Source organism: Mycobacterium sp. SMC-15 (assembly GCF_045310925.1).
Lineage (GTDB): Bacteria > Actinomycetota > Actinomycetes > Mycobacteriales > Mycobacteriaceae > Mycobacterium.
Genome location: NZ_JBJIAJ010000005.1, coordinates 115344 through 170960 on the forward strand (window position 1 = coordinate 115344; position 55617 = coordinate 170960).

General features: G+C 68.0%; 57 protein-coding genes and 2 pseudogenes (2 of these 59 running past the window's edge). 15 read left to right on the forward strand and 44 right to left on the reverse strand.

The window, feature by feature from the left end; all coding sequences use genetic code 11:
- The 3 genes from ACJH71_RS09270 to ACJH71_RS09280 form a co-directional block, all read right to left on the reverse strand.
- Positions 1 to 1335 carry the beginning of a DUF4236 domain-containing protein gene (locus ACJH71_RS09270; protein ID WP_406757728.1) on the reverse strand. The gene continues 1392 nt to the left of window position 1, outside the view, so 1335 of the gene's 2727 nt are visible here — the first part of the coding sequence; its start codon is at positions 1333 to 1335; its stop codon lies beyond the left edge, outside the window.
- A gap of 322 nt (positions 1336 to 1657) precedes the next feature.
- Positions 1658 to 2314: a L,D-transpeptidase gene (locus ACJH71_RS09275; RefSeq protein WP_406757729.1), complete on the reverse strand. Its 657-nt coding sequence runs from the start codon at positions 2312 to 2314 to the stop codon at positions 1658 to 1660.
- Between the two features lie 72 nt (positions 2315 to 2386).
- Positions 2387 to 2920: an HAD family hydrolase gene (locus ACJH71_RS09280; RefSeq protein WP_406757730.1), complete on the reverse strand. Its 534-nt coding sequence runs from the start codon at positions 2918 to 2920 to the stop codon at positions 2387 to 2389.
- A gap of 118 nt (positions 2921 to 3038) precedes the next feature.
- Between ACJH71_RS09280 and ACJH71_RS09285 the strand changes: the two genes are divergently transcribed.
- Complete coding sequence (locus ACJH71_RS09285) at positions 3039 to 3689, forward strand: response regulator (RefSeq protein ID WP_406757731.1); 651 nt, start codon at positions 3039 to 3041, stop codon at positions 3687 to 3689.
- Positions 3686 to 4936 carry a GAF domain-containing protein gene (locus tag ACJH71_RS09290; RefSeq protein ID WP_406757732.1) on the forward strand — a complete coding sequence of 417 codons (1251 nt, stop codon included), beginning with the start codon at positions 3686 to 3688 and terminating at the stop codon, positions 4934 to 4936. Before ACJH71_RS09285 ends, ACJH71_RS09290 begins: the two co-directional genes overlap by 4 nt.
- A 4-nt stretch (positions 4937 to 4940) precedes the next feature.
- On the opposite strand, the gene ACJH71_RS09295 is transcribed toward ACJH71_RS09290, so the two are convergent.
- Entirely contained in the window at positions 4941 to 5450 is a 510-nt protein-coding gene (locus ACJH71_RS09295; RefSeq protein WP_406757733.1) for a MarR family winged helix-turn-helix transcriptional regulator, read from the reverse strand.
- 160 nt (positions 5451 to 5610) lie between these two features.
- Here ACJH71_RS09295 and ACJH71_RS09300 point away from each other — a divergent pair, with 160 nt between their 5' ends.
- Positions 5611 to 6663: a type III polyketide synthase gene (locus ACJH71_RS09300; RefSeq protein WP_406757734.1), complete on the forward strand. Its 1053-nt coding sequence runs from the start codon at positions 5611 to 5613 to the stop codon at positions 6661 to 6663.
- A 3-nt stretch (positions 6664 to 6666) separates the two neighbouring features.
- On the forward strand, positions 6667 to 7167 hold the full coding sequence (locus ACJH71_RS09305) for an isoprenylcysteine carboxyl methyltransferase family protein (RefSeq protein ID WP_406757735.1): 501 nt from the start codon (positions 6667 to 6669) through the stop codon (positions 7165 to 7167).
- Positions 7168 to 7183: 16 nt separating this feature from the next.
- Here the strand turns inward: ACJH71_RS09305 and ACJH71_RS09310 are convergent.
- Positions 7184 to 7384: pseudogene (locus ACJH71_RS09310) on the reverse strand (sigma factor-like helix-turn-helix DNA-binding protein); the annotation flags it as partial.
- Positions 7385 to 7530: 146 nt separating this feature from the next.
- Between ACJH71_RS09310 and ACJH71_RS09315 the strand changes: the two are divergent.
- The 3 genes and pseudogenes from ACJH71_RS09315 to ACJH71_RS09325 all read left to right on the forward strand — a co-directional run bounded on the left by ACJH71_RS09315 (position 7531) and on the right by ACJH71_RS09325 (position 11591).
- The gene (locus ACJH71_RS09315; RefSeq protein ID WP_406757736.1) at positions 7531 to 8139 is read left to right on the forward strand and encodes a TetR family transcriptional regulator; all 609 of its coding nucleotides are present in this window, start codon (positions 7531 to 7533) and stop codon (positions 8137 to 8139) included.
- 153 nt (positions 8140 to 8292) lie between these two features.
- Positions 8293 to 8967 (forward strand): annotated as a pseudogene (locus ACJH71_RS09320) (ABC transporter ATP-binding protein); the annotation flags it as partial.
- 125 nt (positions 8968 to 9092) lie between these two features.
- Complete coding sequence (locus tag ACJH71_RS09325) at positions 9093 to 11591, forward strand: FtsX-like permease family protein (protein ID WP_406757737.1); 2499 nt, start codon at positions 9093 to 9095, stop codon at positions 11589 to 11591.
- Between the two features lie 9 nt (positions 11592 to 11600).
- On the opposite strand, the gene ACJH71_RS09330 is transcribed toward ACJH71_RS09325, so the two are convergent.
- From ACJH71_RS09330 to secY, 7 genes are all read right to left on the reverse strand, one after another.
- On the reverse strand, positions 11601 to 12095 hold the full coding sequence (locus ACJH71_RS09330; RefSeq protein ID WP_406757738.1) for a hypothetical protein: 495 nt from the start codon (positions 12093 to 12095) through the stop codon (positions 11601 to 11603).
- Positions 12088 to 12774, reverse strand: coding sequence for a class I SAM-dependent methyltransferase (locus ACJH71_RS09335; RefSeq protein WP_406757739.1), 687 nt, complete (start codon positions 12772 to 12774; stop codon positions 12088 to 12090). Before ACJH71_RS09335 ends, ACJH71_RS09330 begins: the two co-directional genes overlap by 8 nt.
- Entirely contained in the window at positions 12761 to 13351 is a 591-nt protein-coding gene (locus ACJH71_RS09340; RefSeq protein WP_406757924.1) for a DUF4389 domain-containing protein, read from the reverse strand. The genes ACJH71_RS09335 and ACJH71_RS09340 overlap by 14 nt, the downstream gene beginning before the upstream one ends.
- 82 nt (positions 13352 to 13433) lie before the next feature.
- Complete coding sequence (locus ACJH71_RS09345) at positions 13434 to 14666, reverse strand: FAD-dependent oxidoreductase (RefSeq protein WP_406757740.1); 1233 nt, start codon at positions 14664 to 14666, stop codon at positions 13434 to 13436.
- 61 nt (positions 14667 to 14727) lie between these two features.
- Positions 14728 to 15531 carry a type I methionyl aminopeptidase gene (map, locus tag ACJH71_RS09350; RefSeq protein ID WP_406757741.1) on the reverse strand — a complete coding sequence of 268 codons (804 nt, stop codon included), beginning with the start codon at positions 15529 to 15531 and terminating at the stop codon, positions 14728 to 14730.
- The gene (locus ACJH71_RS09355) at positions 15531 to 16082 is read right to left on the reverse strand and encodes an adenylate kinase (protein ID WP_406757742.1); all 552 of its coding nucleotides are present in this window, start codon (positions 16080 to 16082) and stop codon (positions 15531 to 15533) included. Before ACJH71_RS09355 ends, map begins: the two co-directional genes overlap by 1 nt.
- Entirely contained in the window at positions 16079 to 17407 is a 1329-nt protein-coding gene (secY, locus tag ACJH71_RS09360; protein WP_406757743.1) for a preprotein translocase subunit SecY, read from the reverse strand. The genes ACJH71_RS09355 and secY overlap by 4 nt, the downstream gene beginning before the upstream one ends.
- Positions 17408 to 17723: 316 nt before the next feature.
- On the opposite strand from secY, the gene ACJH71_RS09365 reads away from it, so the two are divergent.
- Positions 17724 to 18656, forward strand: a complete 933-nt coding sequence (locus ACJH71_RS09365; RefSeq protein WP_406757744.1) for a class I SAM-dependent methyltransferase — start codon at positions 17724 to 17726, stop codon at positions 18654 to 18656.
- Between the two features lie 5 nt (positions 18657 to 18661).
- Positions 18662 to 19582 (forward strand): class I SAM-dependent methyltransferase, encoded by a 921-nt coding sequence (locus ACJH71_RS09370; protein WP_406757745.1) that lies wholly within the window; start codon positions 18662 to 18664, stop codon positions 19580 to 19582.
- Between the two features lie 83 nt (positions 19583 to 19665).
- On the opposite strand, the gene ACJH71_RS09375 is transcribed toward ACJH71_RS09370, so the two are convergent.
- On the reverse strand, positions 19666 to 24651 hold the full coding sequence (locus ACJH71_RS09375; protein WP_406757746.1) for a PE family protein: 4986 nt from the start codon (positions 24649 to 24651) through the stop codon (positions 19666 to 19668).
- Between the two features lie 487 nt (positions 24652 to 25138).
- Between ACJH71_RS09375 and ACJH71_RS09380 the strand changes: the two genes are divergently transcribed.
- On the forward strand, positions 25139 to 26371 hold the full coding sequence (locus ACJH71_RS09380; RefSeq protein WP_406757747.1) for a serine hydrolase domain-containing protein: 1233 nt from the start codon (positions 25139 to 25141) through the stop codon (positions 26369 to 26371).
- Positions 26372 to 26381: 10 nt separating this feature from the next.
- On the opposite strand, the gene ACJH71_RS09385 is transcribed toward ACJH71_RS09380, so the two are convergent.
- From ACJH71_RS09385 to ACJH71_RS09445, 13 genes are all read right to left on the reverse strand, one after another.
- A complete protein-coding gene (locus ACJH71_RS09385; protein WP_308484241.1) occupies positions 26382 to 26687 on the reverse strand; it encodes a DUF732 domain-containing protein in 306 nt (101 codons plus the stop codon).
- Between the two features lie 87 nt (positions 26688 to 26774).
- Positions 26775 to 28547 (reverse strand): signal peptide peptidase SppA, encoded by a 1773-nt coding sequence (gene sppA / locus ACJH71_RS09390; RefSeq protein ID WP_406757748.1) that lies wholly within the window; start codon positions 28545 to 28547, stop codon positions 26775 to 26777.
- A 101-nt stretch (positions 28548 to 28648) separates the two neighbouring features.
- Entirely contained in the window at positions 28649 to 29089 is a 441-nt protein-coding gene (gene rplO / locus ACJH71_RS09395) for a 50S ribosomal protein L15 (RefSeq protein ID WP_406757749.1), read from the reverse strand.
- Positions 29086 to 29268, reverse strand: a complete 183-nt coding sequence (gene rpmD, locus ACJH71_RS09400) for a 50S ribosomal protein L30 (protein WP_019738973.1) — start codon at positions 29266 to 29268, stop codon at positions 29086 to 29088. Before rpmD ends, rplO begins: the two co-directional genes overlap by 4 nt.
- A 2-nt stretch (positions 29269 to 29270) precedes the next feature.
- Complete coding sequence (gene rpsE, locus ACJH71_RS09405; RefSeq protein ID WP_406757750.1) at positions 29271 to 29966, reverse strand: 30S ribosomal protein S5; 696 nt, start codon at positions 29964 to 29966, stop codon at positions 29271 to 29273.
- Between the two features lie 34 nt (positions 29967 to 30000).
- Complete coding sequence (rplR, locus tag ACJH71_RS09410) at positions 30001 to 30408, reverse strand: 50S ribosomal protein L18 (protein WP_406757751.1); 408 nt, start codon at positions 30406 to 30408, stop codon at positions 30001 to 30003.
- 2 nt (positions 30409 to 30410) lie between these two features.
- Entirely contained in the window at positions 30411 to 30950 is a 540-nt protein-coding gene (rplF, locus tag ACJH71_RS09415) for a 50S ribosomal protein L6 (protein WP_046188194.1), read from the reverse strand.
- Positions 30951 to 30963: 13 nt separating this feature from the next.
- Positions 30964 to 31362: a 30S ribosomal protein S8 gene (rpsH, locus tag ACJH71_RS09420; protein WP_013830245.1), complete on the reverse strand. Its 399-nt coding sequence runs from the start codon at positions 31360 to 31362 to the stop codon at positions 30964 to 30966.
- A 19-nt stretch (positions 31363 to 31381) separates the two neighbouring features.
- Positions 31382 to 31567: a type Z 30S ribosomal protein S14 gene (locus tag ACJH71_RS09425; protein WP_024440399.1), complete on the reverse strand. Its 186-nt coding sequence runs from the start codon at positions 31565 to 31567 to the stop codon at positions 31382 to 31384.
- 2 nt (positions 31568 to 31569) lie between these two features.
- Positions 31570 to 32133, reverse strand: a complete 564-nt coding sequence (gene rplE, locus ACJH71_RS09430) for a 50S ribosomal protein L5 (RefSeq protein ID WP_046285615.1) — start codon at positions 32131 to 32133, stop codon at positions 31570 to 31572.
- Positions 32134 to 32135: 2 nt separating this feature from the next.
- Positions 32136 to 32453, reverse strand: coding sequence for a 50S ribosomal protein L24 (gene rplX, locus ACJH71_RS09435; protein WP_046188192.1), 318 nt, complete (start codon positions 32451 to 32453; stop codon positions 32136 to 32138).
- Entirely contained in the window at positions 32454 to 32822 is a 369-nt protein-coding gene (gene rplN / locus ACJH71_RS09440; protein WP_024440402.1) for a 50S ribosomal protein L14, read from the reverse strand.
- 215 nt (positions 32823 to 33037) lie between these two features.
- A complete protein-coding gene (locus tag ACJH71_RS09445) occupies positions 33038 to 33967 on the reverse strand; it encodes a DUF4436 domain-containing protein (RefSeq protein WP_406757752.1) in 930 nt (309 codons plus the stop codon).
- A 177-nt stretch (positions 33968 to 34144) separates the two neighbouring features.
- Here ACJH71_RS09445 and pstS point away from each other — a divergent pair, with 177 nt between their 5' ends.
- On the forward strand, positions 34145 to 35266 hold the full coding sequence (pstS, locus tag ACJH71_RS09450; protein ID WP_406757753.1) for a phosphate ABC transporter substrate-binding protein PstS: 1122 nt from the start codon (positions 34145 to 34147) through the stop codon (positions 35264 to 35266).
- Positions 35267 to 35345: 79 nt separating this feature from the next.
- On the opposite strand, the gene ACJH71_RS09455 is transcribed toward pstS, so the two are convergent.
- Genes ACJH71_RS09455 through ACJH71_RS09465 form a run of 3 tightly spaced genes read right to left on the reverse strand, consistent with a single transcriptional unit; the run spans position 35346 to position 39563 of the window.
- Positions 35346 to 36227, reverse strand: coding sequence for a formylglycine-generating enzyme family protein (locus tag ACJH71_RS09455; RefSeq protein WP_406757754.1), 882 nt, complete (start codon positions 36225 to 36227; stop codon positions 35346 to 35348).
- A 4-nt stretch (positions 36228 to 36231) separates the two neighbouring features.
- Positions 36232 to 38580 (reverse strand): arylsulfatase, encoded by a 2349-nt coding sequence (locus ACJH71_RS09460; protein WP_406757755.1) that lies wholly within the window; start codon positions 38578 to 38580, stop codon positions 36232 to 36234.
- 38 nt (positions 38581 to 38618) lie between these two features.
- Positions 38619 to 39563: a LysR family transcriptional regulator gene (locus ACJH71_RS09465; protein ID WP_406757756.1), complete on the reverse strand. Its 945-nt coding sequence runs from the start codon at positions 39561 to 39563 to the stop codon at positions 38619 to 38621.
- Between the two features lie 456 nt (positions 39564 to 40019).
- Here ACJH71_RS09465 and ACJH71_RS09470 point away from each other — a divergent pair, with 456 nt between their 5' ends.
- Together ACJH71_RS09470 and eccE are read left to right on the forward strand one after the other, a co-directional pair.
- A complete protein-coding gene (locus ACJH71_RS09470) occupies positions 40020 to 41057 on the forward strand; it encodes a hypothetical protein (protein ID WP_406757757.1) in 1038 nt (345 codons plus the stop codon).
- 136 nt (positions 41058 to 41193) lie between these two features.
- Positions 41194 to 42399 (forward strand): type VII secretion protein EccE, encoded by a 1206-nt coding sequence (gene eccE / locus ACJH71_RS09475; protein WP_406757758.1) that lies wholly within the window; start codon positions 41194 to 41196, stop codon positions 42397 to 42399.
- Between the two features lie 74 nt (positions 42400 to 42473).
- Here eccE and rpsQ read toward each other — a convergent pair whose 3' ends face one another.
- From rpsQ to rpsJ, 11 genes are read right to left on the reverse strand one after another with little or no spacing between them, the layout of a single operon-like run.
- Positions 42474 to 42791: a 30S ribosomal protein S17 gene (rpsQ, locus tag ACJH71_RS09480; RefSeq protein WP_067969775.1), complete on the reverse strand. Its 318-nt coding sequence runs from the start codon at positions 42789 to 42791 to the stop codon at positions 42474 to 42476.
- Positions 42791 to 43033, reverse strand: a complete 243-nt coding sequence (rpmC, locus tag ACJH71_RS09485; protein WP_047318355.1) for a 50S ribosomal protein L29 — start codon at positions 43031 to 43033, stop codon at positions 42791 to 42793. Before rpmC ends, rpsQ begins: the two co-directional genes overlap by 1 nt.
- Positions 43033 to 43449: a 50S ribosomal protein L16 gene (gene rplP, locus ACJH71_RS09490; RefSeq protein ID WP_406757759.1), complete on the reverse strand. Its 417-nt coding sequence runs from the start codon at positions 43447 to 43449 to the stop codon at positions 43033 to 43035. The genes rpmC and rplP overlap by 1 nt, the downstream gene beginning before the upstream one ends.
- Before the next feature lie 2 nt (positions 43450 to 43451).
- The gene (gene rpsC, locus ACJH71_RS09495) at positions 43452 to 44294 is read right to left on the reverse strand and encodes a 30S ribosomal protein S3 (protein ID WP_406757760.1); all 843 of its coding nucleotides are present in this window, start codon (positions 44292 to 44294) and stop codon (positions 43452 to 43454) included.
- The gene (rplV, locus tag ACJH71_RS09500; RefSeq protein ID WP_406757761.1) at positions 44294 to 44890 is read right to left on the reverse strand and encodes a 50S ribosomal protein L22; all 597 of its coding nucleotides are present in this window, start codon (positions 44888 to 44890) and stop codon (positions 44294 to 44296) included. Before rplV ends, rpsC begins: the two co-directional genes overlap by 1 nt.
- Positions 44887 to 45168 (reverse strand): 30S ribosomal protein S19, encoded by a 282-nt coding sequence (rpsS, locus tag ACJH71_RS09505; protein ID WP_024440412.1) that lies wholly within the window; start codon positions 45166 to 45168, stop codon positions 44887 to 44889. Before rpsS ends, rplV begins: the two co-directional genes overlap by 4 nt.
- A 17-nt stretch (positions 45169 to 45185) precedes the next feature.
- Positions 45186 to 46022, reverse strand: coding sequence for a 50S ribosomal protein L2 (gene rplB / locus ACJH71_RS09510; protein ID WP_067969766.1), 837 nt, complete (start codon positions 46020 to 46022; stop codon positions 45186 to 45188).
- 27 nt (positions 46023 to 46049) lie between these two features.
- A complete protein-coding gene (gene rplW / locus ACJH71_RS09515; protein WP_024440414.1) occupies positions 46050 to 46352 on the reverse strand; it encodes a 50S ribosomal protein L23 in 303 nt (100 codons plus the stop codon).
- Positions 46352 to 47008, reverse strand: a complete 657-nt coding sequence (gene rplD, locus ACJH71_RS09520; RefSeq protein ID WP_406757762.1) for a 50S ribosomal protein L4 — start codon at positions 47006 to 47008, stop codon at positions 46352 to 46354. The genes rplW and rplD overlap by 1 nt, the downstream gene beginning before the upstream one ends.
- Entirely contained in the window at positions 47008 to 47661 is a 654-nt protein-coding gene (gene rplC / locus ACJH71_RS09525) for a 50S ribosomal protein L3 (RefSeq protein ID WP_406757763.1), read from the reverse strand. Before rplC ends, rplD begins: the two co-directional genes overlap by 1 nt.
- Before the next feature lie 14 nt (positions 47662 to 47675).
- A complete protein-coding gene (gene rpsJ, locus ACJH71_RS09530) occupies positions 47676 to 47981 on the reverse strand; it encodes a 30S ribosomal protein S10 (RefSeq protein ID WP_003883485.1) in 306 nt (101 codons plus the stop codon).
- Between the two features lie 463 nt (positions 47982 to 48444).
- Between rpsJ and ACJH71_RS09535 the strand changes: the two genes are divergently transcribed.
- Positions 48445 to 48918, forward strand: coding sequence for a hotdog fold domain-containing protein (locus tag ACJH71_RS09535; RefSeq protein WP_406757764.1), 474 nt, complete (start codon positions 48445 to 48447; stop codon positions 48916 to 48918).
- 87 nt (positions 48919 to 49005) lie between these two features.
- On the opposite strand, the gene ACJH71_RS09540 is transcribed toward ACJH71_RS09535, so the two are convergent.
- Positions 49006 to 50658, reverse strand: coding sequence for a carboxylesterase/lipase family protein (locus tag ACJH71_RS09540; RefSeq protein ID WP_406757765.1), 1653 nt, complete (start codon positions 50656 to 50658; stop codon positions 49006 to 49008).
- Positions 50659 to 50772: 114 nt separating this feature from the next.
- On the opposite strand from ACJH71_RS09540, the gene ACJH71_RS09545 reads away from it, so the two are divergent.
- Entirely contained in the window at positions 50773 to 52026 is a 1254-nt protein-coding gene (locus tag ACJH71_RS09545; RefSeq protein ID WP_406757766.1) for a cytochrome P450, read from the forward strand.
- Here the strand turns inward: ACJH71_RS09545 and mftG are convergent.
- The 3 genes in view from mftG to mftE are tightly spaced (at most 6 nt apart) and all read right to left on the reverse strand, a layout consistent with a single transcriptional unit that may run on beyond the window.
- Positions 52008 to 53456, reverse strand: a complete 1449-nt coding sequence (mftG, locus tag ACJH71_RS09550) for a mycofactocin system GMC family oxidoreductase MftG (RefSeq protein WP_406757767.1) — start codon at positions 53454 to 53456, stop codon at positions 52008 to 52010. The two genes, ACJH71_RS09545 and mftG, sit on opposite strands and share 19 nt — an antisense overlap.
- Positions 53457 to 53462: 6 nt before the next feature.
- Complete coding sequence (gene mftF / locus ACJH71_RS09555; protein WP_406757768.1) at positions 53463 to 54875, reverse strand: mycofactocin biosynthesis glycosyltransferase MftF; 1413 nt, start codon at positions 54873 to 54875, stop codon at positions 53463 to 53465.
- On the reverse strand, positions 54872 to 55617 hold the 3' portion of the coding sequence (gene mftE / locus ACJH71_RS09560; protein ID WP_406757769.1) for a mycofactocin biosynthesis peptidyl-dipeptidase MftE. It continues 1 nt past the right edge of the window; 746 of the gene's 747 nt are visible here — the last part of the coding sequence; its start codon straddles the right edge of the window (only 2 of its three bases are visible, at positions 55616 to 55617); its stop codon occupies positions 54872 to 54874. Before mftE ends, mftF begins: the two co-directional genes overlap by 4 nt.

The following is a 55617-nucleotide window of genomic DNA, read 5'->3' on the forward strand; positions in this document are numbered from 1 at the left end:
GAGCAGAGCGCAGGGAATATCCGATGCCGTTGCGGTGGGTGCGGGGTTTGGACCGCCGGTGCCGACGGAGTCGGATCGTGACGCAGGTGGCGCCGGGTCGGGGGCGGAAGCAGGATTGCGCGGTTTGGTCACGGTATTGAGCTGCGGAATTTGCTGGGCTATCGGCTCGATGGCGGTACGGATTTGCGGGCCGCGACTCGCCGACAGTGCCTTCGCCACCGCGTCGGTAGAACCATCGCGGGACACTTGAAGTTGCCATTGCAGCCCTTGCGGGGAGGTGATGTCGAGGGTGCTGTAGCGCATCACCGGTAGCTGGCGGTTGTCCTTGTAGCGCCGGTCAGGTCCGCCCTTGACGTTCACGTACTGCCACGTGTAATCCACCTGGACGGCGTCGCCGGGCGGAGCAGCGTCCTCAATGAATCGGGTGCGGCCAGCAGACGCGTGCAGATGCGCGTAGCCGACGTCGCTGAAGTGCTTGCCCTCCTGTATCAGGGCGCGGTCGGGCAGGAAGTACAGGGCAGCTTTGCCTGCCCGGATTGACGGGACGGCGATGTTGGTGGCCAATTCCTTGGGGCCCGCCGTCGTCGCCGAGCCCGTCACCCGCGACAGCAGCCTTCCGGCACCGGAGTTCGTCTTGAACTGATAGGTGGTAGTCACCGCACCCGATTGCAGCACCCGCCAGACCCGCTGCGAGTCTGTCAGCCAATCCCATTGCGTCACCAGGGAGTCGAACCAGGACGCTTGCTCGTCGTGGACGTCGTAGAACAGCACCACCGTCTTGTGCGCGCGGTCGTTGAGCACCAGCCATGCGCACCCGGGAGCCGCCAATACCCAGACGATCAGTCCGAACGGCAGCGTCGACAAGCCGAGCAAAAACACCGCGCCGATCGCCCACCAGCCCCATGCCACCCGGCTCGACGCGCCGTTGAGTTGCTCAACCACGTCGTCACTACTGGTCGGCTCCAACTCGAAGGCCGTGCTGCCGGTGACGTCCTCCATGACCACGCCGCTGGGCCGAAAAGGCTGACCAGAAACGCCCTGCGTCGGTTTGGTGGGTGGCGGGGCATGTAGCTGCGACCTAGGGCCGAGCGTTGCCCGGTAGTACACGCCGCCACGGCCCATGTGCACGTAATGTCCGCGCGGGCCGGTGCCGACACGGAACCCCGGAATACCGGCACTGACACCGATGCCGGATTTGCTCAGATTGAACCGAAACGGGCCCGCCTTGATGCTTTTGCGCAGATAGAAGCTCACTTCGATGCCTCGTCTTTCGTCCCTGTCGACGGCATCGTGCCACACATCATGTTTGCGGGGGCCAGAACAGCCGGCCATCATTGGGTAGCTCTGGCGGCAGGAACAGGCGGGCGCCATCGGTGGCGAGCGACGACAGAATCGGCGGCCTCAGTTCTACATCTTGACCGCTCCTCATTTTGCTACGGCGCGGTGGGCGCACGGGTACCGTCACGCCACGCGACTCGGTATTGGCGGCGGCGCCTTCGGTATGAGGGGCGGCATCTCGACGCGAGGGGTCGGGGCCGGCCCCTTCATAGCAACATTGAAACGCTTGCGACTTCTCCGGTTTTTGGCGGCCAGGAACTCCAGATTCGCATTCTGCCCATTGCCGTCCGGGTTCTGGCGCTGATCTGCGGCCTGCCGGCTACTTCGCGATTGCCATCACCGCGCCGGGCCGTAGCCAGCCGATGATCTTCACCAGTGTGGCGTCATCGATCGCCACGCAGCCCGCCGTCGGCCCGCCGTCGGTGGTGTGAAAGAAGTAGGCAGAGCTGGCACCGGGTATGCGGGCTTTGTTGACGCCGATGACCACCGCGTGCCGGTACTGCGGGATGTTGAGGTTCTCGCTGACCGCCGTGTCGAACGGGCACTGAGCCTTTTTGCAGACCTGCATGGTGTTGTAGGTCGGGCTGCCCGAGTCGCTGTCCCACCAGTGGTCGGACCCGACTTGCACGTACGGCAGGCCACCGCCGGGATTTCCCGCGGTGCCGAACGCCGAATCCAGGGTGTAAATGCCCATCGGGGTCGACGGCTCGCCTTCCTTGGTCTCTCGCGTGATGCCCGCCGAGCCGACATGCGCCGGGATCCCGGCCGCGACCGGTTCCCAGCCTGCGGGCGTCCGTTGGTAGACGTCGATCTTTGCGGTCGAATGACCCACTCCGACAACCGAAACGACTTGGGTGGCGTTGCCGACCGCATTTCCGAACCACGGTTCGACGACCGCCGCGGCCAGCGGCGCGGTCACCGATGTCACTCCCATCGCACACAGCGCTACGCACCAAAGAACCACCAGTCGACGCACCACATCATGGTCAGCGACCGGAGGCGTCAGCGTCAAACAATGACTGCGGCGCGGCGGCAACCGGCGCCGAGATCAACCCGCTTCGCGGGAGCTGAATCGGGCGACCACCCGCTGCGACTGCAACTCCCGGCATCCGTTGGCCAGCAACCCGTCATAACGACTGGAACCCGCGTAGATCGCCGGAAGGCCGATCGCGGCTGCGGTACGGGCCCCGGACTCGTATCCGGCGATCACCAGCGCCTCTCCGGCCACAATGCCCAGCTCCCACAGCGCCAGCCGGTAGAGCTCGGCATCACCGGCCGGACCGGTCAGGTCGTCCGCGCTGACCACGGTCTCGGCCATGCCGTCGCCGATCAGTTCGCGCACCCGCTCCTGCACCCAGGCACGCGGGCCGGCGCCGACCACTGCGATCCACAGACCGGTGGCGAACAGGCTCAACACCAGGTCCACCAGGCCCGACCGGGGTTCACCGTCAGCGTCGGCGAGCGCGTCGAGATCAAAGATCACCGCTTGTAGGGGGTAAACCTCGGCATCCGGGTGCATCTGGTCCCACCAGAACGGGCGGCCCGGACCGGTCCATGTCGCGAGTTCAGTTGTGATCTGCATAACAGACACCGTGCCGGAAACGAGCGCGAGTGTCCTCCCCCATTGGGGGGATCTGGGCGGGGAAATCGCCCAATGGAACCGTTCCGGGGGCGGCCGCGGGAGGCTTTATTGTCTTGCTATGCCCGTGCGCCTGGTCCTCGTCGACGACCACGAAATGGTGATCGAGGGCCTGCGGGCCATGCTCACCGCGTTCACCGACCGGATCGAAGTGGTCGGGCAGGCGATCAACGCCGAGCAGGCCATCGCCGTGATCGGCGAAACCGACCCGGACGTCGTGCTGTGCGACGTGCGGATGCGCGGTGAGAGCGGCCTGGACCTGTGCCTGGCGCTGCGGGAACGCGACCCGGAACGCAAGGTCGTGATGCTCTCGGTCTACGACGACGAGCAGTACCTGTTCGAGGCGCTGCGCGTCGGCGCGAGCGGCTACCTGCTCAAGAGCATCAGCAGCGATGATCTGGTGCACCAGATCGAGTTGGCGCACCGCGGTGAGACGGTGATCGACCCGGGTCTGGCGGCACGGGCGGCCGGCACCGCCGCCCGCCTGCAGCGCGATGAGTTCTGGCCCGGCGCCCGCCAGGGGCTCACCCAGCGGGAAAGTGAGATCCTGGCCTACATGGTCAGCGGGCTGTCCAACCGCGGGATCGCCACCAAGCTGGTGATCGGCGACGAGACGGTCAAATCCCATCTCCGCTCGATCTACCGCAAGCTCGGGGTCTCCGACCGGACCGGTGCGGTGGCCACCGCACTGCGCGAAGGCATCTACCGGTGAGTTCCGCAGGCGGCCCGCGCTCCCGCCCCCGCAAACCCAATGCGGTACGGGACTTCGTCGACGCCAACCATGAGCTGGCGCTGTTGCGGGAGCTCATCCAGGCCGCCTCCAGCGGGCCCGGGGTGGAACCGCTGGCCGCCGCGGCCGCCCGGATGATCACCGCAGCCACCGGCACCGACGTCTGCTTCGTGCACGTCCTCGACGACACCGAGCGCTCGCTGACCCTGACCGGCGCGACCCCGCCGTTCGACACCGAGGTGGGCAAGATCCGGCTGCCGCTGGGATCAGGGGTGTCGGGCTGGGTGGCGCGGCACCGAGAGCCGGTGGTGATCAGCGACAACAAGGAGTCCGACCCGCGCTACCTGCCGATCGAGTCGCTGCGCGGGCGTGACTTCACCTCGATGGTGTCGGTGCCGATGGAGACCGATCCGGGCGGGCTGGTGGGTGTGCTCAACGTGCACACCGTGACGCGCCGCAAGTTCACCCCCGGCGACGTCGAGCTGCTGCGGGTGATCGGCCGGCTCATTGCCGGCGCCATGCACCAGGCCCGGCTGCACCGGCAGCTGGTGGCGCGCGAACGTGCCCACGAGCTCTTCGTCGAGCAGGTGATCGAAGCCCAGGAGATCGAGCGGCGCCGGTTGGCCGGCGATATCCACGACGGCATCTCGCAGCGGCTGGTGACACTGTCCTACCGGTTGGATGCCGCTGCCCGCGCGGTGGGCAACGATCCGCACGAGGCGTCGGCGCAACTGGAGGCCGCTCGTGAACTCGCCGGACTGACCCTGCAGGAGACGCGCGTGGCGATCAGCGGGCTGCGGCCACCGGTGCTCGACGATCTGGGCCTGTCCGGTGGTCTGGCCAGCCTCGCCCAGTCCATCCCGCAACTCACGATTGAGCTGGACCTGGCCGAGACCCGGCTGCCCGAACACATCGAGCTGGCGTTGTACCGGATCGCGCAGGAGGGTCTGCAGAACGTGGTCAAACACGCGGCCGCGACGACGGTGCGGCTGGGGTTCGCGATCACCGCCGATCCCGATACCGCGCGGTTGGAGATCATCGACGACGGCGTGGGTTTCGACACCTTCGAGCACCCGGTGGGCGGCGACGAGATGGGCGGCTACGGGGTGCTGTCGATGTCCGAACGCGCCGAGCTGGTCGGTGGCCGGCTCAACATCCGGTCGCGGCCGGGGGCGGGCACCGCCGTCACCGCCACCATCCCCATCCCGTCCCCCGCAGCGCGGGCGTGAATCCCTAGAAGTCTCCGGCGTTACGCCGCAACGTCTCGATCGCCGACGACAGCGTCCGCGATTCCTGCACCGACATACCGACATCGGCGAACACCTCACGGTTGAGGCTGACCGTCGCGTCCGCGACTGTGGTGCGGCCCAAATCGGTGATGGACACCAGCGTGGTGCGGCCGTCGGTGGGGTGCGGCAGCCGCTCGACCAGGCCGGCCGCCTCCAACCGCCGGATCGCGTGCGTGACGCTGGTGACGTGGACCTGCAGCCGGTCGGACGCCTTGGTGATCGGCAGGGCGCCCGAACGGCTGAACGCCAGCAGCCGCAGCAGCTCGAATCGGGAGAAGCTCAAGTCGTAGGGCCGCAGGGTCGCTTCCACCCGGGCCAGCAGGATCTGGTGGGCGCGCATCACCGATGTCACCGCCACCATCCCATCGGCGACCTCACCCCAGCCGGCCCGCTCCCAGTTGGCGCGGGCCAGCGCGATCGGGTCGGCGTCGCCGGAGGAACTGGAAGCTGCCACGCCCTTTCTTACCGCACCGCGCGGCGCGCCCACGTCGGTGTGCGTCAATTGCCAAGTTCAGCGCGCCGGCGCGGCGGTCGCAGGCCGCGAAGGCACAGGCCGGAAGGTTCAGCGCGGTAGCGGAATTGAACCGTTGGGCGCTCGGCAACGTGACACCGGCATGACCCCCTCTTCGCCTTCGCTTGCCGCGGTAGCCGTTGAATTCCCACCAAACCGATACAGCCAAGAGGAAGCGGCCCAGGCCCTGGGCGATTTCGCCGGCCCAGAATTTCGGCGGTTCTTCGAGGCCAGCGGGGTTTCATCCCGCCACCTGGCGTTGCCGCTGCCGCGCTACGCCGAGCTGAGCGGTTTCACCGAGGCGAACGACACCTTCATCGAGGTCGCCTTGGATCTTGGGGAGCAGGCGCTGCTGGCAGCCCTGGACGCCGCCAAGGTCAAACCGGCCGACGTCGACGTGGTGGTGTCCACGACGGTGACCGGGCTTGCCGTACCGACACTGGAGGCCAGGCTGGCGGCCAGAGTCGGACTGCGGCCCGACGTCAAACGGGTGCCCCTGTTCGGCTTGGGCTGCGTCGCGGGCGCCGCCGGGGTGGCCCGGATGTACGACTATCTGCGCTCCTACCCCGACCACGTGGCGGCGTTGGTCGCGGTCGAACTGTGTTCGCTGACCATCCAGCGCGATGACCGTTCGATGGCCAATTTCGTGGCGGCCAGCCTCTTCGGTGACGGCGCGGCCGCGGTGATCGCCACGGGGGCGAACCGGCGCGCGGCGGGACCGAGGTTGCCGAGAATTCTGGCAACCCGCAGCCGGCTCTATCCCGACACCCAGGACGTCATGGGTTGGGATATCGGCACCAGTGGGTTCCGGATCAAGCTGTCCGTCGAGGTCGCCACCGTCGTCGAGAAGTATCTGGCCGAAGATGTCCGCAACTTCCTGGCCGACTGCGGACTGTCCGCCGATGACGTGTCGACCTATGTCTGCCATCCCGGCGGGCCCAAGGTCATCGAGGCGGTCCAGAACGTGCTGGACCTGCCTGCCGACGCGCTGGATCGAACCCGAACGTCGTTGCGCGAGAACGGGAATCTGTCATCGGCCTCAGTACTCGACGTACTGCGCGCCACCATGGCCGATCCGCCGCCGCCGGGCTCGTTCGGCCTGATGGTCGCGATGGGTCCGGGATTCTGCTCCGAGCTTGTGCTGCTCGGCTGGTAGCCGATGTACTACCTGTTGATCCTGGCCGTCGGGCTTGAACGGCTGGCAGAGCTGGCCGTGTCCACCTCGAACGCCGACTGGGCTTTCAGCCGGGGAGCCAAGGAATTCGGCCGCGGCCACTATCCCGCCATGGTCATCCTCCACTCCGGCTTTCTGATCGCCTGCGTGGCCGAGGTGTGGCTGTTGCACCGCCCGTTCATCGGGTGGCTGGGCTGGCCGATGCTGGCCTTGGCCGCGTTGAGCCAGGCGTTGCGCTGGTGGTGCGTGCGAACGTTGGGCCGACGCTGGAACACCCGGGTGATCGTGCTGGCCGATGTTCCGTTGGTGCAGCGGGGGCCGTATCGATGGCTGCGTCATCCCAACTATGTGGCGGTTTCCCTCGAGGGTTTGGCATTGCCGTTGATACACACGGCGTGGCTGACCGCCGTCACCTTCACGCTGGCCAATGCCGCACTGTTGTGGGTCCGGATCCGGTTGGAGAACACGGCTCTGGGCTACGCCTGAATCGCCCCCGCGCTCGTCAGGACGACCGCAGCGGCCGGCCGTCCACGGACCGCAGCCCTGCCCACAATGCGCACAGCGCGTCGTGCAGTTCGCCCTTGACCGTGTCGTCATCGATCCCGAGATCCACGGCGATCTGCGCAGTCGTCCAACCGAGGTAGTAGGACCGGTAGATCACCGCGCGATACCGGCCCGACAACCCGGCCAGCGCACCTTTGACCTGGTCCGCGCTCCCCGACGACGGCACCATCCCGATCCGCCTCCGACCCGGTGCAACTTCCCAGTACTTGTACGGCAACGATACAGATACACCTTAGATGTACCCGGCGAGACATTTCTATCTTTTTGTCGTCTACCCTGTGAGGCATGCCCGCCGTGCCGAATTTTCAGGCCGAGGTCCGGCAGATGCTGCACAACCGGATCCTCGATGCGGCCCATGCGCTGGTCTGCGAACAGGGCTGGCAAGCGGTGAACATGTCCCGCATCGCCGCCACCGTCGGCATCAGTCGACAGGTGCTCTACAAGGAGATCGGCGCGAAGCAGGCGCTGGGCGAGGCCCTGGTTCAGCGCGAGACGAGCCGTTTCATCGCCGGGGTCATCGCGGCCATCCAATCGCACCCCGACGACGTCGCCGCAGGTCTGGCGGCCGGCGCCGCCTTCACCCTGCGCGCCGCCACCGACGATCCCCTGGTCACCGCAACGCTGACCCGCGAGAACGACGCCGAAGCGGGCCTGACTCCGCTACTGACGGTGGGGCCGAGACCGATCCTGGCCGGTGCAATCGAGGCCATGGCAGCTGCGGTCCGGTCCTCCTACGACCTGTCGGACGCGATCGACCGGCAGCTCAACTCGATCGTCGAGGTGGACGTCCGGTTGACGCTGAGCCATCTGTTGCAGCCGATGGGCAGCATCGACGATGCCGTCCGCCAGATCCATACCACCTTGCGCGCACTGTTCGACGCCGCGACGCCCTAGGCGCCCGTCGGCGCATTCCCCGGCGCCGGAGTCCTCCTCACTGTGAACCGCGCAGCCTCGCCAACCGTGTCAAGGGTCAGAACCCGCGGATAGGGAGTGACGCCCTTGCACACCGATCTTCGTCTTCACGCGGATCAGTCGCGCCCGCGCGAGCTGACCATCGAACTGCGCGACGTCGTGCGCGAGTACCGGATCGGCGGCCAACGGGTGCGAGCACTCGACCGGATCAACCTGCACCTCACCGGCGGACAGTTCGTGTCGGTCGTCGGTCCGTCGGGCGCCGGGAAGAGCACGCTGCTGCACCTGCTCGGGGCACTGGACTCGCCCGACAGCGGTTCGATCATCTTCGACGGCGCCGAGATCGGCCGACTCGGGGACGAGCAGGCTTCGGCGTTTCGCCGGCACCGGGTGGGCTTCGTCTTTCAGTTCTTCAATCTGCTGCCGACCCTGTCGGCGTGGGAGAACGTGGCCGTGCCCAAGCTGCTCGACGGCAGCCGACTGGACCGGGTCAAGAACGACGCGATCGGCTTGCTGGAGCGGGTCGGGCTCGGTAACCGGATCGAGCACCGCCCGGCCGAGCTGTCCGGCGGGCAGTTGCAGCGCGTCGCGATCGCGCGGGCCCTGATGATGAATCCGTCCCTGATTCTCGCCGACGAACCAACCGGCAACCTCGATTCCGCCACGGGTGCTTCGATTTTGCGGTTGCTTGCCGAGGTGGCGCACGAGGGTGGCCGAGCCCGGCTGGTGGTGATGGTGACCCATGACCGCGATGCCGCGGCGGCCACCGACCGAGTGATCGGCCTGCAGGACGGCCGGGTCGGGTCCGACCGCGGCGATCGCCAGCGCGGCGAAGCCGGGCGCAGCGGGTCGCCGCCCAACGACTCCGGCGATCGCGGGCGCGGCGAGGCCGGGCACAACGGGTCGCCGCGCCACGAGCGGGCCGCGGTCCGGCGATGACGTCGGCAATAGCCGCCACTGCCAGCCGGCTTCGACTGTTCAGTCTGCGCGAACTGGCCGTGCACCGGCGGCGCACCGTCGCCTCGATCACTGTGATGGCCGTGTCGGCCATGTATTTGGTTGCGGTGCTGGGCATCTTCGGATCGATCACCGGCTCGGTGAACCGGCTCTCCGACGGGATCGCCGGGATCGCCGCACTCGAGGTGTCCGGTGTCACCGACGCCGGATTTCCCGACTCGCTGGCGGCCGACGTGGCCCGGGTTCCCGGCGTCGCCACCGCGGCACCGCTGATCCGGGCCGCTGCCCCCACAGCCACCGGGACGATGCTGTTGTTCGGCGCGGATGCGAGCAGCGTCGCCCTGGCCGGCGCGTTGGCCGACGCTCTGGCTCATCCGCCGCCGGGGCCATCGAGGACACCGGGCGGCGTGCAGGTCGGGCCGGGCGTCGGCCATAGCCGCGGCGACGGGTTCCGGCTGGGCACGACCTGGGTCACCGTGACCCAGGTACTGACCGGCAAACATCTCGCCGACCTCAACGGCGGCAACTACGTGCTGGCTCCGCTTGCCTTGGCGCAGCACATCACTGGGCGGCTCGGCCAGCTCGATTCGATTCTGATCACCACCAAGCCGGGAACGGACCCGGCCGCGGTGCGCACCGCGGTGACCTCCGCCGTCAACGGGCGAGCCATCGTCGCCGAGCCACGGATGCGGGCGACCCGCGCCGGCGACGGCGTCCGGCTGATGAACTACATGGCGCTGATGGGCGCGGCGGTTGCGTTGGTGGTCGGAGCGTTCCTGGTCTACACCACGATGACCATGGCGATCGCCCAGCGCCGTCCGGCCATCTCGACACTGCGAGCGATCGGGGGCCGACGCTCCACCATCGTGGCCGACTTGATCGGTGAAGCCGCCGCCCTGGGCGTGCTGGGCGGTGCCGCCGGATCGGTGTTGGGAATCCTCCTGGGACGTTTGGCGATCCGGAGGTTACCGCCGGCCATCACGCAGGGACTCGAAGCCCGGGTCGAGTACTGGCTGCCCGGCTACGCCCTGCCGGTGGCGATAGCGGCGACAGTACTCAGCAGCGTGACCGCGGCGGCCATGGCCGCACGACAGGTCTACAAGGTGTCGCCGATCGAGGCATTGGCTCCCGTCGGCGCTTCCGCCGCCGACACCGTGCCCAGTCGGCTGCGGACGGTGAGCGGGATCGCGGCCGTCGCGGTGATCGCGGTGTCACTGCTGATCATCATCAGCCACCGCGGCACCACCTCCCTGGCGGCGATGATCGCGGTGTTCTGCGCCGAGATCACCCTCGGTTTCGCATTGACCGCATCCCTGGTCGCCGCCGCTGCCACAGCCGCCCGCCTCTTCGGAACGGTCGGCGCGGTCGGGGCGGCAACGATCGAGCGCGCACCGCGGCGGGTGTGGGCGACCGTGATGACCGTACTGATCGCCGTGGTGACCACCGTGGTGATCACCGGGACCGACAACGACATGATCTCCTCGGCGCGCGCCATCTTCGCCCCCGTCGCGGGAGTCGACGTGTGGGTCAGCGCGAACGCTCCGGACAGCTTCCCCACCGACGCGCTGCCGCAGGGCCTGGAGGATCGGGTGGCCGCGCTGCCGGGGGTAGCCCGGGTCTGCCCGGGCGCCTACGGGTTTGCGGTGATCGGCGGCACCCGGGTGATGCTCGATGGATTCTCCCCCGGATCGGCCGATCCGCTGTTTAGCGCGCTCGGCGACCAGACGCGCCGCGACGTGCTCGACGGCCGGGGGGTGGTGCTGTCACAGAACCTGGGCACAACCCTGGGTGTGCGGGTCGGCGACGAACTGCACCTGCAGACACCCCGCGGTCCCCGGCAGGCCGCAGTGCTGGCGCTGGTTCCCTACTTCTCGACGGTCATCGGGACCGTCGGGATCGGGCTCGACCAACTGCGCACCTGGTTCGATCGCCCGGCGGTGACCACGCTGCAGGTGATCGCCGGCGACGATGTGGACCCGGCGCGGCTGCTCACCGACATCCGCCGAGTGGTCCCCGAGCCGAACTACGTCTACGACGGACGCGCCGCCCTGGCGGGCCTGGAGGCGCCACTGCATCAGAGCATGGTGATCGCCAACGCGGTGTGGCTGATCGTGGTGTTCGTGGCCGCGGTGGCGTTGTTCACCACGTTGACGCTCTCGGTGCTCGAACGGCGCCGCGAGATCGGCGTGCTGCGGGCGATCGGCGCCAACCGCCGCTTCACCGTGCAGATGGTGCTGGCCGAAGCGGTGGGTATCGGGGTGATCGGCGGCCTGATCGGGCTGGCGATCGGCCTGACAGATCAGTGGCTCTACAGCCTGGTCAGTGCTGAGATCATGAATTTCACCGTCACGTTCCGGCCGAGCGCGGTGGCACCGGCCTATGCCCTGGGGGCGGTGGCGATCAGCCTGCTCGGCTCGGTGCCGCCCGCACGACGAGCCGCCCGACTCAACATCATCGACGCGGTCGCCTCCGAATAGTGTTCTGGCTCAGACGAGGCCGAGCTCGATGAGGTCAATGAACAGCGCGGCGAAGGGATCGGTGAACGGCAGGGAGAACGTGAAATCCAGGTCCGGATTGTCCGGAACGATGAACGTGTTGACCGTCTCCCCGGCGACCCCGATGCTCGCGGCCCCGAACCCCAGATTGTCCTCCGGGTCGGTTCCGGACGTAAGGATGTTGGTGAACAGCGAGGTTTGCAGGACGACCGCAACGTAGTTGTCGTCCGATGGGTCGCCAGCCGAGGTGAGGGTGAACAACCCGAAATCGGTGGTGTTACTGATGAAGTCCGGATCATCGGCCGACCCGAACAGCACAGCGCTCAGGTCGCCGGGATCACCGATGAACCAAGGGTCGGGACTCGCGCCACGAGAACCCCCGTCGGCATAGGCCGGGGCACTGAACGCCAACGGGACCAGCCCGGTGGCCACGGCCGCGCCGACGGCTATCACTGCCCGGCGCCGATTCGCAACGGTATTACTCATGGTGGGACTCCAATCTCTCGACATTACCTAGGCCCACGCTGTTGCCACCCGGTTCACGACGCAGCACAGTGGCGAACCCCTGCAGCTGCGGTGTGCACGGCGGCGGTACCGGTGTACGTCGAATGCTCGACAGAGCGGTGGTGTCGAATCCTGCTGCGGCGATGGCGTCGATGGTCCGGCGGTTCGGGCGGCAGCCGGATGCCAGCCACGCCCACGGCTTCGCGATCAGGTCCTGGAATCGACCCATCGCGCCATCGCCGCGGACATGCTCGAGCACCACCAGCCGGCCCCCCGGGGCCAGCACCCGGCGAATCTCACCGAGAGTGGCATCGACGTCGTCGACCGAGCACAGCACGAGCCCAACATGTACCGAATCGAAACTGTTGTCCGGGAAGGGAATCGACTCCCCGACCCCATCGACGATATCCACCGTGATGCCGTGGCGGCGGGCGATCGCGGCGGCCATCCGACGCATCGCGGGCTCCGGCTCAATGGCCGCGACCGACGTGACCGCCGCCGGCAGAAACACCAGGTCCGCTCCGGGACCAAGGCCGATCATCAGCAACCGGCCCATCGCGTAGCTCATGGCCGTCCGTCGGTACCTGCGATAGAACAGCCGGTCGAAGAACGGCATGCCGAGTCGATACACGTACGGGAACAGCGGATTACGGCGCGCCATCGGTTCCCCACAGCTCGCCCTGATCCAGCCGGAAAAGCGGATACACGTCACTCATCAAAGAGACGTAGACGGCCACCCGGTAACGCCACCGAACGATGCCCAACAGCAGGTCCGACATGCCGGTCGGGATCGTCCCGGTGATCAACAGCGCCACCGCCGTGATCAGGCACAGCAACTGCAGCGCAGGCTCCAGTGCCCAGCACATCAGGATCTGCGGCAACCCCAACAGCCACCATTTGATCAGCACCGCCCGGCGGTCGAGCCGTTCGGGATAGTCGACCTGCAGATCGGCCGGATAGTCGGGTCGAGACGCCAGCGTGAACGGTGGGAATCTGTCGGTGCTGTTCATCGGGAACCGGTAATTCATGACGCGCCATGACCAGCGCAGCACGCCCACATTGAAGTCGAAGATCGGTCGCGGGTATCGCCCGGTGATCACAATCGCCACTCCGGCAACGAGAGTCATCGGAATGTAGGCCAGATACAGGGCGATCAGGATCGGGTAGTGCGGGGTGGCCAGCACGCACCATTTGATCAGCCAGAGCCAGCGCGAGGGACTGTCGTATTCACCGCGCACCCGTACCGGACCGGCCGGTGCCGGCGCGACGGGGCGGGCGGCCACGTCTTCACGCGCGGGAAGTGACATCGGCCCACTCTCCTCAATGACTGCGATCTGTTGTCCGGCCGGCGATGTGGCTGATATCGGCTGGGCCGAGTCCGCGGCTGATCTCGGCCGACATCCGGCGATGACTGACCGAGCGCAGGAACATGGTCATCCCCCAGGTGTGCAATCGGTCCGGGATGAACGCCGCCGGCCGCAGCACCAGCTCGCTGTGGGACAGCTGCAGCGCCGTCACCCGGGACACCGCGGCCACTTTGCGGCGTCGGGTGTTCTCGTACCAGCGCAGCGCGCGCGCCAGATCGCCGTGCGAGGGTTCCGGCCGGAGATCCGCCAGCGCCTTGCACAGCACCATGGTGTCGAGCAGCGCCTGGTTGGTCCCCTGCGCCATGGTGGGCGGCATGGTGTGCGACGCGTCGCCGATCAGGGTGAGCGCGCCCCGGCCTGCCCCGGGAACCGGATGGCGATAATGCGGGTAGGGCGAGCCCGTCAGGTCGTCGTCGGTCAGGGCACTGAGCACCCGATCGACGGGTTCGGACCAGCCGGCGAACTGTTGCCGGATCATGTCGATCGGGGATGCCGGGCGAACGAAGTCCGGTGACCACGGCAGGTCAAACCACCACTGCAGCTCGGATCCGCCGGCCGGCCACAGGCCGAGGTTTCCGCGCTTGCCGACAATCATCAGGGCCACCCGCTTGTCCGCCACAACATCGGGGAGGTCGAGCAGGCCCTGCCAGCTGCTCCAGCCGGTCGGCTGGGCCGGTGGCGCGTCGGTGAGGTCCCGCACCATCGAATGCAGCCCGTCGGCACCGATCAACAGGTCGCCACTGATCGAGCTGCCGTCGTCGAAGTCGACTCGCGATTCGCCCTCGGTAGCGCTCACGCCCACCACGCGGGCATTGCACCGGATGCGTTCGGCCGGAAAGTCCTCCAGCAGGCGTTCCAGCAGAACCCGGCGCGGAACCATCCGAACCGGTGCGCCCAGCCCGCGCGCCATCGCGGTCATGTCGAGCGTGGCGAGCGAGCGGCCCGTGGACGTCATCACCCGCACCGCCGACAACGGCTGCCCGGCTCCCACCATGTCCACGCCCAGCTGCCCCAACACCGTCGCGCCGTTGGACCAGATGGTCACGGCACCGCCGCCGGGTTGAAGGTGTGGCCGCTGCTCGAAAACGGTGACGTCGTGACCGTCACGCAGCAGCCCGCGAGCAAGCGAAATCCCCGCCACGCCCGCACCGACCACGAGGATGCGCAAGGCTGATGGCGCGTTCAAGGCTCGCACCTTCACCGTGGTGACACGGTTCAGCGGGGAGTTTGGTTCATTTCCCTACGGGTCAGCCGGCGGCCGGGCTGGTCAGAATTCTGGGCCCGTCCTCGGTCACCGCGACGCTGTGCTCCCAGTGCGCGGCGCGTGACCCGTCGGCGGTGACGACGGTCCACTCGTCTTCGAGGATCACGGTCTGGTCGGTGCCCAGGGTCAGCATCGGCTCGATGGCCAGCACCGAGCCAGCCACCAGCAGCGGTCCGCGACCCGGCGATCCCTCGTTGGGCAGGAAGGGGTCCATGTGCATCTGACGGCCGATGCCGTGGCCGCCGTAGCCGGCAACGATGCCGAACGAGCGCTTGAACTCCGTCGACGCCGCCCGGGCACCCATTTCGATGGCGTGCGAAACGTCGCTGAGCCGGTTGCCCACCACCATCGCGGCGATTCCGGCCTCCATCGCCTGCCGGGTGGCCGCGGAGAGGTTCTCGTCGGCCGCGCTCAGCGTCCCGATCCCGAAGGTGACCGCGGCGTCGCCGTGCCAGCCGTCCAGGATCGCTCCGCAGTCGATGGACACCAGATCGCCCGCCACCAGCACCTCGGCCGCCGTCGGGATGCCGTGCACCACCCGGTCGTTGACCGAGCTGCAGATCGACGCCGGGAATCCGTGGTAGCCCAGGAACGACGGCGTGGCGCCGGCGTCCCGGATCACCGATTCGGCGATCTCGTCCAGTTGCAGGGTCGAGACGCCGACGGCCGCCGCTTCGCGGACCGCGGCCAGTGCGGCGGCGACGACGGCGCCGGCCGCAGCCATCGCGTCGAGCTCGCCCGGGCTGCGATGCGGCACCGCTTTGCGCCGCTTCGGCAGTCCGATCACTACTTTCCCAGGGCGTTCAGGGCGCGGGTGAACACCTCATCGAGCGTGCCGAGCGCGTCCACGACGTGCAGGTCGTGCTCGTCCTGGTAGTAGTCCAGCAGCGGCGTGGTCTCCTCGCGGTAGACCATCATGCGGTTGTGGATGACCTCGGCGGTGTCGTCCGCGCGGCCACGTTCCTTGAGCCGCTTGAGCAGTTCGCTCTCGGTGACCCGGAACTCCAGCACCGCGTCCAGTTTGGCCTGGCGGCTTTCCAGCATGGCGTGCAGCGCCTCGGCCTGCTCTACCGAGCGGGGGTAGCCGTCCAGGATGAACCCGCCTGCGGCATCGGGCTGGTCCAGCCGGTCTTCGACCAGCGCGTTGGTCAGCTCGGGCGGCACCAAGTCGCCCGCATCGAGGTACTGCTTGGCCTGCTTGCCCAGCTCGGTGCCCTCGGCGATGTTGTGCCGGAACAGGTCACCGGTGGAGATCTGCGGGACCCCCAGCTTCTCCGAGAGCTTCACCGCCTGGGTGCCCTTGCCTGCCCCCGGCGGTCCCAGCAGTACGACTCTCACTTGAGGAACCCTTCGTAGTTGCGCTGCATGAGCTGGCTCTCGATCTGCTTCACCGTGTCCAGACCGACGCCGATCATGATCAGCACCGCGGTGCCGCCGAAGGGCAGGTTCTGAACGGTGCCCGAGCTGCCCATGTGCAGGAACAGGTTGGGCAGCACCGAGATGACGCCGAGGTAGATCGAGCCAGGCAGGGTGATCCGGCTGAGCACGTAGCGCAGATAGTCCGCGGTCGGGCGTCCCGGCCGGATGCCTGGAATGAAGCCACCGAACTTCTTCATCTCGTCAGCCCGCTCGTCGGGGTTGAACGTGATCGACACGTAGAAGTACGTGAAGAAGATGATCAGGCCGAAGTACAAGGCGATGTAGACGAAGTTGGACGGGTCCGACAGGTAGGTGCTGACGAACTTGTCCCACCAGCCGTTGCCGGCGCCGCCGCCGCTGTGGACCAACTGGGTGATCAGCTGCGGAATGTAGATCAGCGACGAGGCGAAGATGACCGGGATAACACCGGCCTGGTTGACCTTCAGCGGCAGGTAGGTCGAGGTGCCGCCGTACATGCGCCGGCCCACCATGCGCTTGGCGTACTGAACCGGGATACGGCGCTGGCCCTGCTCCACGAAGACCACACCGACGACGATGGCCAGTGCCGCCAGGCAGACCATGGTGAACACCATGGCGCCGCGGGAGTCGAGGATGGTCTTGCCCTCGATCGGGATGCGGGCGGCGATACCCACGAAGATCAGCAGCGACATGCCGTTGCCGATGCCGCGTTCGGTGATGAGCTCACCGAGCCACATCACCAGCACCGCGCCGGAGGTCATCACCAGAACGATGACCATCAGGGTGAAGATGCTGTGGTCGGAGATGATGTCGTGCCGCAAGCTGCAGGTCTGCAACAGTCCACCGTTGGCGGCCAGCGCCACGATGCTGGTGGCCTGCAGAACGGCCAGCGCGACCGTGAGATAACGGGTGTACTGCGTCATCTTGTTCTGGCCGGACTGGCCTTCTTTACGCAGCTCCTCGAAACGCGGGATCACCACGGTGAGCAGCTGCACGATGATGCTGGCGGTGATGTAGGGCATCACGCCGATGGCGAACACCGTCAGCTGCAGCAGCGCGCCGCCGGAGAACAGGTTGATCAGCGAGTAGACCTGCGCGGCATCGCCACCGCTGACTTCCTTGATGCACTGCTGCACGTTCTGGTAGTCGACGCCGGGCGACGGGATCGCGGCTCCCAGGCGGTACACCACGATGATGCCCAGCGCGAACAAGATCTTGCGCCTCAGGTCGACCGTCCGCAGTGATGAGATGAAAGCCGAGAACACTCTTCTCCTCCTGCGCAGCCGAGGTCCGGTCGCGGCGTTCCAATGGGCTGTTCTGTCCCAGCCCCGGTTAGTCCTGGGTTAGTCCTGCGTTTTCGCGTCCACGTGCCGGCCGAATCATGACGGGGCCACGCGTGTCCTAGGCGCGTCAGCAGTCTACGAGAGTAACAGCTGCGCACTGCGGGCCGGGCGGGCGTTGGCGGCACTGCCAGCGTGCGATCAGCGTAGCGGCGTACAGTCAGCGATGGCTCGTTAAATACGCTAACTAACTTCCCGGCGCCGTTCAGCCGGCAGAGCTAGATAGATAGGAGTGTGCACCATGGCAAGTACCGGCCGATTTCCTGGAGACACCTGGGACCTGGCCTCCAGCGTGGGCATCACCGCCACCGGAGTGGCCGTAGGCCGTGCGATCGCCAGCCGCGCCGACCATCCCCTGATCAACGACCCGTTCGCCGAACCGTTGGTGCGCGCCGTCGGCCTGGACCTGTTCACCCGGTTGGCCAGTGGCGAGATCGCCCCGGAAGACTTTGGCGACCAGGCGCCGATGGATATGGCCCGGATGGCCGACAACATGGCGGCCCGCACCCGCTTCTTCGATGACTTCTTCACCGACGCAGGTACGGCCGGCATCCGCCAGGCGGTCATCCTGGCCTCTGGACTGGACTCGCGCGCCTACCGACTGGACTGGCCGGCCGGCACCGTTGTCTACGAGGTCGACCAGCCCGAAGTGATCGAGTTCAAGACCCGGGTGCTGGCCGAGCAGGGCGCCCAGCCCACCGCCGACCGGCGAACCGTCGCGATCGACCTGCGCGATGACTGGCCGGTGGCGCTGCGCGCCGCGGGGTTCGACCCCGCCCTGCCGACCGCCTGGAGCGCGGAGGGACTGCTGGGTTACCTGCCACCGGACGCACAGGACCGGCTGCTGGACACCGTCACCGCGCTGAGCGCACCAGGCAGCCGGATTGCCACCGAGAGCACCCCGGGCCTCGACGCCGACACCGAACAACAGGCCCGCCGGCGCATGCAGGAGTCTGCGGAACGGATGCGCAGCCACGGCGTCGACATCGACATGGCCGAATTGCTCTACTTCGGGGACCGCAACGAGGCCGGCACCTATCTGGCCGGCCACGACTGGCGGGTCGACAGCCACGACGTCGGCGCATTGTTCGCCGAGTACGGCCTACCACCGCTGGATGTCGACCAAGAGCCCGGCTTCGGCAAGCTGGCCTACATCAGCGCGGTCCGGGGGTAGTGGATATGGAACGCACCGGCGCACGTTTTTCCGGGGACCGCTGGGACCTGGCCTCCAGCGTGGGTACCACCGCCACCATGGTCGCCGCCGCTCGCGCGCTGGCCACCACGGAAGCCCAGCCGATCATCTCCGACCCGTTCGCGGCGCCGCTGGTGCGTGCGGTGGGTATCGACTTCTTCACCAAGATGGTCGACGGCACGCTGGACCCCGCGGTGGCCGCGGAGGCCAAGTCCGCCGCCGAACCGATGACCGCCGTGATGGCGGTACGTACCCGGTTCTTCGACGACTTCTTCGGCCAGGCCGCTGACGCCGGAGTCCGGCAGTCGGTCATCCTGGCCGCCGGACTGGATTCGAGGGCCTACCGGCTGGATTGGCCGCAAGGCAGCATCGTCTACGAGATCGACCAGCCGGACGTGATCGAGTTCAAATCCCGCGCGCTGGGCGACCTGGGAGCCCAGCCGACCGCCGATCGCCGCGCCGTCGCAGTCGATCTGCGTGACGACTGGCCGGCCGCGTTGCGCGACAGCGGTTTTGACGCAACGAAGCCCACCGCGTGGAGCGCAGAGGGCCTGCTCATCTACCTGCCTCCGGAGGCTCAGGACCGGCTGTTCGACCACATCACCGCGCTCAGCGCTCCGGGCAGCCGGTTGGCCACCGAGTACCACCCCGACGGCGCGGCCGCGCTGAGCGGCTCGAACCAGTCGCTGGGTCAGCGCTTCGCCGACCAGGGGCTGGATCTCGACATCACCAGCCTGGTGTACTCCGGCGAGCGGAACCCGGTGGGTGCGTACCTGAGCGAGCGTGGGTGGCAGGTACGCGAGCGTGGCCGAGAGACCGTGTTCGCCGACTACGGTCGCACCTTCCCCGACGGTGACATCGTGGCGCGGCTGCGCAATTCGGTTGCGGTCGAGGCGATTCGGCTCTAAACAGCTCTTCGCCACCACAACGACTATGGCCGCCGGGCCCGAAGGACCGGCGGCCATAGTCGTGATGCGCGGTGGCCCCGCTATCAGCTCGGGGGGATGACCCCGCCGCCCTTGCCACCCTCGCCGGGCAGTCCAGGCGGACCGGCGGTGCCGCCGCCGGCAGCCGCGCCGCCGCCACCGGCCGGGCCACCCGGCCCGGCGGCTCCAGGTCCGCCGGGAGTGCCGTCGGCGCCGTTGCCACCGTCTTGGCCGCCGGTGCCGTTGGGGTTGTTCGCCGCACCGCCCTTGCCACCGAGGTTGCCGCCGGCCGCGTTTCCGCCGCTGCCGCCGTTACCGCCGCTGCCGCCGTTACCGCCGGCGCCACCGTTGGGGTTCGACTCACTGCCGTCACCACCGCTGGCACCGGCACCACCGGCGCCACCGTCGCCGCCCCTGCTGCCGTTGCCGCCGGCGCCACCCTTGCCGCCGTCACCACCGTTGCCGGAGTTGCTACCGCCGAGGCCGCCGTCGCCGCCCTTACCGCCGTAGCCACCATCGGCGCCGTTGGAGCCGTTGCCGCCGGTACCACCGGTGCCACCGGCACCTGCCGACTCGCCAGGTGCACTGCCGGCGTCGGCGCCGGTACCACCGGTGCCACCGTTTCCGCCCTTGCCGCCGATCCCGGTGCCGTTGCCACCGGTACCGCCGGTGCCGCCGTTGGGGTTGCCGGACTGATCGCCGTCGGTGCCGGTCTCCCCGGTTCCTCCGGTCGTGCCGGGGCCGGTGGGGGCATTGGCGCCCTTACCGGCGTCTCCACCGTTACCGCCGTTTCCGTCAGCGCCGGCGTTGCCGCCCTTGCCGCCGTTGCCGCCGTACTGGCCGGTGCTGGTCGCGTCGGCGCCCTTGCCGCCGTTCCCACCGTTACCGCCGGTGCCGGTCGACCCGGCTTTGCCGTCCGCGGCTTGGCTCCCGTTACCGCCGGTGCCGCCCGTGCCCGCGGTACCTGCGGTGCCACGGTCACCACCGTCGCCGCCGTTGCCGCCGTGACCGCCATGCGCACCGGACCCGGTGGTGTTGGTGGCGATCCCGTCGCCGCCGTTACCTCCGTTGCCGGCATTGCCGGCGTTACCGGCATTGCCGCCCTTGCCCCCGGCACCAGCGGTGCCGCTGCCATTGGCCCCGGTACCGGCCACGCCGCCGTTGCCGCCGGCAGCACCGTTGCCACCGTTACCGCCGCTGCTGGCGTCGCCGCCGGCCGCGCCGTCCGGGTTCGCGCTGGTGCCGTTGCCGCCGGTGGTGCCATTGCTGCCGTGGCCGCCGTGGCCGCCGTTACCGCCGGCACCGCCGGCGCCACCGTTGCCGCCGACGCCGGAGTTGGTGCCGCCGAGACCGCCCGCGCCACCGTTGCCGCCGGCGGTGCCGTTGCCGCCGTTGGTGCCGTCGACGCTCGGGTCCGTGGAGTTGGTGCCGTTGGCGCCGTTGAAGCCAGTGCCGCCAGCGCCGCCGTTGCCGCCGCGGCCATCGGGGCCGGCGTTGCCGCCCTTGCCGCCGTCGCCGCCGGTCTGGTTCGCGTTGGTTGCCGCACCACCCTTGCCGCCGGCGCCGCCGTCGCCGCCGGTGGCATTGGCACCCGTGGAGCCGTTGGCCGCCTGGGTGGTTCCGTCGCCGCTGGTGCCGCCCTGGCCGCCGGCCCCGGCCGTGCCGCGCACGCCGCCGTCCCCACCGTCGCCACCGTTGCCGGCTTCCGCACCGGCACCGCCGCCTAGGCCGGCGCCACCGACACCGCCGTTGCCGGCGTTACCGGCGTTACCGCCCGCACCACCGACACCGCCATCGCCGGCATGCCCGTCTTTACCGTCGGTGGCAGTGCCGCCGACGCCACCGTTGCCGCCGCTGCCACCCGTGCCGCCGACACCGCCGTTGCCGGCGTCGCCGCCGTCCGTACCGTTGCCGCCGGGCAGGGTGGCGTCGATACCAGCGGTGCCGTTGGCGCCGCTTCCGCCGATGCCGCCGACGCCACCGGCCCCGCCGACACCGCCGTTTCCGGCGTCACCGGAGGTGGTGCCGCCCGCGCCGCCGGCGCCACCATTGCCGCCCTGACCGCCATCGCCGCCGAGGGTGCCGTTGCCGTTGCCGTCGGTCACACCGGCCAGGCCGTTGGCGCCGGTACCACCCGCGCCGCCGTCGCCACCGGTGCCGATGGCCCCGGCGTTACCGCCGGCACCGCCGTTGCCGCCGTTGGTTCCCGGGGCGGTGGCGTCGAAGCCGCGACCGCCGGTACCGCCATTGCCGCCTGCGGTGGCGTCCGCGCCGGCAACGCCGTCGCTTCCGGCGGTACCGCCGTCGCCACCGGTGCCGGGTCCGGCACCGGTGCCGCCCAGACCGGCCTCACCGCGATTGCCGCCGTCGCCGCCCTTGCCGCCGTCGGGGTTGTCGGCGTCACCGGCGGCACCGGTTCCGCCGTTGCCGGCGTTCCCGGCGTTCCCGCCGTCACCGGCGTTCCCGCCGTCACCGTTGCTGCCGCCGTTGCCGTTGGCCGCGGTACCGGCATTGCCGCCCACACCGCCATTTCCGCCCACGCCGCCGTTACCGCCGTCGCCGGCGTCGCCGCCCGCGCCGTCGTCGACGCCGGCCACCCCGGTTGCTCCGTCCTGGCCGGTACCGCCGCTGCCACCCGTTGCGCCATCGCCGCCGTTGCCGCCGTTACCGGCGTTACCGGCGTTCGCGCCGCCGTTACCACCGGCGCCGCCAGCGCCGCCAGCGCCACCGGCACCGCCGGTACCACCGGATGCGCCGGGCACGTCACCGTCGGCACCGATTGCGCCCAGTGCACCGCTACCACCGGCCGCGCCGTTGCCGCCGTTGCCGATCAGGCCACCGTGGCCGCCGGCCCCGCCGGCGCCGCCGTCGGCACCGGGAACCGCGTCCGGGTCACTCGAGGCGTCATAGCCGGCGCCGCCGTTACCGCCGTTGCCGTGAATGCCGGTCACTCCGGTCCCGGCCACACCACCAAGCCCGTCGACGCCGCTGGCCGGGTTGCCGCCGGTGCCGTGCACGCCGGCGACGCCGGCGTTGCCCGCCGTGCCGGGGTCGCCACCGTTGCCGCCCTTGCCGCCGTTGGGGTTCTCGGCATTGCCGGCCGCGCCGTTGCCGCCGTTGCCGGGGGTGTTGGCGTTGCCGCCGTTACCGGCGTCGCCGCCGTTGCCGTTGAGTCCGACCACGCCGTTGTAGACGACGCCCGCGTTGCCACCGTTACCGCCGGCGCCACCGTCACCGCCGCTGCCGCCTCGGCCGCCGTCCTGACCGTCTTGGCCGGGGAGGATCCCGTCCGCACCGTTGGCACCGGCGCCGCCGTCGCCGCCATCCGCGCCGTTGCCGCCGTTGCCGCCGTTGCCGGAGTTCCCGGCATCGCGACCGCCGGCACCGCCGTGTCCACCGTTGCCGCCGTAACCGCCGACCTTGCCGTCCACCCCGGCGTCGCCGGAATTGGCCCCGTCGGCCCCGGCGGCGCTGTCGCCACCATGGCCGCCGTTACCGCCGTTACCGCCGTCGCCGATCCGGCCCGCGGCGCCACCGTTTCCGGCGGCACCACCGTTTTGGCCCTGGCCGTCGGCCAGCACGCCGCCGTGGCCGCCATTGCCGCCGTGACCACCGTTGCCACCACTGATGGCGACCGCGCCGTCCGCGCCGGACGCGGCCCGGGTGCCGTCGCTGTTCAGACCGCCCAGGCCCGCGACACCGACGATGCCACGGTCACCGCCCGCACCGCCGTTACCGCCGTCGCCGGCGGACAGGCCGGTCCCGTCGTTGCCGCCGTTGCCACCATTGCCGCCGTTACCGGCATTGCCGGCGTCACCGGCGCTGCCGCCGGCCCCGGCCACACCGGACGCACCAGCCGGGTGAATGCCGAGGAATCCGCCCGCGCCGCCCTTACCGGCGTTACCACCGGCGCCGCCGTTGCCACCGTTGCCGCCGTTGCCGGCGTTCATGCCGTCTTGACCGGGCAGGCCACTGCTCACGCCGGCACCTCCGGCATTGGTGCCGTGCAGACCGTTCTGACCGTCACCGCCGGCACCGCCGTCGCCGCCGATCCCACCATTGCCGCCATTGCCCGCGGCACCGAACAGCAAGCCCGCCCGGCCGCCGGTACCGCCACTGCCGCCGATACCGCCGAAGCCGCCGTTGTCACCGCTCGCGCCGAAAGTGGCCCCGTCGGCTCCGTCGCCCCCGAAACCTCCGGCACCACCAGCGCCACCGGCACCACCGTTGCCGATGAAGATGGCTGCACCGCCGGCGCCACCCAAACCACCTGCGCCGCCGCCGATTCCACCGACGCCGCCGGCGCCACCGAAGCCGCCGTTGCCCAGCAGCCAGCCGCCCGCACCGCCGTCGCCGCCGCTACCGGCGTCGCCACCGGCAATGCCGTCGAGTCCCGCGCCACCGGCGCCACCGTTACCAATCAGGCCGGCCGCTCCACCGAACCCGCCGTCGGCATTGATGGCGTCACCGGCCACCCCGGCGCCGCCGTCGCCGAACAAGAACCCACCGTCGCCGAGGTTGCCGAAGAGTCCCGAGCTGCCCAGCAGCGAGTCGTTGACGCCGTCGAAGCCGTCGATGCCGTTACCGATCAGCACCCGACCGAACAGGTCGACGAAGGGCTGGTTGACGATGTTGAGCAACGGCTCGGCGTAGCCCATCAGGTCTTGGCTGACGGCGTACAACGGCAGGTAGACGTAGTTCTGGAATCCCGTGTACAGCAGGTGATCCATCTCCGCCAGCCATGGCCCCAACGGTTGGGTCGGGTCGAAGGCGAAGATGCTCGAGTCGAACGCGGCACCCGCTTCGAGGCCGTCCAGGAAGTCGGCCGACGACCCGGCGAGCCACAGGTCTGAGCCCGCGGACCACGAGTCGAACATCTCCAGGATCGGCTGCGAGAACAGGTCGTCGAAGTCAGCACTGGCTGACGGAGCACCTGCCACCGGGCCCACCCCGAAGGCCAGGAATGCACCGACTGCGCTACCCGCGCCGGCTACCCGCCGACCCACACCACCCGGACGGCCACCTTGCCGACGGTCACGACTCTGTTTCATGCCGACCTCTCAATTTCTGAATTCATTGCCTAATTAATCGCCGGTTCAGCATGAAAAACGCGAACCGTAACGCGACCACTCGCGCTGCAAGTTAGCCGAATTTGACGGGCCCGACGAATTGAAATTTAGGGTTCCGCATAGGCTCGTGTCGCGATAAACCATGACTGACCTGAGAATTAGCCGAAATTGAGAGGCGGGTCATATGGGCGACATCATGGATTGCGTACATTTGTGACTGCCACCACAGATTAGGTAATATTGCTTAGGTATGGACTCCACTATTTGAAATAGCAAGACCCTCCAAAAAAATGACTAACGGCCCTATCGGACAATCTCGTGCACTGACCGACCGAAATACCGATCCCGGAGCACCGCCCGGACACGGTGGTGCAGGGATGGTTACCGGGGTGTGGCGACGGTGCGGGCGCGGCGCCCTGACTTCGCCATTCAGCGATAACCAGGCGACCGGCGGCGGTATAACCACCCCATGGTGCTCAAAGTCAAGGTTCCGCACGACCTGATCAGCGGCGACGTTGATGTGGGCTACGGCAAGGTCGCCGATGCGTTCCGGGCCAACTTCGCTGCGGGCCGTGAGGTCGGCGCCGCGGTCTCGGTGTACCGCGACGGTGTCAAAGTCGTGGACCTGTGGGGCGGCTACCGCGACGGGGTTACGCGCGAGCCATGGCAGCAGGACACCATGGTCAACGTCTTCTCCAGCACCAAGGGCGTGGCGGCCCTGGCGGTGGCGCTGGCGGTCTCGCGGGGCCTGTTCGGCTACGACGACAAGGTGGCAACCCATTGGCCGGAGTTCGCCCAGGCAGGCAAGGGTGAGGTCACGGTCCGCCAACTGCTGGGCCACCAGGCCGGCCTGTGCGCACTCAAACCCGCACCCGCCCTGGCCGATGTCGCCGACCCGAACCGGCTGGCGCCCATGCTTGCCGCGCAGAAGCCGCTCTGGGCGCCGGGCACCCGGCACGGGTATCACGCGATCACGTTGGGCTGGTACGAATCCGAGCTCATCCGGCGAACCGATCCGGCTGGCCGCACCCTGGGACGGTTCCTCGCCGAGGAAATCGCCCGGCCTCTCGGGCTGAACATGCACATCGGCCTGCCGACCTCGGTGACCCGCGATCAGGTCGCGTTGCTGCACCAGTGGAAGCGCGCCGAGTCCCTACTGCACCTCAACGTGATGCCGGCGGCCCTGGTGGCCGCGTCCTTCAACCCGTTCGGGCTGCTGGCACGGGCAAGCGACCTGCCCAGGGATATCAAACCGTGGGACGGCGACTACAACCGCGATGACGTGCGAGCCGTGGAGATGCCCTCGTCCAACGGAATCGGCACCGCCTCCGCCATCGCCCGGCTCTATGGCGCCGCCGCCACCGCGGATCCCACCTTGCCCCTGAGCCCAGGCGTACACGATGAACTCACCGCGATGCCGGCACCGCCGTCTCGCGGGGAACGCGACAAGGTATTGGGTGTTGACGTGGTGTTCTCGCTGGGGCTGTCCAAGCCGGCGTTCGCCTCCGCCTTCGGTTCCTCGGACAAGGCTTATGGCACACCGGGTTTCGGCGGCTCTTTCGGGTTTGCCGACCCCGACACCGGCATCGGCTACTCGTATGTGATGAACCGCCTGGGTTTTCACCTCTACAGCGATCCTCGCGAACTCGCACTGCGCCAGGCGTTGTTCCGCGACGTGCTGGGTGCCCGGCTGCAGTCCTAGCGAAACGGGACTACATGTACTGCGGGCAGTAGTGCGCCGTGGAGATCGCGGCGAACTGGCCGGCCGTCTGAATGGTGAAGCCCGGGTTGGTGGTCTGCACTGCCACGACGGTGTCCATCGGCGACAGTCCCGCGTCCATCAGCTGGCAGACGGCGTGGCCGGCCGAGACGGTGGCATCGTCGTTGGCCCGGTGACTGAGTCCGGCACCGTTCAAGGTGGCCAGGAACTGCCCATCGATACCGGTCGGCGCGGCGTTGGCGGGAGCGGCCAGGCCGACCATCGCGCTCAGACCTGCCAGCAGCAGTAACCGTTTCATGGCTCTAAGGATGGCCGGGACCCGTTAAAAACGTGTTACCGAGCTTTTACTGTCGCGAAGAGAATTGTTGATTCTGGGTTACGCGCTTTACCAGCGCGGCTCCCCCATCCACAGCACGTGCGCCCCGTTGACCGAGCGTTCGACCTGGTCGACGATCCCGGTCAGGGACCGCACCAGCAGGTTGCCGACCGCATCGGACAGCGCGGCTGCCGGCTGTGACGACTGGCGCGGCCGGACGAACTCCCACAACGACGAGCCGGGGTAGGACACGGTGCGGACCTGCGCGTCCGCGTCGAGTCCGGCCAGCTCCTTGGCGCGGCGCACCGCCGCGCGCAGCCCGCCCAGCTCGTCGACCAGCCCGCGTTCGGCCGCGTCTGCGCCGGTCCACACCCGCCCGCGCGCCACCGCGTCGACCGCGTCGGTGGACAGGTTGCGGCCTTGGGCCACCCGCGCCACGAAGTCGTTGTAGAACAGATCGGCTTCGGTCTCGACCTGTCCTTGCTGCTCGGCGGTGAACGGGGCGTTGATCGACCAGGCGTCGGCGTTGGCCCCGGTGCGCACCGAGTCGGTGCCGACGCCCAGGCGGTCCTTGAGCTGACGGGCGACCAGTTTGCCGGTCACCACCCCGATGGATCCGGTGATGGTGCCGGGGTTGGCCACGATGGTGTCGGTGCCCGCGGAGATGTAGTAGCCACCGGAGGCCGCGACAGCGCCCATCGAGGCCACCACCGGCTTGCCCGCATCGCGGGCCTGCTGCACCGCCCGCCAGATGGTTTCCGACCCGGTGACCGAGCCACCGGGGCTGTCCACCCGCAGCACGATCGCGGCGACCTCGTCATCGGCGGCGGCCTCGCGCAGCGCCGCGGCGATCGTGTCGCCACCGACATTGCGGTTGCCCAGCGGCGACAGCTGCGGCCCGCCCGAGCCACTGACGATCGCCCCGGACACCGTCACCACCGCGATCGCCGGCTTGGGCTTGCGCCCCGGCAGGGTGGGTCCCGATCCGCCGGCCGTGGCGTGGGCATAGCGCCCCAGGTACAGGCGCGGTGGCGCGCCGTCGTCGTCGGCGCCGGCGGTGCCCTCGGCGCCGGCCAATTCGGCGATCCGGTTGTAGGCCTCGTCACGGAATCCGATCCGGTCGATCAGACCCGACTGCAGAGCGTCATCGCGCAGCAGCGGCGCCTTGTCGGCCAGGGTGTCGATGACGCCGGCGTCGAGCTTGCGGGACTCGGCCACGGCCGCGCGCACCTGAGCGTGCAGGCTCTCCACCAGGGCGGTGTCGGCCTCGCGGTGCGCATCGGTGTAGGAGTCCTGGGTGAACAGGTTGGCCGCCGACTTGTACTCGCCCCGGGCCACGAACTGCGCCTCGATGCCGGCCTTGCCCAGCGCACTGCGCAGGAAGGTCGCATTGGTGGCGAATCCGATCAGCCCGACCGTCCCCGACGGCTGCATCCAGACCTCACCGAATGCCGAGGCCAGGTAGTAGGACAGCGTGCCTGGGTAGGTTTCGGCCCACGCCAGCGACGGCTTGACGGCGGCGAACTCGGCGATGGCAGCCCGCAGCTCCTGCACCGGCCCGGCGGCCGCCGACGACAGCTGCACGCGCGCAATCAGTCCCGCGACCCGCGGGTCTTCGGCGGCCCGGTGGATGGCGGCCACCACATCACGCAACACCGGGGGGCGACCACCGGAACGGATCAGGGCCAGCGGGTCGAAAGCCCCGGTCTCGTGGGGCAACTCCTGCAGGTCGAGTTCGAGGATGACGCCGTTGGGCACGCCGTGGTGGCGAGCCGTGTCGATGCGGCGCGCGACGCCGCGCAGGTCGTCCAGGCCGGGCACGCCGGTCAGCAAGGAGAACATGATTTTGAGCCTACCGGCGCCGGCGGACATGCCCACCAGACGCAGAATCGCACCCCACCGAGGAGGTGGAGTGCGATTCTGTAGCTTCGCAGAGACAGTCCCTACAGCTCGGTGGCGGAGCCTCCGGCTGCGGTGATCTTGTCCCGGGCGCTGCCGCTGAACTTGTGCGCGGTGACGTCGACCTTGACGGTCAGCTTCCCGTCGCCGAGCACCTTGACCAGCGTGTTCTTCCGGACGGCACCCTTGGCGACCAGTTCGTCGAGACCGATGGTCCCGCCTTCGGGGAACAGCCGGCTGATGTCGCCGACATTGACGACCTCGTACTCGGTGCGGAACCGGTTGCGGAAGCCCTTCAGCTTGGGCAGCCGCATGTGGATCGGCATCTGCCCACCCTCGAACCGGACCGGCACGTTCTTGCGTGCCTTGGTGCCCTTGGTGCCACGGCCCGCGGTCTTACCCTTGGAGCCTTCACCGCGACCGACGCGGGTCTTCTTGGTGTTCGACCCGGGCGCAGGGCGCAGGTCGTGCAGCTTGATGGTCATTCTGCTTCCTCCACTTGCACGAGGTGGTGAACAACCCGGATCAGCCCACGGGTCTGGGGGTTGTCCTCACGCACCACCGACTGGCGGATCTTGCGCAGGCCCAGGGTGCGCAGGCTCTCGCGCTGCTTCCAGCGTGCACCGATGGTGCCGCGGACCTGGGTGATCTTCAGGTTTGCCATGATTACGCCGTGCCTTCCCGCGCCGCGGCGGCAGCCAGAGCTTCGCTCTCACGACGAGCCTTGAGCATCGCGGCCGGCGCAACGTCTTCGATGGGCAGGCCGCGTCGGGCCGCCACCTCTTCGGGACGCTGCAGCATCTTCAGCGCGGCAACAGTGGCGTGCACCACGTTGATCGCGTTGTCGCTGCCCAGCGACTTGGACAGGATGTCGTGCACGCCCGCGCATTCCAGCACGGCACGCACCGCGCCGCCGGCGATCACACCGGTACCGGGGCTGGCCGGGCGCAGGAACACCACACCGGCGGCGGCTTCACCCTGCACCGGGTGGGTGATGGTGCCACCGATCAGCGGGACCCGGAAGAAGCCCTTGCGAGCCTCCTCCACGCCCTTGGCGATCGCGGCGGGCACTTCCTTGGCCTTGCCGTAGCCGACGCCGACCAGCCCGTGGCCGTCGCCGACGATCACCAAAGCGGTGAAGCTGAACCGGCGGCCACCCTTGACCACCTTGGACACCCGGTTGATCGCGACGACGCGCTCCAGGTAGTTGCTCTTGTCGCCGTCACGGTTGTCGCGGCCGCCACGGCCGCCGTCGCGGCCACCACGTCCACCCCGGTTGTCACGGTTGTCGCGCCCGTCGCTGCGGTGGGCACTGCCCGTGTCGGGACCTGCCGAGGAGGCCCCTGTCGGCTGCTCCGCCATCATGCGGTCCTTCCAGTCATCTTCACGTCAGTCATCAGAAGTTCAATCCGCCCTCGCGCGCTGCGTCTGCCAGCGCCGCGATACGCCCACCGTAGGTGTAGCCACCGCGGTCGAACACCACGTTCTCGACGCCGGCGGCCTTGGCACGCTCAGCGATCAGCTGGCCGACCCGCACACTGTGGGCCTTCTTGTCGCCGTCCACACCCCGCACGTCGGCCTCGATCGAGGACGCCGCAGCCACGGTGTGACCAGCGAGGTCGTCGACCAACTGGACGTGGATGTGCCGCGAGGAGCGGTGCACGACCAAGCGGGGACGCTCGGCGGTGCCGGACACCTTCTTGCGCAGCCGCGCGTGCCGACGAATCCGGTGGGTGCGCCGAACCTCGGAGATGTTCTGCCCGACGGGTTTGCGGTCCGGGGTGCCTGTTTGTGATTGCGCCATGACTACTTACCTGTCTTTCCGACCTTGCGGCGAACCTGCTCACCCTCGTAGCGCACGCCCTTGCCCTTGTAGGGGTCGGGGCGACGCAGACGGCGGATGTTCGCCGAGATCTGGCCGACCTTCTGCTTGTCGATGCCCGAGACGGAGAACTTGGTGGGCGTCTCCACCGCGAAGGTGATGCCCTCCGGAGCCTTGATCAGCACCGGGTGGCTGTAGCCCAGCGCGAACTCCAGGTCGCTGCCCTTGAGCGCGACGCGGTAGCCGACGCCGAAGATCTCCATCTTGCGGACGTAGCCCTCCGACACACCGGTGACCAGGTTGGCCAACAGGGTGCGGCTCAGGCCGTGCAACGACCGGTTACGCCGGTCGTCGTCCGGCCGGGTCACCACGAGGGCGCCGTCATCGTTGCGAGCAACGTTGATCGGCTCCGCCACGGAGAGCTCCAGGGTGCCCTTGGGCCCCTTGACCGATACGTTCTGACCATCGATGGTCACGTCGACCCCGGCGGGAACCGGGACCGGTTGCTTACCAATACGCGACATGTCTGCTACTCCCTCACCACACGTACGCGAGGACTTCGCCGCCCACGCCCTGCCTGGCCGCCTGACGGTCGGTGAGCAGACCCGAGGACGTGGAGATGATCGCCACGCCCAGGCCGCCGAGCACCCGTGGCAGGTTGGTCGACTTTGCGTAGACCCGCAGGCCCGGCTTGGACACCCGGCGCAGACCGGCGAGGCTGCGCTCCCGGTTCGGGCCGTACTTGAGGTTGACCACCAGCGCCTTGCCCACCCGGGCGTCTTCGACGTGGTAGTCGGTGATGTAACCCTCGCGCTTGAGGATCTCGGCGATGTTCGCCTTGATCTTCGAGTGCGGCAGGGTCACCTCGTCGTGGTACGCCGAGTTGGCGTTACGCAGACGGGTCAGGAAGTCCGCGATCGGATCCGTCATAGTCATTTAGGCTGCTCCTCCACCCTCACCAGCTGCTCTTCTGCACACCGGGCAGCTCGCCGGCGTGCGCCATTTCGCGCAGGCAGATTCGGCACAGGCCGAACTTGCGGAGCACCGCGCGCGGGCGGCCGCACTTGTTGCAGCGGGTGTAGGCGCGCACCGCAAACTTGGGCTTGCGGGCCGCCTTGATAACCAACGCCTTCTTAGCCATGGTCAGTTCTCCTTGAACGGAAAGCCGAGAGCCCGCAGTAGCGCTCGTCCTTCGTCGTCGTTGGTCGCCGAAGTGACGACGGTGATGTTCATCCCCCGCGGACGGTCGATGGAGTCCACATCGATCTCGTGGAACATCGACTGCTCGGCCAGCCCGAAGGTGTAGTTGCCGGAACCGTCGAACTGCTTGGCCGACAGCCCGCGGAAGTCGCGGATACGCGGCAGAGCGATCGAGGTAAGCCGGTCCAGGAACTCCCACATCCGGTCACCGCGCAGGGTGACCCGGGCACCGATCGGCATGCCCTCGCGCAGCTTGAACTGTGCGATGGACAGGCGGGCCTTGCGAATCTCCGGCTTCTGGCCGGTGATCGCGGCCAGGTCGGTGACCGCGTTGTTGATCAGCTTGGCGTCCCGGGCGGCTTCGCCGACACCCATGTTCACCACGACCTTCACCACGCCCGGGATCTGCATCACGTTGGCGTAGTTGAACTCTTTGTTGAGCGCGTCCCGGATCTCCTCGCGGTAGCGCACCTTCAGCCGGGGCTGGATCTTTTCTGCAGTCGTCATCTCTAGATGTCCTTGCCGTTGCGCTTGGAGACGCGAACCTTCTTGCCGGACTCGGCGTCCACCCGGTAACCGATCCGGGTGGGCTGTCCGTCGGAGTCGACGACCATCACGTTGGAGACGTGGATCGGGGCCTCTTGCGTGACGATCCCGCCTGAGGACGCACCGGCCTGGTTGGCCGAGTTCGCGACGTGCTTCTTGATCCGGTTGACGCCCTGGACCAGCACGCGGTTGCGGGTGGGGAAAGCCTGCAGGACCTTGCCCTTGGCGCCCTTGTCCTTACCGGCGATGATCAGGACGGTGTCGCCCTTGTGGACCTTCATCTACAACACCTCCGGTGCCAGCGAGACGATCTTCATGAACTTCTTCTCGCGCAGCTCGCGACCGACCGGCCCGAAGATGCGGGTGCCGCGCGGGTCGTTGTCGGCCTTGATGATCACGGCCGCGTTCTCGTCGAACTTGATGTAGCTGCCGTCGGCGCGGCGACGCTCCTTGACGGTGCGCACCACGACGGCCTTGACGACATCACCCCGCTTGACGTTGCCGCCCGGGATGGCGTCTTTGACGGTTGCGACGATGACATCACCGATGCCTGCGTATCGCCGCGACGAGCCGCCGAGCACCCGGATGCACAAGATCTCCTTGGCGCCGGTGTTGTCGGCGACCTTCAACCGCGATTCCTGCTGAATCACCAGATCTCCTAAATAATCGAGTCGACGCCCGGCACGCCAAGTGGCATGCCGGATTCTCCCCGGTCGTGCATTGTCTTCTTCATTGCCGAAGTGCACGCAGGGCCAACTTGCGCTGGCCGAGGTCTGCTGACGGCAACCCCTAGAGCTTAGGTGACGGATCCCGCAACACCAAATTGCTGGCCAAGCCGGGCGGAGAAGGGCCGGCGCGGGCGGCCTCAGTCGTCCCCTTGCCGCACCCAGGCGTAGATGAACAGACCCATCGCGGCCGCCAGCGCGATCAGCACCCACTGGACGATTGCCTGGTCGATCCAGGAGCCCGGCGGCGGGGCGCCGGGAAGGATGTTGCGCAGCGGGATGATGGCGAACAGGTTCGCGGCGTACCAGGTGGCGAATGGGGGCAGAAACTTCCGCCGGCCCATCGCCATCGGCACGGCCACGATCAGCGCCAGGGTGGGCAGGCTGATCAGGACCAGGCAGATTCCGAGGTCGAAGATCAGCGGCCCCCTGGCGCGCTGGATCTTGAGCACCACCGCGGCATCGGCATCCCCGCGCTGGTTTCGGGTCCGGCTGGCGTCATGCACCCGAGCGACGCTGGCGTCCCAGCCGTCCAGCGATCCGGTGACCTCCACTCGGGCGGGCAGCCGCCTGCGGTCTTCGCCGGTCCCGACGAACACATCGGCCGACAGCTCTTCGGTGGTGTAGGTGTCGAAGGGCCAGTTTCCGGGGGCGCCGTACGCCTCGATGGTCGTGCTGACCCGGGCCGGCGCATCCCCTTCGGGAAAGTGGAGGTCCCCCAGATCGTTCGGGGGATACAGGCGCACCGCAAGCTCGGTGTTCAGCACGTCGAAGCGCTTGTCGTACAACGCCTCTCCGGGATGGACGAGTACATCCACCGCGAGTCGATTGGCGACCGGGTTCAGCTCCTGAAGGCGCACCTGCACGATGGTGTCTTCCGGATTCGCCGCGCTCAGATCCAGCGGCGGCAGCGGATTGTCCGATCTCTGCAGCGTGTGGACGCCGAACAGCGATGACGCATATGCCACAACGATCGCGGCCAGGATCACCGCGCCGGTCAAGTAGCGCGGCCTTTGGCGCCGCTTCGCCGCCGCAGTGCCGGCCGCGCCTGATTGGGGCTCAGTGGTCATCGGCAGTCAGGGTAGCGAACAGCGGCGCCGACCGCGCCGAGCAGCAGATGTCCCGAAACACGCTGGCCAGCAAGCGTATCGGAATCCGATCTAACTAGCTCAGACGTCACTCTCCGCCCGCACCCCGTTTACCTACTGTTCGGCAATATGCGGGTTTCGGTTGTTATACACACGGCCATGAATCGTTTTCGGGCTGTCGCAACCCGAACGCCGGCCGTGGCCGCCGGCATCCTGCTGACTGCCGGCGCAGTGGCACTGTCGGCGTGCAGCGTTCCCCATATGACGCTGGCCTACGCCAGTGAACTGGTGACGTGCGGGGGCAAGACAGATCTGAAGGCCAGTGGTTCGACCGCGCAGGCGCACGCGATGGCCGAGTTCGTCGGTGTCTACCGCGCCGCCTGCGTTGATCGCACACTCGACTACACCGCCAACGGGTCGGGCGCCGGCATCGCCGACTTCCTGGCTGGAGAAACCGATTTCGCTGCGTCCGACTCACCCCTGAGCGCCGAGCAGCGGGAGCTGGCCAAGCAGCGTTGTGGCGGTGCGGACGCCTGGCACCTACCGATCGCGTTCGGGCCGATGGCCATCACCTATAACCTGCCCGAAGTCGACTCGCTGGTACTCGACGCGCCCACCATCGCCAAGATCTTCAACGGCAGCATCACGCGCTGGGACGATCCGGACCTCGTCGCACTCAACGGGCCCATGCCTGCCCAGGACATCCGTGTCGTTTACCGCAGCGACTTGTCCGGCAGCACCGAGAACTTCCAGGCCTACCTGCGGGCCGCATCCGGCGGGGTCTGGGACAAGGGCGCCGACAAGACCTTCAACGGTGGCGTCGGTGTGGGCGCCAAAGGCAACGACGGCACCGCCGCGATGGTGCGCACCATCGAGGGTTCGATCAGCTACAACGAGTTGGCTTTCGCCATGGACCAAGGACTTTTCGCCGCCGAGATCAAGACCCCGGCCAGCCGCAAGTCCAAGCGCCCGGTGCGCATCGGAGCCGACTCCGTGGGCAAAACCATCGCCGGCGCGACGATCACCGGAAGCGGCAACGATCTCGTGGTCGATATCTCGTCGTTCTACAACCCGACCCAGGGCGACGTGTACCCGATCGTCTTGGCCGGTTACGAGATCGTCTGCTCGAAGTATCCCGACCCCGCCGTGGGCCAGGCGGTCAAGGGCTTCCTGCAGGCGGCCGCCGGCCTGGGCCAGGCCAATCTGAACAAGCAGGGCTATATCCCGCTGCCACCGGACTTCCAATCACGGGTTTGGGCGGCCATCGACGCCATCTCCTAAGGCGCCCGGCATTTGTCGCCAGCGTGCGTGTTTGCACAGCGACACGCCGCGCCAGGACGTACAGACGTGCACGGTCGCGCTAGCTCTGTCCGTCTGTCGCGCAACGAAACCCGATGTGGCTGGTGGCAGTGTCCTGCGACTGCGGGGACCGGGCCGCCGGTCGGTAACGATGGCAATACTCCGGCGCGCACAGGTGCGATCCGCCTTTGAGGGTCTGACTGATACCCGGGTCGGCTGGGCCGACGGGAGCGCAGCAGGACTTCGGCGGCGCTGGCCGGTCCTGGAGCCGATGATGGGCCGAGAACTCGGTGGTCGTCCACTCCCAGACGTTGCCGATCATGTCGACCAGCCCCCAATCGTTCGGTGGAAACGTCCCCACCGGCGACGTCCCGGCCCAGCCCCGTGCACCGTCGTTGCGGTACGGAAAGTCGCCCTGCCAGGTGTTGGCCATCAACGCACCGCCCGGCTTCTCCTCCTCCCCCCACGCATAGGTGCTCACGCGCCCGGCGCGGGCCGCGTACTCCCACTCGGCTTCGGTCGGCAACCGCCGCCTGGCCCATCGGGCGTAAGCGGCCGTGTCGGGATAGGCCACCTGGACCACCGGGTGATCCGGCTTGTCCTCGACCGTGCTGTCCGGTCCGAACGGGTGTCGCCAGCTGGCGCCGGGGACCCACCGCCACCATTGCCGCCAGTCGCGCAGGTCGACCGGCCCGTCAGTGGGCTGAAACACCAGGGCGCCCGGCTCGGCGTCGCCGTAGTGCGCGGGATCGAGTTCCTGCTCGGCGAGGGTCACATACCCGGTTGCGGCGACGAATGCGGCGTACTGCGCATTGGTCACCGGATGGCGCTCCAGCGCGAACGGCTGCACCGCCACGCTGTGAATGGGCGCCTCTTCGGGATAGAAACTCGTCGAGCCCATCCGGAACACCCCGGCCGGGATCTCGACGAGGTCCGTCAGCATCACATCAGTCCCGCGAAAACGCTGCCGCGATAGTTCTTTTCACATCCAGGTAGGGCTCGCCGCTGACATCCACCGCGACGTCCGCGATGGTCCCACCGGTGAAGGCGAACGGTGCACGGTACGCCGACGACACCGCCTGGCCGGTATTGCGCCCGACGCTGACTCCACCGCCGGCCAACGCGAACGCGCCCGGCTGGGCGACCATGCCCGGCAAAGTGGCGATCACCGTGTCGTCGATGTACAACGAGGCCTCGCCGACCGGCGTGTGAGCGCCCTCGACGGTTCCGGTGCGCTCGAACCGCACGCCGAAAACATGCCGGCCCAACGGAATCGGATCGGGCGAGGACAGCCACTGTTCACGCTCGCCGAGGAAGTTGTAGACGTAGTGCAGCCGGCCACCCTGCACGAACAGCGCATGCCCGCCGTGCCGGGCGCCCTGCTTGAACAGCACTCCCTGCGCGTCGGCCGAATCCACCGTGACACGGGCCAGGACCGAAAATGACCGGCCACGAAGCTCCACGCAGGCCCCCAACGGCACCTCGGCGGTGTGGGGGTAGTAGGTGTAGCCGGTACGGTCGCCGGACAGGTAAGGCCGCTGCCTGCTGGTCATTTCGAAGATGTTCAAGTCGGCGAGCGGCAGCCCGTTGTACTTTTCGGCCTCGGCGAACCACATCGCCTTGAGTTCTTCGAGTTTCTCGGGATGTTCTGCAGCCAGGTCGTGGCACTGACTGCGGTCCTCGGCGAGGTGGTAGAGCTCCCACCGGTCGTCGGTGAAGTGACTCCATCCCGATGGGGTCGCCGCATGCACGGTGTTGGCGAACCAGCCGCGATGCCAGATCCCGCGGGTGCCCAACATCGTGTAGTACTGGGTGTGCTTGCCGGTATCTGCGGCCGGATCCACCAGCGCTGCTTTGAAGCTCACGCCTTCCAGTGGACGCTGGGCTATGCCGCGCACGGTTGCTGGCGGTTCGATGCCGAGCAGGTCGTAGACCGTCGGGGTCACATCGCACACGTTGACATAGGTGTCACGAACCTCGCCACGCGCGGCGATTCCGTTGGGCCAGCTGACGATCGCGGGATCGGCTATGCCGCCTTCGTGGGAGGCGTAGCGCTTGTAGAGTTTGTAGGGCGTGTTGAACGCCATCGCCCACCCGACCGGGTAGTGGTTGTAGGTTTCCGGACTGCCCAGCTCGTCGAAGAGCTTCATCGCCTCTTCGACGGTGTCGATGTAACCGTTGAAGAACTTGTTCTCGTTGGGCGACCCGTTCGGTCCACCCTCGCCGCTGGCACCGTTGTCGGAGATCACCACGACGATGGTGTTGTCGAGTTGCCCGGATTCCTCCAGGTAGTCCAGGATGCGGCCGATCTGGGCGTCGGTATAGCTCTGGAATCCGGCGAACACCTCAGCCATCCGGGCGAACAGCCGCTGCTCGGCGTCATCGAGGCTGTCCCACGGGCGGACCGTGTCCAGCAGTGGCCAGGGCTGGCCGTCGGCACTGGTGACACCGGCATAGGGGTTGATCTCGGAGAGTTCGGTGTCTTCCGGCACCAACCCCAGCTTCTTCTGGTTGGCCAGCACGATCTCCCGGTACTGTTCGTAGCCCATGTCGAAGCGTCCGGCATAGCGGTCGGCCCATTCGGCGAACACATGGTGCGGGGCGTGCCCGGCGCCGGGGCAGACATAGCCGAACCAGGGCTTTCCGGGCGCGATCGTCTGAGCGTCCCGGATGAATTCGATTGTCTTGTCGGCGATGTCCTTGGAAAGGTGGTAGCCGTCCTCGGGCGTGGCCGGCGGTGCGACCGGATGGTTGTCATAGACCAGATCCGGGTACCACTGGTTGGTCTCGCCGCCCATGAAACCGTAGAACCGTTCGAATCCGCGCTGGGTGGGCCAGTGCCGCCGGGCGCCGGCCATGTTGGACTCTTCCAGCGGGGTCAGGTGCCACTTGCCGACGCAGAAGGTGTTCCATCCCTGCTCGGCGAGAACCTCACTGAGTAGGGCGGTTTCGAATGGGATACGCCCGCTGCAGTTGGGAAAGCCGTCGGTGAACTCCTCGATGGTGGCCATGCCGACGCTGGTGGCGTTCCGCCCGGTCAGCAGCGACGCTCTGGTCGGGGAGCACAGTGCGGTGGTGTGGAACTGAGATAACCGGACGCCACGCTCGGCGATCCGGCTCATGGTGGGCATCTCCACCAGTCCGCCGAAGCAGTCCCAGGTGGCGATGCCGGTGTCGTCCCAGACCAGGTACAGCACGTTGGGCGCCCCCTCGGGGGCGGTGGGCGCAGCGAACGGCCCCCAGTCCGGCTCGGAATCCCGGATATCGAGACTGACCTTGCCCGTGAATTCCACCATCGCTCACTCCGTCGTCGGCCCCCGGAACGGATGAGACACTACCGGCCCGGTGCCGAAGCGGCAGCCTTTGAAGCCGGGGGCCGCTCGGGCGCGCCCGATGGACGATTGTCCCCCGCCCCCGCCGACACCAGCTCGCCGAGAAACGCCGCGGCCGCAGGCGAAGGTGCCCGCTCGATCGGGGTGATCAGTGCGAGTTCACGCGGGATCACCGGATCGGTCGCCACCCCGACCAGCTGATCCGACTTCGCCACCAAGGCCGGCGGCAGGAAGGCGACGCCGAGGCCCGCAGCGACCAGATCGACCAGGTCGAGCGGACTGTTGGATTCGGCGCAGACGGTTCGGACAAATCCGAGCTCTGCGCAGACGCCATCGATGTGCAGTCGGGTCCGCAAGTCCGCCCGGCGCTCGACGAACTCGCGATCGCGCAGTGCGGCCAGAGCGACGACGGCACTGCGGGCGAGCGGATCGTCGCGGCGCACCGCCAGCACCAGCGGTTCGATTCCCAAGGGCAGGTCCTTGACTCTGCTGTCGTCGTAGGGCCTGCTGACTAGGGCCAGGTCCAGGTCGCCATCGGCGGTCGCCTGCACCAGTGTGTCGATGGGATCGTGCCGCAGGGTGATGTCGATGCGCGGGAAGCGTCGGTGATATCGCGCCAGCAGCCCCGGCAGACCGACGGTGCTCAGTCCCTGGATGACCCCGATACTCAGCCGCCCGCACAACACCCCCCGGACCGCGTCGACGGCGGCTCGCGCATGGTCGGCGGCAGCCAGGGCGTTCTGTGCATCCGGCAGGAGCGCCAGTCCAGCCGTGGTGAGGTCGACGCGGCGATTGTTGCGGACCAGCAGCGCGGTACCGAGTTCCTGCTCCAAGCTGCTGATCGACGCGGACAGGGTGGACTGCACCACGTGAACCTTCGCAGCCGCCCTGGTGAAGTGCAGCTCCTCGGCGACAGCGACAAAATGTTTCAACTGCCGCAGCTCCATAGCGATCAGTGTGCCGCCCAGCTCGGTTTGGTCAAATCGAATGTTGGCCTACCCCAACACGATTACTTGGAGCTGGCTGAGACAAAACCTCAGTAGAAACTGTCCTTAGTCACAATTCCTCTGCCGCAATAACTTACATCGCCGCCTTTACGTGCATCGATCGACGATGGCGATTCTCTACATTGAGATTAACTGTTGAAATATCCGCCCGCAGGGGTGGTGACGGCGTCGCCGACCCGTTAGCGTCTGACGAGGATGCCAACGGGGGGTTGAGAAGCAGTCGCTGGCATCCGGACATCCGTTGTCGCCCAACACTATCGCCGCTACAACAACATCTCAGCCGGATTTGTCGTGCGCGTAACGCGGGACGACGGACGATGTTCAGCTCGTCCCGGCATGTTCGATGGGGAGCATTCAGGACCGGGACCATCCACGTACGGAAGGAACGTACCGAAAATGAATCGTCGGATCATCTTGTCGGCCGGTGGGGTCACCGCCGGTCTACTCTCGACCACATTCCTGCCCGCGACAGTCGCTTTCGCCGACAACGGGGTCGGCGCGGCCGGAAATGTCGGCAGTACCGCGATTCCAGTCGACCTGGCGAGCAATGTCGCCGGTACCGGCGCAACAGGAGCGTTGGGCGACGCCGGTGCCCTCGGCCCGGACGGGTCCACGCCCACCCCTGCCCCGCTCGGCGATCTCGGCGCGCTGACACCCACGGCGGGCACCCCCAGCCCGCCGACCCTCGGCGACACCGGGGCGATCCCGCCGATCGCCGGCACACCCGACGCCACGCCCGCCGGCACACCCGATGCCACGACCAGTGACGTCACGCCCGGTACCGGCGATGGGTTCACCATCGGCGACACCACCTTCAACCCCGTGCAGGCCGACGGGTCAGAGGGCTTCACTCCGCTCAGCCCGCTGTTCAGCGCTCCGCCGTTGTTCCAAGTCGGCGAGGGCGACCAGTCGTTCGACGTCTCCAGCGGTACCGGGAGCGGCGCCACCGACCTGGGCACCGTGACCGCCAGCGAGAATGTCACGAACCTCTTCGGCGGTATCCACAACACGCAGTTCACCATCACCGACGTGGACCCGGCCTCCGGTGCGACCGCCTCGGACCTTCCCGCGGTGGGAACGGTGTATGACGTGATGAACTTCGGCAACGGGTTCGAGAACGTCTACACCGATATCCCCGGGGCGGACGGCGCCGCCAACTCCATCACCGACACGCTGTCGACTCCGTTCGGCGACTTCAACATCCCGACCGATTTCGACGCGGCCGGGCTCCTGGATCCGGGCGAGGCATTCGGGATGTCCGCGATGGGCGCCGATGCCACGGGTGGTGCGGCCGACGCCGCTTCCGCAGCGGCGGGCAGCGCAGCCGACGCAGCCGGTGGTGCGGCGGACGCCGCCGGCGGCGCGGCCGACCTCGCCGGGGGCCTCCCGGACATCTCGGGCATGTTCGATCCGTCGGACCTCTTCGGAATCTGACCCGCGTCACAAGCCGAACATCCCAGGTCCACCCTCGCACCCCGGGCCTGGGATGTTTGGCTCGGTGATTCAGTGGGTAGCCCGGTCACCGCACACTTCATGGAAGTTCTGGGGGAACCATGAGTTGGACACATCGATGAGGGCGCAGCATTCGTTGGGGCTGAATCTGTCCTGGCTGCGCGTGACCACGGTGTTTCTGATCGACATCGGCATCTTGTGGGTAGCAGGTCATTGGCCGGCGCAGCTCGGGCCGGCCGAGCGCGCATGGTGGCCGGCGGTCGGCCTTGCCGCGGTGCTCACCACGGCCGCGTTGATCACGCACCGCCGGGTACCGCTGACGGCGATCGTGCTGGCGCGGCTGTTCGATCGGTTTGCCACGCCCGCGGCGTTTCTCACCGAAGGCTGTACGCCCGGCTTCGACCACCGCCGCCGCTACAGCCGCGACGTGGTGGGCGTGCGCGAATATCGCGGCCGGCTGGTCTCGGTGATCGCCATACCCGCCATGCCCGCCACCCCGGCCGAAGCGGCTGGGCGGCATCGCCGCGTCTCGGCCCCGGTACCGGCACCGACGCTTCCCGCGGCGCTCGTCGCCGCCGGCCTGCGGCAGTTCGACGTGCGCCTGGATGGGATCGACATCGTGTCAGTACGAACGTGCGATTCCCCCGACGACGAACACACCGACGACGACGCAGCGGCGGCCGCCGGGACCGGCTGCCCTGGGCCGCAAGACAACTGGCTGATCCTGCGGATGGATCCGATGCACAACACCGAGGCGGTGGCTGTTCGCGATTCAGTAGCAGCGACCCTGGCCGTAGCCACCGAACGCCTGGCACGAGACCTCTGCGAACGTCACCTGGACGCGCGCATCCTGTCGGCCCATGAGTTCGACCAGGTCGATGCGGCGCTGCTGGCGGGCCTGCAGCCCACCCAGATCCGCCGACGTCGCCGCCGACTGAAGCAGAAAGAGCCCAAGGGGCCCAAGCACTTCGCGGCCACGTTCTGGATGTCGCCGCGAGACATCTCCACGGAGAACCTGGAACGGCTGTGGCTGCCTGAGACCGACACCACGGCGGTCACGGTCCGCCTGACACCGCGTCAGCGCAACACCGACGTCGCCGTGCTGGTGCGCTACCACAGCGCGAGCAGATTACGCCGGAACACCTCGTCCGGATTGAACCGGCTCAACGGCCGACAACTGACGGCCCTGCGGACAAGTCTGCCGACGCCGACACAACGCACACTGGTGGTGCCGGCCCGTGCGCTCAACGGCCAGGAGTCACTGCAGGTTCCGCTCGGTCCGACCGCGCCGCAACCAGTGGCGCGGGTCAAGGTGCCGGCCTAAGCCGCACCCGACCCCAGAAACGACGAAGCCCCGCGACCCAGGTCGCGGGGCTCTGTCGTTACTACGTCGCCGTACTACTTGGCCTTCTCAAGGATCTCGACCAGGCGCCAGCGCTTCGACGCCGACAACGGACGGGTCTCCATCAGCGACACGCGGTCGCCGATGCCGGCCGTGTTGTTCTCGTCGTGCGCCTTGACCTTCTTGGTGGTCCGGATGATCTTGCCGTACAGCGGGTGCCGCACACGGTCTTCGAGCTCGACGACGATGGTCTTCTCCATCTTGTCGCTGACCACGTAGCCGATCTGGGTCTTGCGGCGGCCCCGCACCGTCTCCGTGCGCGGGGTGTGCTTGGCACCCTTCTCCGCGGCGTTAGCCTTTGCAGCCTGTGCCATTACGATGCCTCGCCTTCAGAACCAGCGGGACCGGACGCCAGGCCCAGTTCCCGTTCGCGCAACACGGTGTAGATGCGCGCAATCTGGTGGCGCACCGTGCGGAGCCGACGGTTGTTGGTGAGCTGCCCGGTCGCCATCTGGAAACGCAGGTTGAACAGCTCTTCTTTGGACTCGCGCAACTGCTCGACGAGCTCGTCGGCGTTAAGCTCGCGCAGTTCGCCAGCGGTAACTCCCACTGCCATCAGAACTGCTCCTCTCGGGTGACGATGCGCGCCTTGATCGGCAGCTTGTGGATCGCCCGGGTCAGTGCGGCGCGGGCAATGGCCTCATTCGGGTAGCTCAGCTCGAACAGCACCCGACCCGGCTTGACGTTGGCGACCCACCATTCCGGCGAACCCTTACCGGAACCCATGCGGGTCTCGGCGGGCTTCTTGGTCAGCGGACGGTCCGGGAAGATGTTGATCCACACCTTGCCGCCACGCTTGATGTGCCGGTTGATGGCAATACGAGCCGACTCGATCTGCCGGTTGGTGACGTAGGCGTGCTCCAGTGCCTGGATGCCGTACTCACCGAACGTCACCGCGGTGCCGCCGCTGGCGATACCGCGCTGCTTGGGGTGGTGCTGCTTGCGGTGCTTGACCCTACGGGGAATCAACATGATTAGCTCTCCGTGCTCTGCGTTTCCACTGCGACGGGAGCGGTCTCGGTGACCGTTTCCGCAGCAGCGGTGTTCTCAGTGCTCTCAGCGGCCCGCCCGGCGTCGGTGCTGGTCGCGGTGGTACCCGAGGCGCCGCTGCGACGCGGACGGGTGCCCGACGGCCGCTCCCGGCGCGGACGGTCGGCCGACGGTGCGGCAGCGGCCAGCTCGCGCTTGCCACCAACGATGTCGCCCTTGTAAATCCAGACCTTCACGCCGATCCGGCCGAAGGTGGTCTTCGCCTCGTACAGCCCGTAGTCGATGTCGGCGCGCAGCGTGTGCAGCGGCACCCGACCCTCACGGTAGAACTCCGAGCGGCTCATCTCGGCGCCGCCGAGACGGCCCGAGCACTGCACCCGGATTCCCTTGACGTTGGGCTGACGCATCGCCGACTGGATCGCCTTGCGCATCGCCCGACGGAACGCCACACGGTTGCTCAGCTGCTCGGCCACGCCCTGGGCTACCAGCTGCGCCGTCGACTCCGGGTTCTTGACCTCGAGGATGTTCAGCTGCACCTGCTTGCCGGTCAGCTTCTCCAGGTCGGCACGGATCCGGTCGGCCTCGGTACCGCGGCGGCCGATGACGATGCCGGGCCGGGCGGTGTGGATGTCGACGCGAACCCGGTCACGGGTGCGCTCGATCTCGACGTCGGCGATGCCGGCGCGCTCGAGGCCACTGGACAGCAGGCGGCGGATCGCCACGTCTTCCTTGACGTAATCCGCGTATTGCTTGTCGGCGTACCACCGCGACTTCCAGTCGGTGGTGATCCCGAGCCGGAAGCCGTGCGGGTTGATCTTCTGGCCCATTACTCCGAGCCCTCCTTCGCGTCGGACGTCTCAGGCGCCTTCTTGGTTGCCGCCTTCTTGGCGGGCGCCTTCTTAGCCGCCGCTTTTTCAGTCGTCTTCTCAGCAGCCTTGGCCGCGGAAGCCTTCTTGGCCGGTGCCTTCTTGGCCGGCGCCTTCGCGCCCGCCTCGGAGGCGGCCTTGCTGGCCTGTGCACGACGCGCCCGGGTGGCACCGGCGGACTGCGCCGAACCTCCGCCGGAGGACGGCCGGCTCTCCACCACCACAGTGATGTGGCTGGTGCGCCGACGGATCCGGTACGCACGCCCCTGGGCGCGCGGCTTGATCCGCTTGGCGGTCGGGCCCTCGTCGGCGTAGACCGTCGCCACCACCAGGGTGGACGGGTCCAGACCGTCGTTGTTCTCGGCGTTGGCCGCCGCACTGGCGATGACCTTGGCCAACGGCAGGCTGGCCTGCTGCGGCGCCCAGCGCAGGATGTCCAGCGCTTCAGTCACCGACTTGCCGCGCACCAGGTTGATCACCCGGCGCGCCTTACTGGCCGAGATACCCACATGGCGGGCCTTGGCGACAGCGGACGGAAATTCAGTCGTAACGCTCACCGGCGCTTAGCCTTCCGGTCGTCTTTGATGTGTCCCTTGAAAGTGCGCGTCGGAGCAAACTCGCCGAGCTTGTGCCCGACCATCGACTCGGTGACGAAAACCGGGACATGCTTGCGGCCGTCGTGAACGGCGAACGTGTGCCCGATGAAGTCCGGGATGATCGTCGACCGACGTGACCAGGTCTTGATGACCTGCTTGGTGTTCTTCTCGTTCTGAACGTCGACCTTCTTGAGCACATGCTCGTCGACGAACGGACCCTTCTTGAGGCTGCGTGGCATCGCTTTCCCTCCGATTCCTAGCGCTTCTTGCCGGTGCGCCGGCGTCGGACGATGAGCTTGTCGCTGGGCTTGTTCGGCCGGCGGGTGCGACCCTCCGGCTTGCCCCACGGGCTGACCGGGTGCCGGCCGCCGGAGGTCTTGCCCTCACCACCACCGTGCGGGTGGTCCACCGGGTTCATCACCACACCACGGACGGTCGGGCGCTTGCCCTTCCACCGCATACGGCCGGCCTTACCCCAGTTGATGTTGGCCTGCTCGGCGTTGCCCACCTCGCCGACAGTGGCGCGGCAGCGCACGTCGACACGGCGGATCTCACCCGACGGCATACGCAGCGAGGCGTAGGCGCCTTCCTTGCCCAGCAGCTGAATGCTGGAGCCAGCGGAGCGGGCCATCTTGGCGCCACCCCCCGGGCGCAGCTCCACGGCGTGCACCAGGGTGCCCGCGGGGATGTTGCGCAGCGGCAGGTTGTTACCGGGCTTGATGTCGGCGTTGGCGCCCGACTCGACCACGTCGCCCTGCGACAGACCCTGCGGGGCGATGATGTAGCGCTTCTCGCCATCCAGGTAGTGCAGCAGTGCGATGCGGGCGGTGCGGTTCGGGTCGTACTCGATGTGTGCGACCTTCGCGTTGACGCCGTCCTTGTCGTGGCGACGGAAGTCGATCACGCGGTAAGCACGCTTGTGACCGCCACCCTTGTGCCGGGTGGTGATCCGGCCGTGGGCGTTACGCCCACCGTGGCCGTGCAGCGGCCGAACCAGCGACTTCTCCGGGTGAGAGCGGGTGAGCTCAGCGAAATCGGAGACGCTGGCACCGCGACGACCGGGGGTCGTCGGCTTGTACTTGCGGATTCCCATGTCAGTTAGATCTCTCTCTCACTCCGGTCAGGCCGGTGCGGCGAACAGGTCGATCGGCTTGCTGCCGGGCGCCAGAGTCACAATGGCGCGCTTGGTGTCTTTGCGCTTGCCGTAGCCGGTCCGGGACCGCTTGCGCTTACCCGGCCGGTTCGCGGTGTTCACCGACGCAACCTTGACCGCGAAGATCTTCTCGATCGCAATCTTGATCTGCGTCTTGTTCGTGTCGGGGTGGACCACGAACGTGTACACGTTGTTCTCGATCAGCCCGTAGGACTTCTCGGAGATGACCGGCGCGAGGATGATGTCGCGGGGGTCGGTGATGGTCGCCATCAGGCCGAAACCTCCTCGGTTTTGGCGGTGTGAGCCTCGATGTAGGAGTTCAGAGCCTCAACGCTGAACACCACGTCGTCGGCACGCAGCACATCGTGGGTGTTGAGCTGGTCCGCGGACAGGATGTGCACACCCGGCAGGTTGCGCACGCTCTTGGCGCCCGTCTCGTCGGCCCGGCCGATGACCACCAGCACCTGCTTGCGGTCGGTGATCGAGCCCAGGAACGCCTTGGCGTCCTTGGTCGACGGGGTCTGACCGGTCACCAGCTCGGTGACCGCGTGGATCCGGCCGTTACGAGCCCGGTCCGACAACGCTCCGCGCAGGGCGGCGGCGATCATCTTCTTCGGGGTGCGCTGGCTGTAGTCACGCGGCTTGGGGCCGTGCACCACACCACCACCGGTGAACTGCGGTGCCCGAGTCGAACCCTGACGGGCCCGGCCGGTTCCCTTCTGCCGGTAAGGCTTACGGCCACCGCCGCTGACCTCACCGCGGGTCTTGGTGGAGTGCGTACCCTGACGGGCCGCAGCCAACTGAGCGATCACCACCTGGTGCATGAGCGCAATGTTGGCGGGAGCGTCGAACAGCTCGGCGGGCAGCTCAACCGAGCCACTCTTCTTGCCGTCCGGAGTCTTGACGTCAATCTTGATGCCGGCCATTACTTCTCACCCTTTTTGATCGCGCTGCGGACCAGAACCAGCCCACCGTTGCGGCCCGGAATGGCGCCCTTGATCAACAGCACACCGTTCTCGGCGTCCACCTTGTGGACCACCAGGTTCTGGGTGGTGACACGGTCGTTACCCATCCGGCCCGACATCCGGGTGCCCTTGAACACCCGGCCGGGGGTCGAGCAGCCGCCGATCGAACCCGGCCGGCGGTGCACGGCCTGGGCGCCGTGCCCGGCGCCCTGACCGCGGAAGCCGTGCCGCTTCATGGTGCCGGCGAAGCCCTTACCTTTGGAGGTTCCGGTGACGTCGACGTAGCTGCCGTCGGCGAAGATTTCTGCGGTCAGCTCCTGACCGACCTCGTACGCGGCCGCGGCGGCCTCATCGTCGAGCCGCAGCTCGGCGAGGTGACGGCGGGGGTTCACACCCGCGGCGGCGTACTGACCGGTGACCGGCTTGTTCACCTTGCGGGGGCTGATCTCGCCGTAAGCGAGCTGGACGGCGCTGTAGCCGTCGCGCTCGGGGGTACGGATGCGGGTCACCACGTTGGGCCCGGCCTTGACGACCGTGACCGGCACGACCTTGTTGTTCTCGTCGAACACCTGCGTCATGCCCAGTTTGGTACCCAAAATACCTTTGCGTGCCATGGTTTTCGGTGCTCCTACTGAATGTTGACGTCGACGCTGGCCGGCAGATCGATGCGCATCAAGGCGTCAACGGTCTTCGGCGTGGGATCGAGGATGTCGATCAGCCGCTTGTGGGTGCGCATCTCGAAGTGCTCCCGCGAGTCCTTGTACTTGTGCGGGGACCGGATGACGCAATACACGTTCTTTTCGGTCGGCAGCGGCACCGGGCCGACTACGGACGCACCGGTACGAGTGACCGTCTCAACGATCTTGCGCGCCGAGGCGTCAATCGCCTCGTGGTCGTAGGCCTTGAGCCTGATGCGGATCTTTTGTCCCGCCACGCTTCTGCTACCTCACTCCTGCAAAGGGGGTCCGTTTTTCGAACCCTTACGTGCCCCAGCTCGTCTGTACCTTTTAGGACCCGTGAGTCCGGTGTCGACACTTCGCTGGGCGCTGCCGCCGCTGTTTACCTGTCCTGGTCCACCGGTCCCCGCGGTCGGGCGTGTCGCCCTCACGCGGTCCCGTGCACGGTGAAAAAGCTCCGTACGGCGAGAATGGGACCGGATGCGCCCGGGTGGGCGCTGGTCGTATGCCCGGCCAGGGACAACCCCGGCGCAGGCGAACCTGAATAGTATGCCCCAGATCGGGTCAGCGGCCAAATCCCCGCGGTTTAGCGAGGCTCGACGAAGGAGAGCCGGCACTGGGACCGCGGCATCAACCCAGCGATAGCGCTCGCGGGGCTTCGGACCAGCCGCCGCCGAGCGGTCCGGCGGCCGACCTTACTTGCCGGTAAGGTAGCTCAACGTGACCGGATCTACCAGTACTTATCAGACATGGCGACGGCTGGCGGGCATCCCCGGCGGGACCCGGCTGTTCTCGGCCGCGGCGATGGCCCGGGTCCCTTACTTCGCCTCGGTGCTGCCGCACGTGGTCCGGATGGAACCCGGGCTGGCCGAGGTGCTGGTGCCCAAGTGGCCGTTCGTCTACAACCACCTGCACACGGTGCACGCGATCGCGTCCTGCAACGCTGCCGAAGTCGCGATGGGGATGTTGATGGAGGCCACCGTGCCGCGCAGCCACCGCTGGATCCCCAAGGCGATGAACGTGGCCTACCTGGCCAAGGCGACGACGTCGTTGCGGGCGACGGCCCGGCTGGACCCACCGGACTTCAGTGCGATCACCGAAGGCACCGAGGTGGTGGTGCCGGTCAGCATCACCGACAAGGCCGGCATCGAGGTGGTGCACGCCGACATCACCACCTGGGTCACGCCGGCCTGATTTCTGTCGCGAGCGTGAAGATGGCCTCACGCTCGAGCGCCGAACGTGAAGATGGCTTCACGCTCGGCGCGGATCAGGGCTCGCGGGTCAGCTCCGCACCGTCGCCCAGAAGTCGCACTGATGCGCGGCGGCGTAGTCGGTGATCATCCGGCTGCCGTCGGTGCGCAGTGACATCCACCGCCGGTCGGGCCCGTTTCCGATAGCGGGCCAGTCAGGTTGGTCGACGGCGATCGGTGCACCGGTCACGACGAACCCGGTCCAGTACTCGATCATCTGGTCGGACAACCGGCGCTGCGCGGGATCGAGCGGCGGGGCACCACCGATATCGAAGAGGTAGCGCATCTCCAGCGAGTGCGTGGCGCCGATCGGGAAGGGCACCTGGTCGAACAACTCCGGGGCGGGCGCGTGCGGGTCGTCGAATTCATAGCCGTACACCGGCGCGCCGGCGACCAGGCCGCGGGCCATCCGGTCGGCCAGGCAGGCGAAGATGTCGTCGGTAGCGGCGGCGGCATAGGCCAGCGAGACGCTGCCGGCGAACCGGCCCGGCGGATAGTGCTCGGCCACCGCGGCGGCGGAGTCACGTCCGAACGTGTCGCCGAGTTCGTCGGGGTATTCCGCGGCGGTGATCTCCTGCCCGACGCGTAGATACCGCAGCGCGACGAACAGTGCGAACTCGTCCCGGTTGACCCCGAGCAGTACCGGCTTACCCGCGGGGCCGCCCTCGCCCGGAGGTTCCCGGAACACCCGCACCGGATCCTTGGGCAGCAGCGCGGTTCCGATCACCGGGCCGCTGAGGTGATCGGTGCCGAACCGTGAGTACCACAGCGGCTTGGCCAGCCGGTCGGGCGGCAACGCCCGCAGGCACGACGCGATCTGCTCATCGGGGTCCTGCGGCGCGGTGGCCCGGTCGCCGCACCCCAGGGATTCGGTGTATTCGCGGCTGATCCGCTGCGCGTCGGGCACCTCGACCTGGGCCTGACACGGGCCGCTTTGAATGATCGCGGCCCGGAACAGGCCCGCCGAATCCGGGGCAGCCAGGTGGTCACAGACCGACATGCCGCCGGCGGACTCACCGGCGATGGTCACCTTGTCCGGGTCGCCGCCGAATTCGTCGATGTTGTCGCGAACCCAGCGCAGCGCCGCCTGCTGATCGGCCAGCCCGTAATTGCCGGGGTTCCCCAGCGCGGGGTCGGCCAGGAATCCGAGCGCGCCCAGCCGGTAGTTGATGGTGACGACGATGATGCGTCCGCGGACGGCAAGCCGTTGCGCGTGGTAGATGTCGCCGGCGCCCCGCATGAAACTTCCGCCGTGGATCCACACCATGACCGGCAGCGGCTCGGCGGCCGAGCCGGTCGGCGTCCACACGTTGAGCGTCAGGCAGTCTTCGCTGATCGGATCCACGTCGGCGGCATCCGGCTGAACGCACCAGGGTCCACGCTTGACCGCGTCACGCACACCGGGCCATGCCGGCATCGGCGCCGGCGGCTGCCACCGCAGCGGCCCAACCGGCGGAGCGGCGTACGGGATCCCTTGAAACAGCCGGTGATCCGGCCCGACGGTGCCTTTCAACAGCCCGGATCCGGTCCGCACCACGTCGGCATTGAGCGCGACCGCGCGAGGGCCCACGCTCGAGTGGGACGCCGCGCCGTCCGAGCGCGCGCACCCGGCTGCCAACACCGCAGTCAGCGCCAGCACAACGGCGCCGACCCTGCGAGGCCAGCGGCACGATCCGATCGACATGACCGAAGAGCCTAATCGGCCCGAATCAACCCAAAGCGCCGCCACGACGGCCGACGATCCGCAACACTGGACCCAAACCTGACACGTGTCAAAAATGGGGACTAGGAGCAGGGTATGAGTACACCGATCATCGACCAGGCCGCCCAGGTGTTCGTCGACCCCAGCGCCTACGCCGACGAACCTCGGTTGCACGCGGCCCTGACCCACCTGCGCGCACACGCACCGGTGTCCCTGGTCGACCATCGGCCCTACCGCCCGTTCTGGGCCATCACCCGCCACGCCGACATCATGGAGATCGAGCGTGACAACGTGCTGTGGATCAACGCGCCGCGGCCCGTGCTGGCGCCCGCCGACGCCGACGACCTTCAGCGCTCCCTGCTCGAGTCCGGAATGGGGCTGCGGACCCTGATCCACATGGACGATCCGCAACACCACAAGATGCGCACCATCGTCTCAGACTGGTTCCGCCCCAAGGCGATGCGGATGCTCAAGACCCGCATCGACGAGCTCGCCCATCGCTACGTCGAGAAGATGGTGCAGCTCGGCCCGGAGTGCGATTTCGTGCAGGAGGTCGCGGTCAACTACCCGCTGTTCGTCATCATGTCGCTGCTGGGCCTGCCGGAGACGGACTTCGGTCGCATGCTGCGGCTGACCCAGGAACTGTTCGGCGGCGACGACGAGGAGTACCGCCGCGGCTTGACTCCCGAGGAGCAGCTGCCGGTGCTGCTCGACTTCTTCTCCTACTTCGGGGCGCTGACCGCGGCGCGGCGCGCCCAACCAACCGACGATCTGGCCTCCACGATCGCCAACGCGACCATCGACGGCGCACCGCTGTCGGATGTGGATACGGCTTCCTACTACGTCATCATCGCCACCGCCGGCCACGACACCACCAGCGCTGCGATCGGCGGCGGCCTGCGGGCACTCATCGAACACCCGGATCAGCGGGAGCGGCTGCGTGCCGACCTGCGGCTCATGCCGACCGCGGTCGAGGAGATCATCCGCTGGGTGACGCCGGTCAAGGAGTTCATGCGCACCGCCACCGCCGACACCGCGGTGCGCGGCGTACCGATCGCGGAGGGCGAATCCGTCTATCTGTCCTATGTTTCGGCCAACCGCGACGAGGACGTCTTCGACGACCCGTTCGCCTTCGACGTCGGGCGCGACCCGAACAAGCATCTGGCATTCGGGCACGGAGTGCACTTCTGTGTGGGCTCCGCCCTGGCGCGCATGGAGATCAGCAGTTTCTTCAGCGCCTTGTTGCCGCGGCTGGACGCCATCGAGCTCGCCGGCGAGCCTCAGCTGGCGTCGACGACGTTCGTCGGCGGCCTCAAGCACCTGCCGATCCGCTACCGGCTGCGGTCCTGACCGCAGAGCAGTACCGCGGCCCGGTGCGCCAGCATCGCGATGGTCGCGTGCGGTCCGCGGCTGGTGATCCGGGGCAGCGCCGAGCCGTCGATCACCCACAGGCCGTCGACGCCACGCACCCGGCACTGCGCATCGAGCACCGCATCCCGGTCGCCGTCACCGCCGATCGGCGCACTACCGCACAGGTGTTGTGATGTCGACCAACGCGGCTCTGCACCAACATCTTTCACGCCCACAATCTGATCGACCAGGTCCACGCCGCGGCGCAACGCCGCCATATCCGCCGGCTCGGTGTCATAGCGGTGTTCGATGCGCGGTGGTACGTGCGGGTCCGCCGAGACCAGGCTTATCCGCCCGCGGGCTCGCGGAGTCATCAGCGCTACCCCGATCTGCGGCTGATCGGGCGTGTCGACTTCACCGACCATCGCGGCGAAACCGGCGGTGTAGGGCCGAATCTCCACGTCCTCGTGGTGCAGCACTGCTTCCAGCACCGGGCGGCCGGGCGTGCCCGGCCATGGCGCTGCCACCAGCCATTCCGGGTGATCCGCACAGTGCGCGCCGACCGGAAGCGCTGCCTTTACCGCGACACCTGCATCGCGCAGCATGACCTCTCCACCGACACCGGACAACATCAACAGGTGTGCCGATCCGATCGCCCCGGCGCACAACACGATCCGATCCGCAGTAAGCGTGATGGGGCCCTGCTCACCGATCGCTTCCACGGCTATGGCTCGATCAGCTTCGATGGTGACACGGACCGCCCGGGTCTGCGTCAGGACAGTGAGGTTCTCGCGCGACAGCGCGGGCCGCAGGTACGCCATACCCGGTCCGGTGCGCACGCCCTCGACAGTCACGTTGAGTGGGACGGCACCCGCGCCGGATCGTGTCGTCAGCGTCGCGTCGTTGAGATCGTCGATCCAACCGAACCCTGATCGCTGCACGGAATCATTGAATCGTTTTGTGCTATCGCACATTTCACGAGTCCGTCGGACGGGTATGGGGCCGGTGTCGCCGTGTTGCGGGCCGTGGAAGTCAAGATCGGTCTCGACGGCCCGAAACGACTCCAGCAGCTGCGGCCACGCCCAACCCGCAGGGTAGCCGGCGAAGTCGGCCGGAAGCCCCCGGCAGAAGTACCCCCCGTTGACCGCGCCGGATCCGCCGAAGGTGGCACCACGCACTATCGTCACCGCGTTGTCGGCCCTGCTGATCAGCTCGGCACGGTACCGATGCACCAGCCGGCTGGCCGGGCCGATCGGCAATGTCATCGCGTCGGCGGTCTGCGCAGCCACCACCGGATCCCCCAGACCTGGACCCGATTCCACCACCGTGACCGTGCACGAAGGATCCGACGAGAGCGTTGCCGCGACAATCGATCCCGCGCTTCCAGCCCCCACCACCAGCGCATCGCTGTGTACCACCGGAACGGTCAAGGCGGCCTAGCTGCGAATCTGCGGCCTGAGTGCGGCAAGGTTGCGTTCACGCACCACACCGCTCCACAGGCCGGCACCGTAGGCCAGATCGTCCACCCGCTTGAGCAGCAGGTAGGCCGGCAGCCCCAGTGGCCGGGAATCGTCCTCACTGCGCGCGTGCCGCAGCCAATCCACCACTCCGTCGGCGACCGCCGCCAGCAGCAGCGCCCTGCGGCAGCGCTGTGACACGCACGCGGCCAGCAGCGCGGCGGGCCAGTAGTGCCGGCACAGCGCCGAGGCGATCTGCAGCCCGGCGCTCGCCAGTCCGCGCAACGTCACCATCAGCACATCGGCCGGCGCAGTGTCGGGGCCCCGCATGGACCGGGCCACCCGGTGCCCGGTCAGCGCGGCGATGGTCAAGGAGACCAGATAGCCCAACGCCGAGCCGAGCGCCATCAGCGCCCAGCCTGCCAGCGCCCAGCCGGAGATCACCATGGGCGCGGCCTTGTCCGGGTGGCGGGCCGACAGTGGTGCCGCCGATCCCCCGTAAAAAGCCTTGCGCGCCACCCAATCCCGCAGCTCCACCCGGTGATCGTGGGCGACCTGCGCAATCGGCTCATAGCGCAGCCTGCTGCCCGCATCCACCAATCGCCAGCACAGGTCGACGTCTTCACCGGAATGCAGCGCTTCGTCGAAGCCGCCCAGCTCCCGCAGCGCCGTGGAGCGGCAGATGATCGCCGCGCTGGGGACGTAGGCGACCTTGCCGTAGGGCACTACGGGCGCCTCGCAGCCACCCAGGTCCAGCGACGAACGCATGGACTCATACCGCGCGACCAGGTGTCCGCTGTCGGCCATACCGACGATCCGGGGGGCTACCAGGGCTACCGCCGGGTCGCAGAAGTGCCCCAGCAGGGCCTCCAGCCAGCCCCGACGCGGCACCACATCGGAATCCAGGAACGCCACGAAATTCGTCGTGCAGGCCATCAACCCGGTGTTGCGCGCGGCCGCCGGCCCCCGACTCTCCGGGTGGCGCAGCACCTGCACCTCGCAGCAGTGCGCCGCGGTCAAATCCTCCCGGCAGATCGGAATCTGCGACCCGTCGTCCACCACCACGACCCGCAGGCCACGCAGTGCCGCAATCAGCCGTTGCAGCCCGATCACATTGTCCCGCACCGGAATAACGACTGTCACGTCTCGATACGATGGCCCGCCGGCTGGCCGCGGATGGGCAACGGTGGCATCCAAAAGGGTACGGGCCAACTGTGCGCTGACCGCGTCACGTACCTCCAGACGACCGTCGGACAACATCCCCTGGGCGGCCGGCGCCAGCCGCAGCAGCCGGGTCGGCGACCCGCCCAACAGTGTGGATCCGCGTCCCAGGACGCGTACCTTCCGGTCGACCTGCACGGCGAAGCCGTCAGGCAGCCGGGCCGCGGTCACCGCAGCATCCCGTTCGCCCCGGGTGCCCAGGTATCAACGGCCGCCAGGCCGGCGTCGACCATCTCGGCGAAGAGCCGCTGCCCTTCGCCGGCGGTGGCGGTGGTCGGGTCGCCCAGCACCCCGACGGCGCTCACTGCCCCGACCCCGCCGTCGCGCATCGCGGGAAGCAGCTGCGCCAACGGTGCGCTGTTACCCGGCCGAGCCCGGTCGAACCGGACAATTTCCGGCGAAAGATGCAGCAGCAGAGACGTTTCGGTGTGCCCGGCGTGGGCGTCAGCATCCGGGGCGGCGCACGGAAGCCAGCCCACGTCGCGGCCTTCGAACCGCAGCCGGCCTACCGCCTCGACCAATGCGGGCACATTGCCGCCGTGGCCGTTGACGAAGACCACCCGCTGCGCCCAGCAGCAGGCGGAGCGCCCGTACTCCAGCAACAGTTGGGTCAGCGCCTCGGTGCCGATCGAGATGGTGCCGGCAAAGCTCTGATGCTCGCCACTGGCGCCGTAGGCAATGGCCGGCGCGACCGTCCAGCCGTGCCCCGTCGCGGCTGCTGCCAACCGCTCGGCCAACCGCTGAGCGAGCGCCTGTGCGACCCGGGTATCGGTGTCCAGCGGTAGGTGCGGACCGTGCTGCTCGGTCGACCCGACCGGGACCAGCAGCCTGATCCCCCGCTCCGGCAGCTGACCCTGTAGCTGGTTCTGCAGTTCGTCCCAGGTCGAACTACCGAGCTCGCCGCCAACCGCCA

Coding starts and splice junctions, on each gene's coding strand:
- ACJH71_RS09280 (WP_406757730.1), bottom strand. CDS start 2,920: ATGCAGATCACAACTGAACTCGCGACATGGACCGGTCCGGGCCGCCCG.
- ACJH71_RS09285 (WP_406757731.1), top strand. CDS start 3,039: ATGCCCGTGCGCCTGGTCCTCGTCGACGACCACGAAATGGTGATCGAG.
- ACJH71_RS09300 (WP_406757734.1), top strand. CDS start 5,611: ATGACCCCCTCTTCGCCTTCGCTTGCCGCGGTAGCCGTTGAATTCCCA.
- ACJH71_RS09305 (WP_406757735.1), top strand. CDS start 6,667: ATGTACTACCTGTTGATCCTGGCCGTCGGGCTTGAACGGCTGGCAGAG.
- ACJH71_RS09315 (WP_406757736.1), top strand. CDS start 7,531: ATGCCCGCCGTGCCGAATTTTCAGGCCGAGGTCCGGCAGATGCTGCAC.
- ACJH71_RS09325 (WP_406757737.1), top strand. CDS start 9,093: ATGACGTCGGCAATAGCCGCCACTGCCAGCCGGCTTCGACTGTTCAGT.
- ACJH71_RS09330 (WP_406757738.1), bottom strand. CDS start 12,095: ATGAGTAATACCGTTGCGAATCGGCGCCGGGCAGTGATAGCCGTCGGC.
- ACJH71_RS09335 (WP_406757739.1), bottom strand. CDS start 12,774: ATGGCGCGCCGTAATCCGCTGTTCCCGTACGTGTATCGACTCGGCATG.
- ACJH71_RS09365 (WP_406757744.1), top strand. CDS start 17,724: ATGGCAAGTACCGGCCGATTTCCTGGAGACACCTGGGACCTGGCCTCC.
- ACJH71_RS09370 (WP_406757745.1), top strand. CDS start 18,662: ATGGAACGCACCGGCGCACGTTTTTCCGGGGACCGCTGGGACCTGGCC.
- ACJH71_RS09375 (WP_406757746.1), bottom strand. CDS start 24,651: ATGAAACAGAGTCGTGACCGTCGGCAAGGTGGCCGTCCGGGTGGTGTG.
- ACJH71_RS09380 (WP_406757747.1), top strand. CDS start 25,139: ATGGTGCTCAAAGTCAAGGTTCCGCACGACCTGATCAGCGGCGACGTT.
- ACJH71_RS09385 (WP_308484241.1), bottom strand. CDS start 26,687: ATGAAACGGTTACTGCTGCTGGCAGGTCTGAGCGCGATGGTCGGCCTG.
- sppA (WP_406757748.1), bottom strand. CDS start 28,547: ATGTTCTCCTTGCTGACCGGCGTGCCCGGCCTGGACGACCTGCGCGGC.
- rplO (WP_406757749.1), bottom strand. CDS start 29,089: ATGACCATCAAGCTGCACGACCTGCGCCCTGCGCCCGGGTCGAACACC.
- rpmD (WP_019738973.1), bottom strand. CDS start 29,268: ATGGCAAACCTGAAGATCACCCAGGTCCGCGGCACCATCGGTGCACGC.
- rpsE (WP_406757750.1), bottom strand. CDS start 29,966: ATGGCGGAGCAGCCGACAGGGGCCTCCTCGGCAGGTCCCGACACGGGC.
- rplR (WP_406757751.1), bottom strand. CDS start 30,408: ATGGCGCAATCACAAACAGGCACCCCGGACCGCAAACCCGTCGGGCAG.
- rplF (WP_046188194.1), bottom strand. CDS start 30,950: ATGTCGCGTATTGGTAAGCAACCGGTCCCGGTTCCCGCCGGGGTCGAC.
- rpsH (WP_013830245.1), bottom strand. CDS start 31,362: ATGACTATGACGGATCCGATCGCGGACTTCCTGACCCGTCTGCGTAAC.
- ACJH71_RS09425 (WP_024440399.1), bottom strand. CDS start 31,567: ATGGCTAAGAAGGCGTTGGTTATCAAGGCGGCCCGCAAGCCCAAGTTT.
- rplE (WP_046285615.1), bottom strand. CDS start 32,133: ATGACGACTGCAGAAAAGATCCAGCCCCGGCTGAAGGTGCGCTACCGC.
- rplX (WP_046188192.1), bottom strand. CDS start 32,453: ATGAAGGTCCACAAGGGCGACACCGTCCTGATCATCGCCGGTAAGGAC.
- ACJH71_RS09445 (WP_406757752.1), bottom strand. CDS start 33,967: ATGACCACTGAGCCCCAATCAGGCGCGGCCGGCACTGCGGCGGCGAAG.
- pstS (WP_406757753.1), top strand. CDS start 34,145: ATGAATCGTTTTCGGGCTGTCGCAACCCGAACGCCGGCCGTGGCCGCC.
- ACJH71_RS09455 (WP_406757754.1), bottom strand. CDS start 36,227: ATGCTGACGGACCTCGTCGAGATCCCGGCCGGGGTGTTCCGGATGGGC.
- ACJH71_RS09460 (WP_406757755.1), bottom strand. CDS start 38,580: ATGGTGGAATTCACGGGCAAGGTCAGTCTCGATATCCGGGATTCCGAG.
- ACJH71_RS09465 (WP_406757756.1), bottom strand. CDS start 39,563: ATGGAGCTGCGGCAGTTGAAACATTTTGTCGCTGTCGCCGAGGAGCTG.
- ACJH71_RS09470 (WP_406757757.1), top strand. CDS start 40,020: ATGAATCGTCGGATCATCTTGTCGGCCGGTGGGGTCACCGCCGGTCTA.
- eccE (WP_406757758.1), top strand. CDS start 41,194: ATGAGGGCGCAGCATTCGTTGGGGCTGAATCTGTCCTGGCTGCGCGTG.
- rpsQ (WP_067969775.1), bottom strand. CDS start 42,791: ATGGCACAGGCTGCAAAGGCTAACGCCGCGGAGAAGGGTGCCAAGCAC.
- rpmC (WP_047318355.1), bottom strand. CDS start 43,033: ATGGCAGTGGGAGTTACCGCTGGCGAACTGCGCGAGCTTAACGCCGAC.
- rplP (WP_406757759.1), bottom strand. CDS start 43,449: ATGTTGATTCCCCGTAGGGTCAAGCACCGCAAGCAGCACCACCCCAAG.
- rpsC (WP_406757760.1), bottom strand. CDS start 44,294: ATGGGCCAGAAGATCAACCCGCACGGCTTCCGGCTCGGGATCACCACC.
- rpsS (WP_024440412.1), bottom strand. CDS start 45,168: ATGCCACGCAGCCTCAAGAAGGGTCCGTTCGTCGACGAGCATGTGCTC.
- rplB (WP_067969766.1), bottom strand. CDS start 46,022: ATGGGAATCCGCAAGTACAAGCCGACGACCCCCGGTCGTCGCGGTGCC.
- rplW (WP_024440414.1), bottom strand. CDS start 46,352: ATGGCGACCATCACCGACCCCCGCGACATCATCCTCGCGCCGGTCATC.
- rplD (WP_406757762.1), bottom strand. CDS start 47,008: ATGGCCGGCATCAAGATTGACGTCAAGACTCCGGACGGCAAGAAGAGT.
- rplC (WP_406757763.1), bottom strand. CDS start 47,661: ATGGCACGCAAAGGTATTTTGGGTACCAAACTGGGCATGACGCAGGTG.
- ACJH71_RS09540 (WP_406757765.1), bottom strand. CDS start 50,658: ATGTCGATCGGATCGTGCCGCTGGCCTCGCAGGGTCGGCGCCGTTGTG.
- ACJH71_RS09545 (WP_406757766.1), top strand. CDS start 50,773: ATGAGTACACCGATCATCGACCAGGCCGCCCAGGTGTTCGTCGACCCC.